Origin of the sequence: Pedobacter sp. Leaf250, from assembly GCF_920984735.1 — a bacterium.
Taxonomy (GTDB): Bacteria; Bacteroidota; Bacteroidia; order Sphingobacteriales; family Sphingobacteriaceae; genus Pedobacter.
Genome location: NZ_CAKLBU010000017.1, coordinates 57,672 through 103,364 on the forward strand (window position 1 = coordinate 57,672; position 45,693 = coordinate 103,364).

Here is a 45,693-nt window from a genome sequence, read left to right on the forward strand (position 1 = left end):
AATCAATCTCTTTTCCTAATGCCGATACTTCAGCTTGAAGATCCATAATTTTTTTTGCTTCAGCATTTTCATAAAAATCAATAACTGAATGATAGTGATCTAATAGAAGCTCTTTGATTTTATGGTTAGCAGAAGAGTTGATTACGATTACGTCATCCCTTTCACCTTTGGCCCATGGATAATTAACAACAATATCCTTATCGAAAAGAATTTCAATTTCACTTCTAAATTTCTTCAAAAAATCTGCTGAAACCTCGTATCTTACATTTCGAACAGCAGGATCTACTTCGACTGGGTCAAAATCTGTGAGCTTAGTGATCATTGATTGTATTTGAGCTATTATTTTTTGACGATTATAGCTGCTTATTTCAAGCTCATAAAGAGACCTAATTAAATCACCTAGTTGATCACCTAAAATATTGACGTAAAAAGAAATCCACTGTGGCAATGAAAAGGTTGCCTTTGTTGAGAAAAATATTGTTTCACTCCAGTTATTTCCTCCATCAGAACTTAAGAATTGTTCACCAAACGTTAGGATCCTGTCTAAAAGGCCATTGACTCTTTCATTATTACTCTGCATACTTAGTGTCCTTTATCTTATCTTCCTGAAACCTTTTATTAACCGCGTCTAAAATAGTTTGGGCATTTTCTTCCGGAGTCATTCGGATATATTTCAAAAACACTGCCTCACTTTTATGCCCCGTTACTTTCATAATGGTAACTGGTGGTAGATTGTAATGTTTATACATATTAGTTGCAAATGATCTTCTAGCGGAGTGAGTCGTAACAACTGAATGAAAAGGTTGTGATACAATTTTTCTCTTACCTGCAACCGGAATGGAAATTTGAATTGGGTGAGACAACCCGGCCTTCTCTGCAATGATTTTAATATAGTCATTTAATTTCTGGTTGGTTATTGATCTCGGAAACAGATTTTGTCCATTTATTTCATACTTATTTAAAATGTCTTTGACAACAGGTAGAAGCGGTATGGCTACGCCAACACCTGTTTTCGCAGTTTTTTCAATATGAATAAATTCCCCTATAATTTTTGACTTCGACAAAAGCTGCGAATAATCCTGGAATCGTAAACCTGTCCAGCAGCCGATTAAAAATAAATCCCTTGCATTATCTAGATGAGCATCTTTAGAAAGATCGACATTTTTGATTTTTTCCAGCTGTTCAACACTTAAATAGATTGCATCTGTTTCCTCTTGTGGTTTGATAAATCTTTTTGATCTATAAATATCATTTTTATGGTACCCTAACTCTTCTGCTTCACGCATAAAAGTTTTAATATGCTTAACTACCTTTCCGAAGTAATTAAGGGAAAGCTTCCTTTCGTTGTAGACGTAATCCTGTAGATCCGAGTAAAATTTTAAATTGATATCATCAAAAGCTAGATCACTTTTCTTTCTTGCTATTAAATAGTCACCCAACAAATTTCGGGTTCCGCCATAAGAAAGAATAGTTGCCTTTGAAAAAGATTGCCCTTTAGATAAACCGCTCAATTTAACTCTTTGATTTGACTTAGTTTTCTCAACGATCAAGTCGATGAAATTAATGAAAGAGCGATCTATCAATTCTAATACTTCCTCCTCACCATTTATTTTTTTAACCAGTTGAATTTTAAATTTAACTTTATCAGGATAATTGTTGTGTTGATTTACGTAACCTCTGAAGTCTTGTTCAATAAGGGCACGCATACTCGATAGCTTATCCAAATAAATGGACGCCTCAAAATTTGATAACCCCTTTATGCCAGTAATTGGTTTTTCCTTATTTACATTCCACTTTGAGGGCAAGATTTTTAAACCTGTAGCGATTTTGATCACAGGCTTACCATTATATTCAATAAAGCAGGTGATAGGGGTGACAGATTCTGATTCCGAATCCCTGAGTCTAAAATGGATGCTGCAATCAGCTTTAGTGGCTCTCATAGAATTGAATTTTATGAAAGTTACGAAACTGATATCAAAAAAGAAAAATTGGTGGTACTTTTCGTGGTACTTTTTCTCTATTTTCATTGAATTTCGTGGTACCTTATTTTTCAGCTAAAAACAAAAAGCGCCCTTAAATACGCAAAAAAGGGGTTTTTTGAACCCCTTTGAATTTTAATGAATGTTAAAAAGTGGTCCCGACGAGAATCGAACTCATATCTAAAGTTTAGGAAACTTCTATTCTATCCGTTGAACTACGGGACCAATGGTTTTTTACTTAATTATACTTCCCTCTTGAAATTTTTCTACAGGTGCAACAAAAGTAAGTTTTCCTTCTGAATTTTCAGCCATTAAAATCATGCCTTGCGATAAAATTCCTTTGATTTCGCGGGGGGCCAGATTTACAATCATGCTTACTTGTTTGCCTACAATATCTTCAGGTTTATAATATTCGGCAATTCCAGATACAACAGTCCGTTCATCAATACCTGTATTTACTGTAAGCTTCAGTAGTTTCTTGGTTTTCTCTACTTTTTCTGCAGCTACTATGGTTGCTACCCGAATATCCATCGCAGAGAAATCGTCGAAATTAATATTTTCTTTTGCTGGAGTAGCCACCACAGAACCGGCTGCATTACTGGCTTTACTTTGATTTAATTTTTCAATCTGAAAATCGATTTCAGCATCTTCAATCTTTTCGAAAAGCAATACACCTTCACCAATTTGATGTCCACGTTTAAGTAAACTCACACTACCGGCATCATCCCAATCGTGACCGCCATTTTGCAGCATTTTCATTAACTTTTCTGCTGTAAATGGTAAAAATGGCTCTATTAAAATCTGAACGTTTGCAGCAATTTGCAGCGAAAGATGCAGAATGGTGCGTACGCGGTCTTCATCAGTTTTGATTAATTTCCATGGTTCTGTTTCCGCTAAGTATTTATTGCCTAAACGGGCCACATTCATCACCTCTGCTAATGCTTCTCTAAAACGATAGTTTTCGATAGATGCAGCAATTTTTCCAGGATAATCTGCCAGTTCATCAATTACGGCCTGATCAACAGCTGTAATTTCCATACAGGTTGGAATCACACCGTTGAAATATTTATGGGTAAGCACCACAACACGATTTACAAAATTACCAAGAATCGCTACCAGTTCGTTGTTATTTCTGGCCTGAAAATCCTTCCAGGTAAAATCATTATCTTTTGTTTCTGGAGCCGTTGCGGTTAATACATAACGCAATACATCCTGTTTTCCTTCAAACTCACGCAGGTATTCGTTTAACCAAACTGCCCAGTTTTTTGAGGTGGATATTTTCTGTCCTTCCAGATTCAAAAACTCATTCGCAGGCACATTATCTGCTAAAGTATATTCTCCATGTGCCATTAACATGGCAGGGAAAATAATACAATGGAAAACGATATTATCCTTCCCGATAAAATGAACCAGTTTGGTTTCATCGCTTTTCCAATATTCTTCCCAACCACACTTATCACTTTCGTAATTGTTGATGTAATATTCCTCAGCTTTCGGATTCCATACATCAAGCTTGGCATAATTGCAAAGTTCTTTTGTTGCAGAAATATATCCGATCGGCGCATCGAACCATACATAAAGCACTTTACCTTCGGCATCGCGAAGGGGCACACGCACTCCCCAATCCAAATCGCGGGTCATGGCACGAGGCTGCAAACCTGCATTTAACCAGCTTTGGCATTGGCCATAAACATTTGGCCGCCATTCTTTATGGCTTTCGATATAAGTTCTTAAGCGTTCTTCGTATTGATCTAATGGCAAAAACCAATTTTTGGTTTCTTTTAAAATAGGCTTATCTCCCGAAAGGGTAGATTTAGGATTGATTAAATCGGTAGCGTTTAAGGTAGAGCCACAGTTTTCGCACTGATCGCCATAGGCATTTTCATTGCCGCATTTTGGACAAGTCCCGGTGATGTATCGATCGGCCAAAAACTGTTTAGCCGTTGGATCGTAATATTGCTCGGTAATTTCTTCGGTAAAAACACCCTTATCATAAAGTTTTTTAAAGAAATCGGATGCAGTTTGGTGATGTGTTTGAGATGAAGTGCGATGATAAATATCAAAGGAAACACCAAACTCTTTAAAAGAATCGCCGATTATTTTATGGTATTTATCTACCACTTCCTGTGGCGTAATTCCTTCTCGTTTGGCCTTTAAAGTAATGGGCACACCGTTTTCATCCGATCCACAGATGAATTTCACATCACGCTTGTTCGATCGAAGGTAACGGGCATAAATATCAGCAGGAATGTAAACACCAGCAAGGTGCCCAATGTGTACCGGTCCATTGGTATATGGAAGTGCTGCCGTTACGGTATATCTTTTTATTTTACTATTATCCAAAACAATTTTTATTAATTTGGCAAAGATAAGTGTTTTAAAGATGATTAAGCAGCCCCCGTATTTAAAAAAAGGAGATAAGATAGCCATTGTTTGTCCGGCGAAGAAATTACCTAAACCTATTGATCATGCCATCGGTATATTAGAAAGCTGGGGTTTGGAAGTAATCATTGGCGAAAGTGTTTATGCCAGTCACCACCAGTTTGCCGGAACGGATAAACTAAGAACCCATGATATTCAGCGCTTTCTGGACGATTCATCTATAAAAGCAATCATCTGCGGTCGTGGCGGTTACGGTACAATCCGGATTATTGATGAGTTAGATTTTACTGAATTTGAGCAAAACCCAAAATGGTTTATCGGTTTTAGTGATGTTACGATTTTATTATCGCACATTATTGCGCAAACGCGAATACAGTGTATGCATGCACAAATGCCATATACATTTGAAGAATCTACACCCGAAGCATTATCATCCTTAAAAAAAACACTCTTTGGAGATAAACCGAGTTATCAATATTCAAGTGAGTTTACCAATCGATCGGGTTTAGTCAAAGGAATTTTAATTGGGGGCAATTTAACCTTAATTGCCATGGTTCAGGGCTCTGTATCAGAAATGGATTTCGATCATAAAATTTTATTCCTAGAAGATGTTGGCGAACAGGAATACAGCATAGACCGTATGCTTAGAATGTTAAAACGTGCCGGAAAATTAAAAAACCTGAACGGCTTAATCATTGGTGCATTTAATGAAATAAAAGAAGAAAAAATTTCTTTCGGACAAACTGCAGAACAAGTGATTTGGGATATTGTAAAAGAATATGACTACCCGGTTTGCTTCAACTTTCCTACCGGACATATTGACAATAACCTCAGTATGGTTTTAGGTGCAGAGGTAGAATTAACAATAGATAAAAACAAGGTTCAATTTAAATATTTATAGCATGGCAATTTTTGATAGTTTAGGCAAATACCGCAACACAGGATTATTAATTCTACGCGTTGGCTTAGGCGTAATGTTTATCATTCACGGTTTTCCAAAATTAGCTGGCGGTCCATCTGGCTGGGCAGGTTTGGGTGGCAGTATGAAAGTGGTAGGTATAGATTTCTTACCTGTATTTTGGGGCTTTATGGCTGCTGCAACTGAAACATTTGGAGGTTTCTTATTAATTGTTGGATTATTTTTTCGCCCTGCATGCATGTTATTGGTTTTTACTATGATAATTGCTGCATTAGTACATTATGGAAAAGGCGATGGTTTGAAAGGTGCGAGCCATGCCATTGAATTGGGCATTGTATTTTTTAGCTTAATTTTTATTGGGCCAGGAAAATACAGTGTGGATAAGCGATGATATAAAATTCTATAAACACAAAAAGCCAGCAAATTGCTGGCTTTTTGTGTTTATAGAAATATGAATACGCTTAGTTTTGAGTAACCAATTTATTGTTTTGTATTTCAGTTGCAGATATAGGCCAAATATATCCGGCTGTGTTAAATGGAATTGCTGGAGCAGTTCCCTGAGGACCAGTTTTCGCTAAGAAACCGGCACCCAATCTCATCACATCAGGAGATCTAAATCCTTCTCCTAAAAGTTCTATTCTTCTTTCAGTTAGTATAGTATTTTTCAAGTTAGCTGGCAATAAATCAGCAGCAGGAAAAACATAACCAGGATTTGAACGCTGTCTAACTGCAGTTAATAATGCTATCGAACGAGCTGGATCGGACAGTACAGTTGCTTCAGCCAAATTTAACAATACCTCTGCATACCTAATTACTGGAACATAATCTGTATATGGTGATGGTTTTTTAAACTTTGTTAAATATGTGTTAACGCCGACTGCCGTTGTTAGTGTTTTTCTGGCATCAGTAGATGCAGCAGCAAATGCAGAATTTGCAAGTATTCCGTTAGCATTTAAAAAATACTCTTGATTTCCACCAGCAGATTCAATATTATAATAGAAAGCCAATTGATTTTGTGTGCCTGGAGCATCAAGTTCAGTCATTGGAAATGTTAAAAGTGCTTCTGTTCCAACATAACTTCCTCCAAACACTGTAGCGATACTAGTTTCTAATTTATTAGCAACACCAGTTGTAGCTGTAAATGGAGCTGTTGCAGTAACGATTTTGTTGGCTTCCGTTACGACAGATGCTAAATTACCCATGGTAAGATATACACGTGTTTTTAAGGCTATTGCTGTATTTCTTGAAGCTTTTGTTGCTGCTATGGTTAAAGCCAAATCTGGTTCAGCTTCGTTTAAATCTTTTAGAATCTGCGTGTAAACCTCGGATACTGTACTTCTTTTAAGATCATTGCCTGTTAAATCTTTTTCCGCTTTAAGTCTTAAAGGAACGCCTAAACTTGTACCATTATCAGTTATATAAGGCTTAGAGTAAAGCTGCAATAAACTGTAATAACTCAGTGCTCTCAAGAATTTAGCTTCTGCAATATATTGTCTGGATAACGCAGGCGTAATCAATCCAGCATTTGCAGTAACACCTTCAATAACTAAATTTGCCCTGTTAATTGCAGCATAAGCAGCTCCCCACAAACCAGTAACCTCACTTGTATTGGAAGTTACATTGAAACGCCAAGTATCTAAATTGGTTACTCCATTTGGTTTGTTTACAATAAAATCCTCTCCACGAATATCATTGTAAATTAAAAAGCGTCCGCCATAGAAATTACCATTCTTTACACCTGCATAAACACCATTTACCTGAGATAATATACGTGCTGGTGTAGAAAATGCCTCCTCTATAGGCAATGCTGTATCTGGAGCTGTTTTTAAGAAATCTTTTTTGCAAGATGTAGCAAACAGAATTGGTGCGGCTACAAAAAGATATTTTATTTTATTGTTTATTTTGATTTTCATGATCCTCTATTTATTAAAATCCTACATTAATACCAAACGTAAATGTTCTTGCCGAAGGAACCGAGTTTCTATCAACTCCAGGAGCTAAGTTGCCACTATTTGTTGCTCCTGTTGAGTTACCATTAACTGAAACTTCTGGATCTGGACCTGGATAGTTTGATATGATCCATAAATTACTTGACTGTGCATAGACTCTAACATTAGAAATACCATATTTACCTAAAAATTCTTTAGGTAAAGTATAGCCTAATGCCAGATTACGAACTTTTAAGAAATTTCCAGAGAACACATTTTGAGATTGTGCAAATGCAGAACCATTTGATACGTTATCACCATAAACAACACGAGGGATATCAGTAATCTGCCCTGGTGTAGTCCACCTATCCATCATTCCTGCTTCATTATTCCAAAAGCGTTGATCTCGTAAACCAGCTAATGAACCATAATACACTTTGTTTCCGCCAGAGAAAGTTAATCCTAAAGTTAAATCAAAAGCTTTATAACGGAAATTATTGTCTAAACCTCCAAACCATTTTGGTACTGATTGTCCAGATATCTGTGCATCCAAGGCCGCATCAATAGCTGGTGCATTCTGACCTGCGTTTGGTCCATCCAAATATTGGTAACGAGCAGCCGTTGCTCTTTGAAAACTAAATCTTAATTTTTGTCCAAATCTATTTACGAAAATTCTTTCGCCAGTTGCTGGATCTACGCCTACTGTTTGCACTGTGTAAAATGAACCAACTGGATAACCAACACGAGTTATATTTGCGGTTTCCAATTGCGTAACACCGAATAAATCAGCGTTATTATTTCCTAACTCAATTACTTCATTTTTTAATGTACTTAAGGTAAAGCTAGTATTCCAACTGAAGTTATCCCCTTCTATATTTCTGCTATTGATAGTAAACTCAAGCCCTTTATTTGACATCTTACCAACGTTAGCTAAGATCGAATTTCCAGGAATACCTTTAGAAGGTGCTTGTGGCGCATTTTGAACTAATCCATCTATATTATTATGATAGTAATCTACATCCAAAGAGAAACGGCCATTTAAGAATTCTAAGTTAATTCCAACGTCAGCCTTTTTACTGGTTTCCCAACTAAGTTCAGGATTTCCTGCTTGAGAAAATGATAAAGCTGGATCAGAACCATATAAACCAGGATTATAAAGATACAGAGCAGGATAGTTACCTACACCGACATTCCCTACTAAACCATAACTACCATGAAACTTAACACGGGTTAAGATTTTACTTAAACTACTTTCTTTATAAAATTCTTCTTCAGATAGTGCCCAACCTGCAGATGCGCCACCAAAGTTACCGTACTCTCTTCCAGCAGCTAAGCCCGAATAACCGTCACGGCGAAAAGATCCTGTTAAATAATATTTTTTCTTATAATCGTAAGTTACGTTACTGAAAAATGATCTGAAGGCATTATTGTATTGTGAAAGTCCAGCTGGAGTAATCGCACCAAAAGCCCCTTGATAAATTTCAATAAATGGGTCAATTACGTTTTGACGTGTTGCTCCATAGCCATAACCTTTAGTATATTGATCTTCAACACCTATAAATGCCCCAATTGTATGATCGCCAAAAGTACCTGAATAGTTCAAAGTGTTAGACCAGTTCCAACGGCTATTTTTTGCGAAGTTACTTGTCGCACCTCCATTGTATGCAAATCCATCACCTTGAATACGATTTACAAATACGTTATTATCTAGTTTTAAATTATCAATATTGTAATTTGTTTTGAATGTTAAACCTTTCAGAAGCTGAACAGAGAAGTATGCATTAGAAATTAAACGATCACTTTCAGATGTGTTGGCATCTTCATTCACCAATACTGCAGCATTGGGATAGTTGGATGCAATTAAATTTGCTCCCAAACCAACCGCAGAACCATTAACATTATATGATCCATCTTCGTTGTATGCCGCAACGTTTGGAGGTAAAACAAATGCCAAACGGCCTAACCCACCTGTATTAAATGATGAACCTGGTAAGGAACCTGTATTTGGTGCTCTATTTAAAGTATTACTGTAAGAAAAGTTAGCCCCAATGTTAACTCCCTTGAATAATTTATGATCTACATTAACACGACCATTTTTTCTTTCAAAAGAGTTATTGATGATAAATCCTTCCTGATTACTATATCCCAAAGAAATGAAATAAGATGTTTTTTCGTTGGCGCCAGAGAAATTTAATGCATGATTTTGAGAAGTTGCAGTTCTATAAGCGTAATCATACCAATTGGTTTCTACTTGTGTGCCATCCGAACGGGTTTGTAAAAAGAAGGCAGGCGCTAAACCGATATTTGTCCTTGCTTCGTTTTTTATCTGCACATATTCTGCAGCGTTTAATAATGGATTCAGGTTTTGAGCCTTAGATGAGCCTACCCAGCCCTCATAGTTTATTTTTGTGCTCCCCTGCTTACCTTTTTTAGTGGTAATTACTACTACACCACTCGCCGCTCTAGAACCGTAGATTGCCGAGGATGCAGCATCTTTTAAGATATCGATAGATTCAATATCTGCAGGGTTAATGTCTCCCAAAGCGTTACCTGCAGCACTATTTGATGATTGATCCCCAGTAAATACCGGAATTCCATCAACAATTATCAATGGATAAGAACTCAGCGAGATGGAATTAATACCACGAACCCTGAAAACCGGAGGATTATTTAGTACACCATTCGGCTGAACAATGTTTACACCGGCAGCTTTACCAGCTAAGGCCTGCTCGAAACTTTGAACCGGAACATTTTTAAGTTGCTCTCCACTAACACTTGCTATTGAGCCTGTAACATCTCTTTTAGCTTGAGTGGTATATCCAGTTACAACAACATCAGATAACGTTTTAGAATCCCCAACCAAAGAAACATTTATCACATTTCCCGAACCTACAGGTTTAGTTTGTGTTAAAAAACCTATGTAAGAAAATTCTAATGCGGTAGCTTGCGAGGTAATTTTTATAGAATATTTACCATCAGCAGTAGTTGTGGTTCCACCTGCCGCACCTTTAATTTTTACACTTACACCAGGTAGCGGTAACCCGTCTTCCTTACCTGTAACTGTACCAGTGATTGTTCTATCTTGAGCCATAGCACTTCCAGCTATAAACAGCAAAATGAACAAACTTTGTAGAAGTTTTTTCATAAAATTTAGTTTGGTTTAATTAATTGATTGGCTAAATATAAAATTTAACAACCTGTAATACAAATTTTACAAAAGAAATAATAGCTAAAATGTTTAAGGCAACATTTAAAATTGAGTTTATAATTGTTAGAATATTGGTTTAAATATTCTTTAGATTGGGATCTATGGCAGAAATACCATCCCATCAATAAATTTTTTATATGATTTCCAAAAATTTATTGAATACTTACCTTTTATAATATTTACAGCTAAATAAAATTTCCAAATAAAGCCTGAATAAAAAGTATTATACATTTTATTGTTAGAAAAATATGGCAATAGCCATATAGGCTGTATAGTTTTTCGGTTTTTTTGAAAATTGCTTAAAAAAATTGATCAAAAAAAAGAGGTTGCTAAAATGAAGTGCACCCTAAAAGTTGGACGAAATTAGAAATTAATTATTAATGTGATGAGCTCGATATTTTATCGGGCTCATTCCTTTTAGATCGAGTTTTATTCAATCGTTATTATAGTATTCAATGTAATTTTTTATATCCTGTTTAAGTTCATTGATTTCACTGTACTTATTAAGATAGAATAGTTCCGATTTATGATGCCAAAGAAATTCTCAATAATGGCATTATCCAGGCAGTTACCCTTTCTGGACATGCTCTGCATAATGCCTTTCTTTTTCAGCATTCGCTGATATTCTTTCATCTGATATTGCCATCCCTGATCAGAGTGTAAAATCAGGTTTGTGTTCCTATTTATCTTTTTGAATGCATCTTTCAACATAAGGGTTACCTGTTCAAAATTTGGAGACTCAGATAAGTTATAGCTGAGGATTTCCCCGTTAAATAATTCTATGATTGGAGATAGATACAGTTTTTTATCCCCCACTTTGAATTCTGTAATGTCGGTGGCCCACTTCTGGCAAGGCTGTGCTGAATTAAAATCGCGATTCAATAAATTGGGTGCAATTTTACCTAACTCACCCTTATAGGATCTGTATTTCTTTCTCCTGATCAATGATTTCAGCCCTAATATACCCATCAGCTTTGAGACTGTTTTGTGATTGATGATACAACCTTCATTCATCATTTCCAGAGTAATCCTTCTATAACCATACCTTCCTTTATGACGATGATAGATCTTTTTTATTTGATCTTGGGCAACATCATGTTTTCTTAATACTGATTTTGTTTTTAAGTGGTAATAGTAACTACTTCTGGCCATTTTTAGTATATCCAATAACAACTCTAATGGATATTTATGCCTTAACTCCTCAATGGCTAACGCTTTTTCTTTTGCAGCGTTTCTTTCTTTTGAGCTAAGGCTTCGAGCTTTTTTAGCAACTCATTCTCCGCTCTTAAATATAGATTCTCCTTTTCAAGCTCCTCAAGCCTGGTCAACGTTTTAGTGATTGTTTTTATTGGCTTCTTTTCTTTCATCGTTTTACGGCCTCTCTGTTGAGCATTTAAGCCATCCACCCCCAAACTCTCATGAATTTTTACCCAAGAACTAACTATGCCAATGGAAGGGATATGAAAATGTAAACAGCAGTCCCTCAAAGATAATTCTTTCTTAAGATAAGCTTGAACGACCGTTAACTTAAATTCCTTGGTATATTGTTGATAGGATCTTCGCAATAAGCCCTGTACACCTAATGCATTGTATTGGTCAATCCATTTTCTGATTTGCGACGTGGAGATGCCCCAACGATTCGATAATCCGTTGACCGATTTCCCACGTTGATGCTCTCTAACCAGCTTCAGTTTAAATTCGGCTTTGTGTTTTTTGTATTTAACCATAAAAATGCCCCCAAATAGTGTCTAACTTTTTGGGGGCAGTGTAAAATGCAACCTCTTCTATACTGTAAAAATAATGCGATATTAAGGGTTTTGCCCGCCTGGACCGATTGCTGGATTTGCATCGATTTCAGATTGAGGTATAGCCCACTGCCATTCAGGTCCGCCAGCTGGCACAGATAATACACCTGATAATGCAATAGTGTGATTGCTACCAGTTCTATCCAATGGAAGATTTTGACGTTTTAGATCAAAAAATCTAAATCCTTCTCCCCATAAATCGATTCTACGCTGAATAAGAATTTCATTTAATAAAGCTGTACCAACATTGGTAGTAAGTACGTAACTAGGATTGCGGTTTTTAGCAAAAGTTAATAAAACATTTTGAGCAGAAGTTGTTTCGGTAGCTGAACCTTCAATACCTAAACGAGCCCTTGCTTCAGCTTCAATTAAAAACATTTCACCTACACGCATATTCACAACATCACCAACACTTGTAGAACCAGCATTTCTAAATTTACCTTGTTTGTAACTCGCAGTTGCGCCAGAAACCACACCTGCCGGTTGGTTAAAGGCAATGAATGTAGTAGTATTTCCAGCAGGATCCCAAAGTGCTTTACGTACATCAGTTGCTGGAATTTGGTTATAAAGAACCGAATTCATTCTTTTAGGAATTGTTCTGTTTGCTGTAGAGTTAAATGTACCTAAATAAGCAAAAAACGAATAGAAATATGTGGTTTGATCTTCTTGCTGTCTACTGCCCCACATCCACTCCTGATTTTCGTAGTTGTTAAACCCCCCCAAATACTCAGCATTAGTCATTAATGTTAATCCAGTTCTCGCTTCAAGTGCATTTTGAGCAGCAATGGCCCACTTACCTTGAGTAAGTGCAACTCTCGCTTTTATACCTTTCGTAACATTGATATTAAAGTGTGACTTATTTGGTCTAGCAGTGGCACCAGCAAATGTGGTGATTGCTAAATCAAGATCAGTATTGATTTGTGTGTAAACCGCCTCTACGGTTGCTCTTGGTTTTCCAGGAGTTCCATCTACTATTGAAGTATTCATAATTGGAACACCTGCCTGGGTATTGTTTCCTGTTGCATCATAACGTTTACCAAAAACCTGAACCAATACAAAATGTGCCCAAGCTCTATAAGTTAATGCTTCAGCTTTAATCATTTTTTTATCGGCCAAATTTCCTTCAGCATTATCAATATTATCAATAATTAGATTGGCGTTAGCAATAATTCTGTAATAGAAGGTGTATATAAATGAGTTATTAAGCGTTGAAGCACTTCTGTGTGTTACCCACTTATGAACGCCAAATGCTGTAGTACTAACAGTATTAACAATATCATCTCCCATGTAATCAATATTGAGGTTAACAGCGCCTTGGCCACCCTCTTCCTGTCTGGAATATTGAATATATAATGATCTATTAATTCCGTTTAATGCAGCTAAGGCATTTGTTGTTGTTGTAAATACTGCATTTTTATCAACTGAATCTGTTGGATTGGTTAATAAATAATCCTTTTTACATGCTCCGACCAATAGCGTTAGTGCTAATAATGGAAAAATAAATTTATTTATGGTTTTCATAATTTTGCCTTTTAAAATGATGCGTTAAGTCCCAAACTTACTATACGTGTTGGCGTGTAGTTATTCGTATTTACACCTGTAAAACTCTCTGATGGATCTAATCCTTTACGCTTTGAAAGCATAAACAAGTTTTCTCCAGATGCGTATACATTAACTTTGCTCAAACCAACTTTTTTAATAAAGGTTGTTGGAAGATTATATGCTAAAATTGCAGATCTCATGTTAAGGTAAGATGCATCGATTAAAAATCTTGATGATGTTGCGTTATTAAATGTCGATCTACCAACATCAAGTCTTGGAATTGAAACAACATCACCAGATTGTTGCCACGAATTTAATGCATCAACATGTAATGAGCCTCCATAACCTGCATAAGACATTAAAGACTGGTAAGTTGCGTCATAAGATTTTCCACCTACTTGATAGTTCATGATCACAGATAAAGAGAACGCTTTATAAGTGAAGGTATTTGTGAAGCTTCCAAAAAAGTCAGGTATAGCAGATCCAGAGTATGCATATAAAGCATTATTTGGGTTGATTGTGAAATTTTGTCCATTAACAGTTCTTGTATCTGCTGCAGTACCTGGATTAAGCGGATTGATTTCATATAATCCGGCTCCATCAGTTGGATTTACACCAGCCCATTGACGTAACCAATATTGATATCTTGATTGACCTACTGCCAATTGTTTTGTACCATCAATAATTGTTGGCGTTTCATCTGGCATTTTGGTAATTCTGTTTCTTATTAACGACCAGTTGATGTTCATATCCCACTTAAAGTCGCGTGATTTAATAATATCACCAGCTAAATTAATTTCGATACCTCTATTCCACATTTTACCAATGTTTTTTGCGAAAGTTCCCGTACCATTTCCAATGCCCAGACCTGTTGATAAAGGAAGTGGAACATTAAATAATAAATCTGATGATTGTTTATTGAAAACTTCAAAGCTACCATGTAATCTATTTTTGAAGAATCCAAATTCTACAGCCGCATCTATTTGAGTTTGAGTTTCCCAGGTGATGTTAGGATTTGCTAAACTTTGGAATAAAATACCTGGTTCGGCAGCATTATTATAACCTAAACTATATAATGATCTATCTAGATTTAGCCCTGTTAAACCATCGTTTCCTAATGAACCATAAGAAGATCTAAGTTTTAAATAATTGATCCAAGTTTTATCTTTCAAAAAGTTTTCTTCGCTGATTAACCAGCCCAAACTTGCCGAATAGAAATTACCCCACTGTTGACCAGGACCCCATTTAGATGAGCCATCACGGCGAAAAGATCCCGATAAGAAGTATTTAGATTGATAATCATAATTTAATCTTGTAAAAACAGCTTCTTTTCTATAGTCCTGTAAGTAAGATGTTAAATCTGTAGTTGTAGCAAAGTTTACCAACTCAGTATTACCATCTAAAATCTGTGTATTACGTGCACCAGTTAAATACTTATAAGCATAATCATAATTATTATGGCCAACCAATACACCAATAGTATGATCACCAATAACTTTATTATAATTTAATAATTGCTCAATAGTGTAAGTGGTGGTAGTGGTAGAAGTATTTCTTGCTCTACCACCTGGAGCACCGTCCCCAACAATTTTATTCTGGTAATCACCAAAAGAATAATTATTGATGTCGACACCTAAATTTTGAGTGAATTTAAAATCTTTAAGAAAAGTTATTTCACCATAAGTTCTTGCACTTAAAGCATTTCTTTTAATTAAGGTAGAATTTAACAAAGTTTCCTGTAAAATATGTCTTCCAGCATATGCTCCTGAAGGACGGTTAGGAATGCCTAGGCTTCCTTGTAAATTCCCAGTGTCGTAAATTTTATTTCCATTAACATCCAATAAATATTCTCCAGTGGTTTGGTTATGAGCATAAAGTGGATAAATTGGGCCTATATAACGAGAAAAATTGAATGGATTAACAATACTTCCGCTTCCATCAGCATCAGCTTGATTAGATTTTGTAATGTTAGCATTAACATTTAAACCTGTTTTAAACCATGATAAAGGTTTGGTATTAATATTAACACGACCATTGATTCTGTTAAAATCAGATCTGATGATATAACCTTTTTCATTTAGATAGCCTAATGACGCATAATAATCAGATTTTTCTGTAGCGCCACTATATGACATTGAATAATCACCACGCTGACCAGTTCTTTCCAATGGCTCTCTCCAATTCAAATCATCAGCATAAAGCAGCGTTGCATTTGGATTTAGTTTTCCATCAGTCCCTACAATTTGATTATTTGGTACATTAAACGGATTGTTTAATAATAATCCTCTAATATCATTTGAAGCTGCTGTATTTGCTGCAGCTAAAGTACTTCCGGTACCAGTAGCTGGATAAACTAAACTATTTCTATAAGCTTGCCATGCTAGGGGATAATATTGATAAGCATCAACGGTTTCGTATTCTGGAATCCCTCTTGAAGTTAAACCTTGAATAATTCTAAAATCAAGTTGTTCTTTACCTTGTCTACCTTTTTTGGTTGTGATTAAAACAACACCATTACCAGCACTTGATCCATAAAGCGCAGAAGATGCTGCATCTTTTAATAATGATATACTTTCAATATCGTCAACGCTAATATTACTGATATTTCCAGAATATTGAATACCATCAACAATGTAAAGTGGATCATTAGATGCTGAAATTGAACCAAAACCCCGTACACGGATTGTTGGACCAGACCCTGGCTGACCGTTACCAGCATTTACCTGAACACCAGGTGCTGCACCAGCTAATGCACTATTTAAATTCGTTACAGGTCTTTGAGCAATATCTTCTGCTCCTACGGTAGAAATTGATCCTGTATTTTTACCTTTTGTTGTTGTGCCATAAGCAGTGGTAATTACCACTTCTTGCAAAGATTTTGCGTCAGTTTCTAAACCTACCTTAATTGAATTTGATGTAGTTAAATTGATAGTTTTAGAAGCAAAGCCCACAAAAGAAAATTGAAGACTTTTAGTAGAAGGCGTAACTCTAATGCTAAATTTACCATCGTTTCCTGTGGTTGTAGATGCAGAAGTTCCTACGGCTTTGATACTAACGCCAGGAAGTGGGAAACCATCCTCGGTTGACGTTACTGTTCCAGTAATTGTTCGGTCTTGAGCCATCGCATTAAAAGCGAAAAACAAAAGCACGAACAAACTTTGTAAAAGTTTTTTCATGAATTTAAATTAGTTGTTTGATTTATTACATTTAAGGCTTCTAATGTAATGTTTATTGAAATGTAATTCAAATATTACAATGAAAAAATCCTCAATCTTCCTGGGATTAACTCGTTATGACACTAATATTACGAATTTGAGGTGTTAAAATATTCCATATAGTAAATAATATGCGAAATAGAGGTTCCAAACGTAGGTTGAGAACCAGTAACAGCTTTTATTAAATCTCTAATTTTGAAATGATTTAAATCATAAATAAATAAGAAAATTACATGACATGTATGATCCTAAAGCAAAGCTTGAACCTCTAATATTCATAAATTAAATAACAGTTAAAAATATTTATTTATTAAGCGTAGAAAAAAAAGCGATAAGATCTGTCTCGTTCTTTAGGGACAGGTTAGTATTTAATTGATCAGCAGCTTTCAATCCTTTTTCAGATATAGCTGTAGAAATACCCTTTTTATTTGGCTTAATTTCGTAAAATGATGTGCCATCTAAAACAAAATATTTAACTTTTGAATCATACCGCATTTCAGTAATCTCATTATAACCTTTGGTGGTAATAATATCCTTTTTAGTATGTTTTAATAGTTTTATATTAGCATCTACTAAAACCTGGTATAAAGTATTGCCATTATTTTTATCGATTATAGGAAAGCCAGAGCGGTAGGTATTAGTTGATATGTTATCACCTATTTTAAATTCCTTAATTGGCTTGGTAAACTCTAATTTTTCATTTCCACTTTTAAAATATAGTTTGTCTTTAACTTGATCATACATTAAATCAAGATTAGCATAGCTACCATTTTCTCCAACTAAACTTACAGTTCCTTTTGTCCAATCTTTAAACAAATTAGGATCACCCTTAATATTATCTATTCTTGGTTCATTTATCGACTTGCCAGTTGGCATAGAAAGCTTGTTAGTATTTGCATCTAATTGAGCTATAGCCTTGAAATTAAATGTGGATAGTCCAACTAATATTAAAAGATATTTTAATCTCATTGAAATTTATGATGATATTTATTTTAATTTATAATTATGGTAGCTTCTTTATTAATGAAACTAACTGCGATTCATTTTTTATAGCGTAGCCATTTAATAAACTGTCTACAGGAAGGCCATGTCTATTTGCCGCATTTTGTACGCTTTGCATATTTGGCATAATTTCATACATTATGTTGCCATCATTTACAAAGTATTTTACCTTGGCATCATATCTCTTTTCTGTAACCAAGTTATAGCCTACTGTAACAAAAACCATTTTCTCAACTCGCTTAAGCAATTTAAACTCTCCATCCTTCAATACTTCGTAGATTGTTTTATCGTCGTAAGTATTTATGGAAGGGAAACCTGTTCTAAAATAACTTATAGTATTCCCATCATTAATTGTAAATTCTTGAACTGGATTCTTAAGTATAACTATACCTTTATTTGCTTTCACAAATAGTTTATCCTCTACCTGATTGTAATTTAAATCTACATTAGCATAAACAATGTCATCATTTTTCATAACAATATCTCCCTTAGCCCAATTATCAGCAACTGTTGCTTTACCTTTTATTTGATCTGCTTTAATATAAGTATAGGGGAGATAGTTCCGCTCATATTGGAAAAAATCCAACATTTCGTATCGAGGAACATAATTATTGATATGTGATGCTTCTGGCTGCAGCGGAGATTTACCATTTAAGCCTTGAGAAAAACTATCAAAGCTATAGAAGCTTAATGTGGCTAAAAAAAATAAGATTTTTGTTTTCATAGGATTTAGAGATTAGATATTTAAATGTATAGAAAAATCTCTATTAAAACAAAAATCCCTTGCTTATTGGCAAGGGATTTTGTAACAAATTACTGACTGAAATTAATTAATATCCTGGATTTTGTTGGATCTCTGGATTAGCAAATTTTTCACCTGATGGTATTGGTAAAATATAATTTCTACCAGTTGTTGCCAACGTTTTGGGTACTGCAGCACCCACTGTAATATCGCGATCATCTCTAACAACAGGAAGTTGTCTTCTTCTTAAATCAAAGAAACGGTGACCTTCAAAAGCCAACTCTTTGTATCTTTCTAACATTACTGCGTCAATAAGTGCTTCCTTAGAGGCAAACACCTGATCAGTATATCCAGTAATACGTGCTCTTCTAATAGCATTTAGAGATGTTGCACCTGGTACCAGCTGATTTAACTCAGCATTAGCTTCAGCCAAAATTAAATACATTTCTGAAGTTCTGATCACTTTAATGTTATTGAATCTATTGGTTGTACTTTGGCCAGAATATTTATTTACCTTCCAACTCTCTCTTGATGAAGCAACAGTTCCATCTCTGAAAATAAAAGCATTATATCTTACATCAGTTGTAGCATTGTAAGTATCAATTAATTTAAATGATGGAGAAAAAAATACGTCTGTGTTATCATCTGTCCAATAAGTACGTACAGACCCTGCATTGGCGTTTCTTCTTAGTTGAAAATAGTTTTCAGAAGTATTTGCATCAGTCCAGATCGCTGCATAATCAGTTCCGGTTGCCAATGTTCCTTTAGCTGCAATTGCAGCATTTGCATAAGTAATTGCATTTGCCCAATCTTTAGCATATAATGCAGCACGGGCTCTTAAAGCAGCAACCGCTGGTTTAGTAATTCTGAAAATATCAGTAAAAGTAGATGGAATCAAAGCATCAGCTTGTGCAAAATCAGCATTTACCTGTGCCATAACCTGTCCAAAAGTCGATCGTTGTGGCTTTCCTAAAATAGATGACTCGAGCATGATTACTACGCCTAGTTGATCATTTTCGTATCTAGGTGCAAACCATCTTAAAAGTTCTGCATGTGCCATAGCTCTGATCGCTAACAACTCACCTCTTAATCTATTTTTAGTTGCAACATCTGCGGGTGCAGCTACAGCTATGCCTTCAGCGCTTGCTAAAGCACGGTTTACACGATCTACAACGTTATACATTGTACCCCATGCTGCCGTAACATCTCCGTTACCACTATCAAAATCCCAGCGATAAGCACCAGCATAGTTTCTGATTAAATTATCAACACCCCAACGAGCTTCATCAGCCATGATTGTATTTACATAATATGCCTGTTGATATTGTAAGTTAGAATAAGCACCAACAGTCGCACGATCTAAGTCATCAAGATTTTGAATCGCAGTTTCGTTAGAAATCGAATCAGACGGTTTTAAATCGATATTTTTCTCGCACGAGGTAAGTATAATGCTCGATAGAAGCATTATACCAACCATTTTGTTTATATTTTTTATCATTTTATTATCAATTAAAAAGTTACTGAAAGACCCAATGAGAAATTTCGTGGTGCAGGATATTTAAACTGAGCAATGTTATTACTATTTTCAGGGTCAAATCCACTCCATTTTGTCCAGGTTCCGATATTTTGTCCCATCGCATAAATTCTAGCTCCGCTAATGATTTTCGTTTTCGCAACCCAAGCTTGAGGAACATCATAACTTAATGTTAAATTTCTCCAACGGATAAACGAAGCATCTTCGATATCAAATGAGCTGAACTGACGACTTGAACCTAAACGGGCAATATTGGTAATGGTGTTTGTTGGAGTCCACGCATTTGCCATTCTCGTTTGTTGATTATATCCAGAGAACTGAGATTGACTAGATAAGAAGAATGATTCATTGTTAAACATTGAGAAACCCTGGAAGAACACAAATAAAGTACTTAAATTAAATCCTTTATATCTAATGCTAGTACCAAAACCTCCAGATGTTGGTGCTTCATAAGTTCCCCATTCTGCAGTAGATTGTGTAACACCGTTGTAGATATTTGTAGTTGTACCGTTTGATTCTTTCGTTACAGGATCAACGTTAAAGTAAAGTGGGTCTCCTGTTGCAGGATCAACACCTGCATATCCTACAGCGTAGTGTGAACCTTTAGGCAAACCAACTCTAATAATTGAAGTACCAGCAGGATACTCAGTTGCCTGTCCTAAATCTGTAATTTCATTTTTGTTATAAGCTATATTCGCTGATAATGTCCATACGAAGTCTTTAGTAGCTAAAACATCGACAGAAACATTTGCCTCAACACCTGTATTTCTGATACTACCTGCGTTAATTGAAAGTGCACCAAAGCCTGATGTTAACGATAATTGCTGATTAATAAAGTTATTTTTTGTATTGGTACGATAAACTTCCGTAGTTACACGAAGTCTATTATCCCAGCCAGCAAAGTCAACACCAACATTTAAGCCTTTTGTATATTCCCAATCATAGTTAGGATTACCCGGAGTAGCCGGAGCAATACCAGATACACCTGCGTAAGATACGTTACCATAAGTTGGTAGGTAACCAAAGTTTGATTGATTTTGAGCTGTTGCAGTTTCACCATAACTTGCTCTTAAAATTAAAGTGTTAAGGAAGTTACTTTGACTTAAGAAATCTTCTTGTTTAATGTTCCAGTTAGCACCTATTGAATAGAAACCGTGCCATCTATTTTGTTCTGGAAGTTTAGAAGATCCATCGTATCTATAAGTACCCTGTACTGTATATTTTTTATTATAAGTATAGTTAACCAAACCAATGAATGAGGTAAAACCATATTGTGTTTTGCTACCCCCAACTGTAGGAATCATTGAGTTTGTATTAGTACCAGCAGTAATACCTGCAGGAGTATTCAACAATTTAGGATTGATACCAAAACCATTATAATTAAATAAACTCTCTCTGTTTCTAATCGCTTCAACTAATGCATTTGCATTAATTTCATGTAAACCCCATGATTTTGCATAAGTTAAGCCCGATGTTGATGTAAGATTTAAAATTCTTGTTACGTTGTTACCGTATGATCCTTGATTACCATTCTGAACTGATACACCAGCATGAGATCCTGGAAAGATACTTCTCTCCTGAACAGTTTGACGATAATCCAAACCTAAATTCGTGGTTAACTTTAAGCCATCATAAATTTCATAAGTTGCGTTTGCGATTACTGTTGATTTTATCTGATCCGTCTTTAACGTACTATTATTTAATCTATCTAATGCATTAGAACCTAATCGACTATCGGCCAAGACACCATTTGCAGCCGTGTAGGGATTAAAGGGCCTGAAACCATTCGTTGTATTATTTGCTGTTAAAATTCTACCGTCTGGTCCATACGGGTTTTCCCATGGCAATGCTAAATAAACTGCTGCAAATGGATTTGCTAGTGCTACACCTGCTTCAGATTCAATAAAATTAGACTTTGACCATCCTAAATTACTTTGTAATCCTAAAGTTAATTTACCAGATGTATGATCTACATTTAAACGCATTGTGTAACGGTTCAAGTTAGAACGTAATGCAATACCTTCTTGGTCATAGTAATTAAAACTTGAGAAGAACCTAGTTTGTTCAGAACCGCCTGATGCCGTAACCTCGTGTTGTTGGAATTTTCCATCTCTAAAAAATATATCATCCCAATTGGTATTGATATTACTTAATGAATCTCTAATAACCGCTCTTCTTGCCGCTGGAATCGTTGATGCTGTATTAAGAGCTGAATATGTCCAACCTGCACCAGCCCTACCTTGTTCTTGAAGAGCTAATAATTGCGACGAGTTCATCATGTCAAATTTGGCTTGAGTTCTCAAGTCAATACCACCTTGAACATTATAACCCACTTTAACTTTACCCGCAACACCTCTTCTGGTTTTGATTACAACAACACCATTACCACCTCGTGATCCATAAAGCGCAGTAGCTGAAGCATCTTTTAGGATACTAATTGATTCATAATCGTTTGGATTCATAGTAGAGAAAGTTGCTTCATCAACAGCAATACCATCAATAACATATAGTGGAGTTGCACTACCGCCAATGGAATTGGAACCACGAATACGGATACTTGCATTGGACCCAGGTTGCCCTGTACCAGATAATACATTTACGCCGGGCGCCTGACCTTGAAGTCTAGTTGTAAAATTTGGTTGTGGAATATTAGCGATCTGACTATTAGTAATAACTGAGGCAGCACTAACATTTCTTACTTTCGATGTTTGTGTATAACCTGTAACAATTATCTCTGACAAGGTATTATCATCAGAAACTAAGGAAACATTGTACACATTAGTAGAAGTTATAGGCAATGTTTGATTAACATAACCGATATAAGAGATAATAAGATTTTTGGCATCAGCGCTTGCAATAAGCGAAAAGCTACCGTTTTCTTTGGTTACTGCTCCCCCTTGAGAACCTTGGACTCTAACAGTTACTCCCGGAATAGGCTTACCATCTGCCTTATCCGTAACTGTTCCTGTAATTGTTCGGTTTTGTGCCCATGCAGATCCAGCAAGAAGCATTAACACGAACAAACTTTGTAGAAGTTTTTTCATGAAATTTAAGTTAGGAATGATTGATTTATAAGCCTCTAATTTATGAATAACACACGTTCATTTTACCAAAACCATTAAAAATATCAGCATAATTAGGAGTATACCTAAATTATGACAATTTTATTGCAATAGGATTAAAACAAAATAAATACTAAAAACTTAGTTAGAACCTTATTAAAAGGTTTTATGTAAAATTCTGAATTAACTTATAAATTAATTAATGAAAAATGGCCAAAATCCTTAGAATCTAGACCATTTAAAGTAATAAATCGATTAATAAAGCGTGTCGTAATAGCTCAGTACTTTAATAATACCATCTATTGATTTCACCTCTATTTTATTTTCTTTAATGTATTTCGACAATTCATCATTTCTACCCAATGCCGAAACAATAGACTTTTCGTTATATTTTACTTTAACAATTTTATTATCTGCCTTGACAAGATAATAATTTGTATCATCCGCAATTTTCCGGGTCACGGTTGCGGTGTTATAGCCTTTGCTATCAATCACTGTTTTTGTTACTTTTTTTAAAAATTTCACTTTACCATCATATATAACTTGATAAAAAGTTTTATCTGTAAACTTATCAATTGGCGAAAAACCATTTTTATATAATTCTTTCGTTGAAGTAACTAGAAATTCTTTTGGTTGATCCTTAAATTCATATTCCTCACCATCTTTTCCTTTAAGCACTAATAAATCAGCAAGGAGATCATATTTAACTTCATTTGATGCTGGTTCAATCCCAGTTCCAAACTGCACTACAGCCTTTTGCCAATCGCTAAATAAATATGGTGAACCTTCGAAATCAGAATCAGTTCTTTTTGCCCTGATAATCTGGCGATCGCCGCCCATATTTACGTTGCCATATACTTGGGCATCCGCTGTAAGATGGGTCAGAGTTGCTATAAAAAAAAACAATAATTTTTTCATGTTGAGATATATTAGTTTACAAAGCAATTAATAAGAACGAAAGTAACTAAAATACAGTATAATAGTCACAAAAAAGGCCCCCAATTTTATGGGAGCCTTTTATTAATTTTTTAGTTCAATTATCTTGAACCTTTATAAGTTATTACTAAACCAGTAACTTGTCTAGCATTAGCTGTCGGATTCCATTCAAAATTAAGCGTAAAAGTTTTAGTAGCTGGATCATATTTGTTATCAGCGCCAGCAATGTTTCTCAATGTTGCATTCCCCAATGCTCTCATCGTCACTTGGTTAGTAGCCGGGTTTACAGTAGCTTGAAGATTATCAATACCTGCAATACCGGATGTACCTCCAAACCATGTTAAACCACTAATTTGAACAGCATTCGGGCCTATTGTACTTAAAGTAACATCAGGATTTCCCGCTAAAGAACCGTTTAAAGCGTCGCCAACGGTAGGAACTCCTGGAGCAGAGTAACGCTGAACATTACCAGCTACAGTAGAGTAGATTCCATCATAAGCATTCTTAATGCTTAATAAAACTAATATAGTATCACTTGTTGCAACAGTTTTCTTAACTCCACCCCAATCAGTTACTCTAAAAGCCACCGCATACTTTTTACTCACATCACTCCATTTGCTACCATCTAAATTCAAGCCAAAGTTCTGTGAAAAAGCACCTGGCCCAAAAGTAACATTATAACCCGTTGCAGTTTTTGTATATCCCGCATCAGATGATGATGTATAAAATGATGCAGGCAGTTCTTCATAAGTTTCAGCATGGTCTGTATTATATTTTGTTATAATACCAGCATTTTGCTCTAACTTAATTGTATTTGTTTGTTGTAAATCCGCATTGTTAGCTGCATCTCTCCTAATGCTAAACATTGGAGTTTTAGCAATATTTGTGAATGGAGAAAAGAATAATTTGACTTCTCTACCCTCTAGAACTTTAAAGTGAGTAATGCCAGAGTCACCTGTTTCAGTGCCTTCAAATGCATCCTTTCTACAAGATATCGCTGTAACGGCGAACAATAACGCAATCCCAGCATATTTTAAAAAATGATTTTTCATTTTGATTAATTTAAATGTTAATGATTATTGATCCCACCACATTCTCGCATCCTGCGTATTACCACCAGTTAAACGAGCGATTGCCGCATCGTTATTTGCTTTATTAGTAGTTTGTTCAGTTGCCGAATATGCCAATCTTCTAGGAATTTGTTTTGATGAGTTTACTGCTGCAGATGCTGGAACAAGCGTAGGAAAACCTGTTTTTCTCCAAATATTCCATCCTTGTTGGCCATCTGGATAGCTCGCCAAATAACGCTGAGTCGAAATATTCCTCACATTATTAACCGCACCAACAGCACCTACGGCCACGTTTGCATTAGCTAAATAAGTAGCTGAAGGCGCACTAACTCCCCATTGCTCATGCGATAGTGTAATGCCTTGAACATATAGCGAAGAAAGGCTTTCAGTTGTCCATCCTAAATTTGCTGCTTCAGCTCTTATCAATGCAATTTGTGAAGCTGTAATAACATACATGGGGCTTGATTGATCACGTTTATCCCCCCTTAAAACACGTGCCCAAGTAGGGTTGTTATTTGTGAAACCTTCAGTAGTACCTTTGTCGCCACCATAAGGAATACCAACACTTGAAGTTGCAGTATTACCTTGTTGCTCGCTAGCACCACCAAAAACAGCTTGTCTAGCATCGGCCAAACTTCCAGTTAAATCGGTCATTGTCTTGCTTTCGCCATAATCTTTACGGCCATTGTAGCCATCCCAGATTACATTCCTGAAATTCGGAGCAGCAGGTATAATAGTCATATTTTGAGCATTTGTTATAATTACTCCTCCTGCATCAGCTAATGCAGCTTTAAATTGTGTTGCTGCATAATCACTAGCACCAGGGTATTTTTTAGACAACTGAATGCTCATTACTAAACGTAAAGAGTTTGCAACCCTTTTCCAAGATGCTACATCACCATTATAAATGACATCACCAGTGATCGCCGATCCATCAAATGATGTTGCTGCAGTTGTTAGTGCTGCCAACATACCTTTATATATGGCTTCCTGTGTATCGTAAGCTGGTGCATTTACTGTAATTCCCTTTAAAGCTTGGCTATAAGGTAAATCACCCCAACGGTTGGTTAATTGAAAATATACATATTGTTGTAATATTTTAGCAACCTGATTCTGATTGTTGCTACTATTAACCAATTGAATATTCTCTAAATCGTATAATATACCACTATAATTTCCAGTAAATCCATCCTGATTTAATGCATATAACATTGCATCAGGATACTGACTTTGCGAAAAGTATTGTGCATAATAACCACCTGTTACAAAAAAGGTATATCCCCTTAGGTTTTGTATAGAATTGGTTAATAAAGCATCGACTCTAGGCGTGGTAGTAGCTGCCGGGTTATCGTTAGCAATACCAAAATCCTCTATTTTTTTACACCCAATCGAACCTGCTAGCAACAAGCCAATTAATGATGTATATATAAATTTCTTTTTCATAATAAATATCTTTTGTTTTTCTAAACTAGAACGCTACTCTTAAGTTAAAACCAAATCCCCTTGTGCCTGGCAATTGAGCTGTTTCACCGCTCGTTGCAGATACTTCAGATGGATCGAAATCTTTCGTTTTAGCATATATTAATACAGGATTACGAGCTATTATTGAGAATGTTGCATTCTGAATATATTTACCCATACCCAATTTTTTAACTGGAATATTGTACCCAATAGAAACTTCACGTAATTTGATGAACGTTAAATCATAGATATAATCATCAAAAGTTCTAGAATTGTATAAACCTTGGTAATAATCAATTGCACTTAGGTAATAAGTTTTAGGCTGACCAGTTGTAGCATCAACTCCATCTACTCTAACACCACCGCCATCAGCTGGATTATCACGTACTGAAACACCTTTATCATTTAAAGCTGCAGTACGGGCAGTTAAACCACTATATGATCCCCACATATTTGATAATGAAACAAATTTTCCACCAAATTGGTAATCAATATTAGCAGCGATATTGAAATCTTTGAAAACAGTGAATGAATTTTGTAAACCACCAGTATGTTTTGGAAGTACGCTACCAAAAAATACGTTTGGATCATTTACGAAGTGACCGTTAGCATCTAATAATGGAACACCATCAGCATTTCTCTTTTTACCATTACCATAAATCTGTCCCCACTGCAATCCTTCTTCATGAACCATAAATGGCATTGTCGTACCCCAAACGTTATCCACATTTGCAATTCTAGTGATACCATATTTTTTACTTACTTCAACAACTTTATTATCTAATAAGTTGGCATATGTGCCAGAAATGGACCAAGAGAAGTTTGGAATCGACACTGGCCGACCAGTTATTTGAAATTCTAAGCCTTTCTTATTGATTTGTCCGATGTTTGTAATGATTGATCCAAAACCTGATGCTGCATTAATAGCAACCTCTCTAGGGAAATTTTTCTCTGTTGCATCCCAATAAGTTGCAGCCAAAGTAATTCTATTGTTTAAAAATCCTAAATCGATACCCAGTTCATAATTTGATGATGTCGCACCACTAATTTCTGGATCTACTAAGATATCAGGAGTAGACATTAATAAGTTACCATTCCATTTTAAAGCATTTACACCATAAGCAAAGCCAGGATAAACATAAGCACCAAAACGACCAGATTGATCAGATAATGCCTGAGGAATCTCACCATAAGAAGCTCTTAACTTACCATTCGATAACCATCCAAAGCTTTCTTTAGGTAATAAATCGCTAAATACAAATGAACCACCTATTGATTTAGATAATACATTGTTTTTTGCTTGCGGCAATGTCGAGAACCAATCGTTACGAAGTGTTCCTTCTAAAAACAAATAGTTTTTATAACCTAAAGTTAATTTACCAAAAATAGCCCTATATTTTTCAATATATCTTCCATTACCAACTATAGGCTGATTAACAGAGTTTTGAACTGTAAATAAATCTGGGATTACTAAACCATTATCTGTTTGTGCTGAATTATCTTTATAATCCGCTCGGAAGATATCAGTACCAACAGTAGCATCAACAGTAAAATCCTGAATTTTCTTGGTGTATTGACCTAACAACTCGTAATTTTCTCTATTTGAATAGGTATTAGCGGTATAATAATAACCTCTAGCCTGAGGATCATTACCAGTTGTTTGTGTTCCACTATCATTTAAACGAGTACTATATTTATCTTCAGTAAACGTTGTGTTTTGTTGTTTACGGTAAGTTCCTGTAAATTTCAAATCATCGTTAACTTTATATGTTAAATATACGTTACCATACAATCTATCTCTTTGATTATTTTTGTTTAATAAATCATAATAAGTATAGAAGTTATACCAGTAGTTACCAGCATAAAATGCTTTTGGATCTGCTGCATTAAAAGAAGTTGGATCGTTGTGGTTCCAGCTACCATAAATGTTTGTTCCATTTAAGCCTGGTACCGTTAAACCTCTTAATTCTTTCATAATGCCCATATCCAAATCTCTATGGAACCATTGGTTAAAAGATCCAGTACTTTGACTTGAATAAGCATCATCAATATCTCCACCTAATGCAGTTTTAACATAATTGATGTTTGCTCCTACAGTGAAGTGTTTATTAAGATCATAATTCAATACTAAGTTTAAAGTGTTTTTCTTTAGATTGGTATTAGGAACCAAGCCTTGAGTATATTGATTTCCATAAGTCATTTTGAAATTATACTTTTCACCAGCATTCGCAAAAGTAACTGTGTTATTCAATGCAATTCCTGTATTGAAATAATCACGAGCATTGTCTGGCTGCGGTGTTAAAGAAGCCGTTTTGTAGGAATATTGAGTACCTGGATACCATGCATACCAAGGAATATATTCCTGACCAACCATTTTAGGACCCCAGCTTGAATCATCACTATAGTTATGGTAATATTTACCGTTAAGTGCTTGCCACTCTACAGGATCGCCAGTTTTCCAATTGTATTGGATAAGATCGGCAGAGTTACCACCTGCATAAGTGTTTTGATAATTTGGTAAAATGTAAGCATTTTCGAAAGTTGCACCTAAATTAAGAGTGATACCTGCACCTTCTGTTTTCTTACCTTTTTTAGTTGTAATTAAGATCGCACCAGCTGCTGCTTGAGAACCTAATAGAGCTGCTGCAGCAGGACCTTGTAAAACAGAGATATCTTCAATATCATCTAAGTTTACATCATCTGCATTGGGAAGAATAGTTCCATCAACAACATAAAGCGCACCGCTACCAGTACCGAAACCACCTGCTCCACGCAATCTAACTTGAGTGTTTCTGCCTAAAGCCGCTGCCGATTGACTTCTTACCTGAACACCCGCAACCTTACCTGCAAGAGCATTGTTAATGTTAGTTCCACGCACAGTATTTAATTTTTCACCACTAATGGTTTGAATATTTGCTGTAGTTGCTCTAGCTGTAGTTTTAGTACCATAAGCACCTGTTACTACAACTTCGGTTAATTGATTTGCATCGCCTTCTAACACTACGTTAACTACGGTTGAAGAACCTACGGTTACTTCTTTTTGTTTGTAGCCAACATAAGTAAACACTAAGACTGATCCATTTTGTGCAACTAATGAAAATTTACCATTAGCGGCGGTAACCGTACCCGATTGAGTACCTTTAATTTTTACACTTACCCCAGGAATTGGAAGGTTATCCTCCTGTGCAGTAACTGTACCAGTGATTGTTCGATCTTGTGCATATCCAGCTGTAGCCAAACACAAGAATATGAACAAACTTTGTAGAAGTTTTTTCATAGTTATGAAATAGGTTAGTTAATGATTAATGATTCGCCTAATTTAAGCGTTGAAATTCAGGTTAAAAAACTTTTTTTAACATTTTTTAACAAACCTTTTTTAAGGCGTACATAACAGATTGAAAATGAAACAATTAATAAATGTTAAATCATTTTTAGGGCATGTATTTTAATCAATTAGCTTAACTATAATTCAGAATATATCGTGATAATTACGATTTACTATAGTATCCGAATACAGAATTTATTCAAAAAACGCAGATATTTTCAACAACACATTAAAAATGTATTAAAAATTCGCTAGTAAATTGCAGTTGTGATGTTTACGTTAAGAAAATTTATGTTTATCTATAAAATTTCAAATCACTCTTAATTAAATAGCTATTATTTAAGAATAATGTTGATAAATTGGTTAATAACTACAAAAAAGAATATTCCCAAAAAGTGTTTTTCCACCTTCCCAAAAATTTCTGAAAAGCGGATCATTGGCTAAATAAACTACTTGTCCTTTGCCAAAATCCTGAACACCAATTAATAATCCAGATTTTAGCTCTTCACGAACTTTTTTACCTACTACTCCTGCCATTAAGCTTTTGTCAGCGACCTGACCAACATTCCAGCCTTTGGTAAATGGTTCATATATCTTACGGTCGGTTTTAAGGGTATAATAAAATTTACCTAATCCGTAAGAAAATGGGTGAGAAGCATCTAAATTTACTTTGTAGATCGCACCAGGAATTGCAAACTCAAAATCATCTTTATCTTTATTCTTAAATAAAAGTTTACTCGGTTCTGGTTTTTCATCTTTCTTAGCTACCAATTCTTTCTTTTTTAAATCGAAGCCTTTTTTATCTATAACGCTTTCAATAGCATCTTCCATCAAAATAAGTTTGCCGCCTTTATTCAACCACGAAGTTAAGCCATCACCAATAAAAGCGCTATAACTGCCATCTGGAAGAATTAAAGTATTTACTTTATTAATATCTAGATTGTTTATGTCTTTTGCATTAATAATACTTGGCGAAAGATTTAAGTCGTGTTCCAAATAAAACCAAGCCTCTCCGAAAGCCAAAGAAGAAACTTCATTTCCAGACACGATGGCTACTTTAGGTTGTTTAAGAATCGGATAAACATTAGAGCCAAAATCCTTTCCCTTTTCAACAAAACCACTGGTAATCCCTCTTACCGGTTTATCGAATTTCTTAGCTGTGGTTACAACCTTAGTTTTTAAATCCTTTACCTGCTTCTCATTTTCAGTTCTCAAAACAATTAATGTTCCTGCTGGATAATCTCTTCCGGCAACGGTAAAAGCCTGATCAGCCTGTCTTACCTTGATATTCTCCTTTTGTAAAGCACTTAAAACCTGAGCATCTTCTGCGGCACCCCAAGCAAAAAGCCAGGCCAGTGGTTTATCAATATCGTTCGAAGTTTGATCAGCGATTGCTAAATCTGCATATTTCCCTTTAAAACTTTCTTTGCTGGCATATGCTTTTAGTCCGTATACATAAGGTAGCGCCCATGCAGTAATGTCATAAGTATTGGAATCAGCAACAAATGTTTGTGGTTCTAATAAAACATTTGCCAAAACTGCTCTAGGTTGTTGAACATTTACAATCAAGTCATTTCGATCAACAGTAAAACTTTCTTCTTTCTGCGTATCATAGTCATAACCTCTGCCATTTTTATCAGCTCCATAAGCAAACTGGATTTTGTTTTTTGTAAGCAATTCTGCTAATTTCTTTTGCCTAGATAAGTTATTTGCTTTGATGATATAAGTTTTGTAAACCCCGGGCGAAGCTGACAATTCTTGCTGAAAATATTTTTTATATTCTTCTAATAACCTGGCCTGGTTTTGAGATGAAACCTCAACAGTAGACATGCCTGTAGTAAAATGATGCGCAATTCTATCTTTTAAAGTCAGCGTATCGCCATCGTTGGTTACCACCGATAAGCCTGCTCTAATTCCACCTTGCTCATAAGTCATCCCAATGGCACCATTGTATAAAGGATAGGTATCTCCATACGAAGGATAAAGCAAATCGAAGCGTTCTTTGGTAAAGTATTGCCATCCTTCTGCATCAAAATATTTAGCATTGTTTTTTCCAACCACAACCTGAAAACTTCTCTGCCATGGAGTAATATCCTGATGAACAGGTTCGGCGGCAGGAGCAAAATAATAAGGCTCATTGTAGCTTTGTTCGTGAAAATCGACATGCACCTGTGGCATCCATTCGTTGTATAATGCCAATCTTTGTTTACTTTCTATTTGCGTTTGCCATGCCCAGTCGCGGTTTAAATCAAAATAATAATGGTTTGGTCTACCTCCTGGCCAAGGTTCAATATGCTCACGGGAAGTAGGATCCGAATTAGGCGTTTTACCCACCACACTGTTAAAATAATTCACATAACGATCTCTTCCATCGGGATTTAAACACGGGTCGATTACTACTACAGTATTTTTTAACCATAAATTGGCTTGTGTATTTTGTCCTGAAGATAAAGTGTAAAGCATCTTCATGGCGGTTTCAGTAGAATTAGCCTCATTTCCATGAACATTATAACTTAACCATACCATAGCTGGCTGCGATTTAATATCCACAGTATTATCGGTTCCGGTAGCAAGTTTTAAATTATTTGATCTTATTTGCTCTAACCTCGATATATTTTCTGGCGATGATATTGCAACAACTATTAATGGCCTGCCTTCATTGGTTTTGCCATATTCGATTAATTTTATGTTTTTTGGCGATGAAGAAGCGGTTTGCTTAAAATAATCAACTACTTTATGATGAGGTGTAAAATGCGAGCCAAGTTCATAGCCCAAAAATTCATCGGGTGATTTTATTTGGGCAGTAGATACCAAAACAGAAGCCACCAAAAACAGACAGAACGTTATGCTTTTTTTCATAAAATAATTAAATTTTATCTAATGTAGTAATTTTGCTTTTTGTTAATGCTAAACCTTAATTTTACAGCACATTTTTTACGAAGAACATGATTACGACAGCTGAATTATACTTTCACTTTCTTAAAAATCCAATTGTTTCAACGGATACCAGAAACATATCGCCAGGTTGTATCTTTTTTGCACTTAAGGGTGATCATTTTAATGCAAACGAATTTGCAGAACAGGCGATTAACAAAGGCGCATCATTTGTAGTAATTGATGAAGAAAATTATGTTTTAAATGAAAAGTGTTTATTGGTTGATGATGTACTTACTGCTTTGCAGGATTTGGCCCGCCATCATCGTAAACAATTGAATATTCCCGTTATCGGGCTTACCGGAAGTAATGGAAAAACAACAAGTAAAGAATTAATAAACGCAGTTTTAGCTGAGCGTTATAAAACCTTTGCTACTTTTGGCAATTTAAACAACCATATAGGCGTTCCACTTTCTATTCTTTCAATTACCCCTGAAGTGGAAGTTGCCGTGATCGAAATGGGAGCAAATCATCAAAAAGAAATAGAATTGCTTTGTACCATTGCACAGCCTACTCACGGCATCATTACAAATGTTGGTATGGCACATTTAGATGGTTTTGGAGGTTTTGAAGGCGTTAAAAAAGGTAAAGCCGAACTTTATGCCTATCTAAAAGAAACCAATGGTTATACTTTTATGAATAGAGATAATCCTTATCTATTGGAAATGAGTTCTAAAGCCGATTTAAATAAACTAATTTATTATGGCACTGAAAATGGCAATACCATCAAGGGAAATCTTAAGAGCAGCGATCCTTTTATTGAGGTGGAATGGACCAATCATGAAGTTTCATCAGCCGTTAAAACCAATTTAACCGGGAGTTATAATTTTGAAAATATTTTAGCTGCGATATGCATTGGCGATTTCTTTGACATGAATCCAGAAGAGATCAACAATGGCCTGGCCAATTATGAACCTAAAAATAACCGCTCACAGCTGACCAAAACTGAAAACAATACGGTAATCTGCGATTTTTATAATGCAAACCCAAGTAGCATGTCGGCGGCTTTAAACAATATTGCTGTTTTAACCGCAGATAAAAAAACAGCTATTTTGGGCGATATGTTTGAACTTGGGCCAGAATCTGCTACGCAACATGAACTCATTGCAAAGCAGGCAGCAGATAGCGGTTTGGATCAAATAATATTAATTGGGAAGTTTTTCTATGCCTATAAAGATGCATTCAAAGGTCTATTTTTTGAAACACCTGCTGAAGCAGCAAATTACCTACAACAAAACAAGATAGCACATAATCTGATTCTACTTAAAGGTTCAAGGGGTATGAAACTGGAAAGTTTGTTACAATATTTATAGCGAACTTTTCCAATTGAAAATGCTGTAACTGCCCCCAATTACAAGATAGCGCTTTTGGTTTAATATTCAATGCTAAATTTCAAGCCATAAACTCTGACAGGCTGGGTTATCTGTCAATAAAAAAGCGTTATACATTACTGCAAAACGCTTTTAGTTGTTCGGTTGTTATTATCTTAAATGTACAAGCTATCTTCTTCTATAAATGATATGCCTTTTAAAATTAATTGACTAAAGCAGTTATTACTCAACCTCTTCTACCAGAATACCAACATCGCTGATTTCAACTAAAGGATTGTCTCGCATATTTTGCTCAACTTCGATTTCAAATTTTCCATTTCTGGGGAAACGATGGTTCTCGAGCAATGGTAAAGTATAATTAAATACGTTTCCCGATCCACTTCCCAACCATTCACCATCATTTTTAGCCAACTGAAATTCGAAACGTTGATTAATTACATTTTTGCCATCTTTAAAGTGAGCCAGAACAAAAATGTTAGAATACTTATATTCAGCTGTATGCCTTAATTTAAAATATACATTATAGGCTTTCTTATTATCTTTAATCTCAAAGGGCGTAATAATGTGATTCCGATAAGTCCACTTACGGTCGGGAATTTCTACATTACTATCAATAACGCTCGAGGTACACCCTATAAAAATAGATGCGGTTAATAAAAAGCTAAATAAAAGCGCCGATTTATTCAGCTGGTTTATTTTCTGAGCCATTGCTATTATTTCGGCGGTTATTATTTTTCCTGCGATTATTTCTGTTTTTGTTCTTGCTCTGTTCTGGTTTAACTCCTTCAACATTTTGCTCACCTTCTGCTTTTGCAATAGGTTTTTGTTGTGGTTTTGGCTGATTACCCTGAGGTTTTGGACCATTAACATGTTGTGGTTTTGGCACTGCCTGATGCTGAGGTTTTGGACCAGCATTTTGTGGTCGTGGCCCAGCGTTTTGCGGTCTGTTACCTTGCTGTGCTTTCTGACCGCCCTGTTGCGACCTGTTTGCATCTGCATTTTTATCACCAACTGGAACACGCTCTCTTCTATTATCGTTTTTATTATTTCGATTTTTTTGATTTCGGTTCTGGTTGTTTTTACCTTTCGAACGATCATCCAAACGGGTTAAACTATCCTGACCAACAACGTTTTCATAATCGAAAGATTTTTCAACCACAACCGGCGCAGCTATTTGAACAGCTTCTTCCTTTAAATTAGGCGCTTTTTTACCAGCCTTATTCATTGCCATGATTTCTTTCACACGAGCTGCTTTAACCGGAATCCAGTTTTCATCACCCTGATAACTAAACCACATAATTTTCTTGAAAATATCGGTTTTTTGGTGTCGGGCATAACCGGCTTCCGTGTCCAAATTTTCAATACGATCAGGAATATCCTTTAATGCATCTAAATAAGTATCCAATTCATAATTTAAACAGCATTTTAACTTACCACATTGGCCAGCAAGCTTTAACGTATTTAAAGAAAGGTTTTGATAACGTGCCGCAGCAGTAGAAACCGTTTTAAAATTGGTTAACCAAGTAGAGCAGCACAATTCGCGACCACAAGAGCCGATGCCGCCTAAACGGCCAGCTTCCTGGCGCATTCCGATCTGACGCATTTCGATGCGAATACGGAAACTTTCGGCCATTTTTTTAATCAGCTCACGAAAATCTACACGACCATCTGCAGTATAAAAAAATGTAGCCTTAGTTTTATCGGCCTGGTAATCTACATCGCTAATTTTCATCTGCAAACGAAGATCTAAAGCCAGTTTGCGGGCCTTATGCATGGTTTCCCATTCCATTTCCTTGGCAGCATTCCATTTCTCTACATCAGCTTCGGTTGCCTTGCGATAAATCTTTTTAACAACCTGATCCAATGAAGTTTTACGGCGTTTCATTTGTACACGCACCAATTCTCCCGTTAATGAAACATGGCCAACGTCGAAGCCGCCTGTTGGTCCTTCAACAGCAACCAACTCGCCAATTTCCAAATAAATGTTATCATTATTAAGGAAAAATTCTTTTCGCGAACCTTTAAATTTTATTTCTGTAACCTGAAAAGGTTTATAACTTGAGGGCATATCCAAATTGGATAGCCAATCGTGAACTTCCATTGTTTGGCAGCCACCGGTACCGCATGAGCCATTACTTTTGCATCCATTAGGGGTGCAACCACCACCTGTTGAACAACTTCCACATCCCATAACTAATTGTATATATATTGAGTCCCCGTAGGGAGCGTTTTAAACTTTATAATTTTTACCAACTGTAAAGATACATCTAAAAACAGAATTTTCGGGTTAGCATTCCTTTCGATATGGTAATGCGCTTTCTCCAACTCCCCAATTATTGCTTCCGCCATAGGTAATGTAAGCACATGTGTACTTAGCTTTTTTGCTGTTTCAAGCGTTAAAGGTGGCAATTTTACCAAATCTTCAGCACCGCTTAAAATCAGGCAACACTCCCGCAAATAATTTACACCATATTTTAAAAAATTCTTCTGATTTTCTCTTCCCCACTTTGCAGCGTCGTCAGTAAAGTCGATTAATTCCGGCACTTTATTACTAAAACCATTACGCAACCAACTTGTAAATGTTCCCGAGCTATCGCTTTGCGTATCGGCAGCCAAAGCCTTCGCTTCAATTAAATTCCCATCGGCAAGAAAAGAATAATCAATTGACTGATGTTCCGTTAAGCCTTTTGAATTTAACAAATAATCCGTAACCTCTTTTCCGCTTAGCTTTGGAATTTTAACAATTTGCGTCCGCGATAAAATGGTAGTTAGAATCTGATCCTGACTTTGTGCAATTAAAAGAAAAAGTGTATTTGCCGGCGGTTCTTCAATCAATTTCAGCAAGGCATTTCCGGCTTTATCCAAATATTCGGGCAGCCACATTATTAAAACCTTGGTTTCAGCCTCAAAAGCTTTATAGCTTAATTTTTTAATAATATCATGGCATTCTGCAATCGGGATATTCGCTTGTTTATTTGCCGCATCAAGTTTCGATCGCCAAATATCCATGTCGAAATAGGGATCATGCATCACCATGCTTCTCCACTCTTCCAATACATCTACAGCCGTTTTTGTATTGGCTGATGCGAAGAATGGATAAGAGAAATGCAAATCAGGATGAATTAACCGCTCATATTTTCTGCAGCTTGAACATTCTCCGCAACTATCATTTTCTAATTTACTTTGGCAGTTAATGTATTGTGCATAAGCAATGGCCAGAGGTAAAGCACCAGAACCAACGGGCGATAAGAAGAGCTGCGCATGGCTTACACGGTTTTCGTTAACCGTTTGCACCAATTGTTGCTTAATTCTGTCTTGTCCGATGATTTCTTTAAACTGCATTTGGTGCAAAATAAGAAATAGATACGAGAATTGAGGCTTCGTTATCCCGATCTTCTTTCAGAAGCCATATTTTTTAAATTAAAACGACATTTAATTTAATTAGAAAAGCAATGTTTAGTAATGCTTTTGTTCGGTTCGGTCCCTCTTTCCGCTATATCCCAAATTGTAACAATTTGGGTATGCCGCTTCAATAGGGTTTAGATAATAAATACAGAAGCTTTTTGGGCAAAAAACCCATTTACCGAAAAATCTTACCTTTGAAGCTTTTAATTTATGATAGCAACACGCTAAACTTTTTATATGGCTCGAATCCTTGCATTTGATTACGGAACTAAACGCATCGGCATTGCTGTAACCGATTCATTGCAGATCATTGCAACCGGATTGGATACCATTCACCCGAAAGACGCCATTGAGTACATTAAAAAATATTTGCTTACCGAGCAGGTTGAGGCTTTTGTTCTAGGCGATCCGAAACAAATGGATGGATCAGATTCTGACTCCAAACAACATGTTAAAGGTTTTTCTACGCTGTTAAAAAAAGCTTTTCCAACTATTCCGCAGCATTGGGTTGATGAACGTTTTACATCAAAAATGGCACAGCAAGCCATTATGCAAAGTGGGCTTAAAAAAATGGATAGAAGAGCTAAGGATCGGGTTGATACCATTGCAGCAACCATCATTTTACAATATTTTATGGAAACAAACCGTTTATAATCGAATACATGAGCCTGATAAACGACGATTTACAACAATTACTAATCAACTATTGCGAGCCTGAAAGTGAGTTGCTCCAGCACATCGATCGCGAAACCAACCTAAAAGTTTTAATGCCAAGGATGCTATCTGGCCATTACCAGGGCAGGGTTTTAAGCATGTTGAGCAAAATGGTTTCACCAAAAAGAATTTTAGAAATTGGCACTTTTACCGGTTATGCCACACTTTGTTTAGCAGAAGGTTTAACCACCGATGGAAAAATCTATACCCTTGATATAAATGCCGAACTGGAAGATATGGTACGGGCAAATTTTGCTAAATCTATAAATTGCAACAAAATAAACTACATCCTAGGCGATGCCAGCGAAACAGTAAACCAGTTGGATGAAACTTTCGATATCGTTTTTATTGATGCTGATAAGAAAAACAATGGCACATATTACGACTTAATTTTTGATCGCGTTCGCCCGGGAGGAATTATCATTGTGGATAACGTGCTATGGAGTGGAAAAGTACTTCAGGATAAACAAGACAAAGACACGAAGAATATCACTAGTTTTAATGATAAAATAGCTGCAGATGAACGGGTTGAGAAATTAATATTGCCTGTGAGAGATGGGCTATTTGTAATTAGAAAACTCGGTTAACTGAATAATTGTGAAACCGTTTAACTGAAATAAAAAATCGTCATTGCTTCGTACCTCGCAATGACGCCAAAATGAAAAAGAATGAAAAATATACTTACTTTTTGCCTTTTGCTTTTAAGTGTTACCATCACCAAAGCACAAAACACAGAAGATTATATTGCAGAACATGTTGATGTTGCCCAAGAATTGATGCGTGATCACAAAATACCGGCTAGTATTATTTTAGCAGTAGCCATTCATGAATCAGCCGCCGGAAACAGCCGAATTGCGCAACATTTAAACAACCATTTTGGTGTTAAAGGACCAAATAATAATGAGGAGATTCGCTCTGCCTACCGTGATTATGATAGTGATGAAGAATCTTACAACCATTTTGTAGAAATTATGGAAACCCGTGCACCTTTTAACAGTTTGTTTGGCAAATATGATCAATACGATTACAAAGGTTGGGCAAAGGGAATCCAAAGATCTGGTTATGCCAGCAGCCGGACCTGGGCAAGCCAGGTAATTGCAATGGTAAACAAATATGATCTTTTTCAATATGATGATCGCCCTGAGGGATACACAGAACCCGTACATAAAACATCTGTTTACCACCGCAAGAAAAGATCTACATCAAGAATTTATACCGTGAAAGCAGGCGATAACTTAGGCGTTATTGCTAAAAAGAAGGGCACAACCATTAAAACCTTAATGAAAAAGAACGGACTTAAAAAAGTAAGTTTAAAGCCAGGCCAAAATATCAAGTTTTAAGTGTTATATAATACGTTAAGTCATCACCATCAAATAACCATTTAAAGAATTTTATCAATTAAATATATAATGCATTCATCCTACCGTTTATCTTTTCTGTTCCTTCTGTTAGTATTTATTAGCTCTTGCAGTTCACGAAAGTTTTCAAAAAACAACAAGCAGATTGAAAAGGCGGCAAATAAAGCAAATAACAATGCTTACAAAAGCTATAACACATTAAGTTACATTGACGAATTTAAAGCGGTTGCCATTGAGGAAATGAATGCTTTTGGAATACCTGCAAGTATAACCCTTGCTCAGGGTATTTTAGAATCAGGTAGTGGGAACAGCGATTTAGCCAAGTATGCGAACAACCATTTCGGTATTAAATGTACTTCCGATTGGAAAGGAAAAAATTATTTCCGCGATGATGACCAAAAAAACGATTGTTTCCGTGTGTATAAGGATGCTCGTGAGTCTTTTAAAGATCACTCCGAATTTTTGAAACGCAAACGTTATAGCTTTTTATTTCAATTGGATAAAAACGACTACAAGAGTTGGGCGCAAGGTTTAAAAACCGCAGGTTATGCCACTAATCCGAAATATCCCGATTTACTGATTAACATGATAGAAAAATATCAGCTTTATCAATATGATCAATCGGAAAGTGAAAAACAAAAAATTGCCCGTGAGGACCGAGTTTTTGCAGAAATCAATCAAAATATTCCACAAGAGAAGAAGAAATTTACACCAGTTGATACGCCACCTCCAGGCGCCAAGCCTATTTTAGCCGATGGAACCTACACAGTTATAAAAGGCGATACCCTTTACAACATTGCCAAACGTTTCAATTTATCTGTTGACGAACTAAAAATGCTAAATGAAATGACTACTGATGGCATTAAACTTGGGCAGGTACTTAAGGTTAAATAATGTTAATCGTAAACTTTGCGCAATAGATATTTGTAGTTTTGTAAACACATGAAACTTTTTGCTGCCTTTATTTTTTTACTTTGCTTGTCTACAGCGCTTTTTGCACAAACAAAACCTGTGCAGGGAATCGTTATAGATAAGGAAACCAAGCAACGGCTGGCAAAAGTGTACATTTACAATATTCGTACGGGAGACGGTTTGTACAACAACACAAAAGGAGAATTTAGCACTTATGCCAATCCAGGCGATACTCTGGTGGCTGCTTTATCGGGCTATGGTGTAGACACAATCGTTTTCAAAGGGCAAACGGCTGCCTATTTTCAATTAAAATCGTTAGGAATTAGATTGAGGGATGTTGTAATTGCCCAAAAAAGGTTAACACCGCAACAGCAATATGAAAAGTCGGTAAGCGAATACCGCTACCAAACCATGAAGGGCAGTAGCAAAGATCTTTTGAATTTAGGAACGGGCGGCGTTGGTTTGGGCATCGATGCAATTTATAATTTATTGAGCCGCCAGGGAAGAAATGCCCGCCACCTGCAAAAAATACTGGAGAAAGATTATCGCGAAGATTTAATCGATTACCGATTTAAAGCATCATTAGTTGAGCAGGTTTTAGGCATTAAAGATACCGAACTGGAAGATTTTATGCAGCAGTACCGCCCAACTTATCAATTCGTACTCGATGCAGACGATTACGCCTTTAATATATTTATTCGCAACGCTTACCGAAGCTATCGCATGAATCCTAAAGCTTTGCAATTGCCTCCATTACCAAAACTAACGATTGAGAAATTGTGAGGCCGCCAATTTTAATCGTAAAGAAGTTACCAGCAGCCGGAATGGCAGTTTTTCCATTTATTTTGCTGAAATCTGAACGCTTCAAGTCTGATCCGGAAATTATTAATCATGAAAAAATTCATTTAAGGCAACAGTTGGAATTGTTGATTTTGCCCTTTTATATTTTATATCTAATCAATTACTTATTTAACTTGATTATTTATAAAAAACACCACTTGGCATACCGTAAAATCATTTTCGAAAAAGAGGCTTATCAACATGAAAGTGATTTAAATTATCTTCGGAATAACAACTGGTATGGCTGGGTTAAATCGATATAGTGAGCTGAATTCGGCATTTTAGTCGTTTGTAATTAGACATCATTTTGTTAAAACCTTTTTATCTATAGAATTTTTGTTTTTCTTTGTAACCAATGAAAAATTGTTTAGCCGCCCTAATCCTTATTCTAAGTATCTGCTCTACAAAATTATATGCACAGGTAATTGATACCATCCCGATCAATACAAAAGACCTGAACATTAAATTAAAACGCAGTCCTTTACCTAGTAGGCAAGGTCCGTTAAATTTCGAGCCAGTAAAAATTCCGCCCTTTATTGTTAATGCAAAAGTAAATTACTGGAAAACCAAAACAGCTATTGGCATCAATGTCAATCAGGCACAGTTTAGCGATAACTGGAAAGGTGGCGGCGTAAATTCTGTTGCGGTTGGTGGATTACTGAATTGGAAAGCTGAATACAATAAAAACAACTATAGCTATGTAAGCGAAGTTATTTTGCAGTATGGTAAAATCAAAAACAAGGATCAGCTGCAAAAGAAAACCAACGACCGTATTTTTTGGGATAACAAAGCTTCATTTCAACTATCAAAAAACTGGTTCTTTTTCGGCTCTGTTAACTTCGAATCGCAGTTTGATAGTGGGTATCGCTATTTTAGAGATGGAAATGGAGAAGAACAACAGGTGTTGATTTCTAGGTTTATGTCGCCTGGTTATTTAACCGAATCAATTGGTTTTGAGTATAAGCCAAATAAATATTTCTCTACCCGAATTGGTACTGGTACTGCCCGCCAAACTTTTGTGTTGGATACTGCTGTTTACGATAATAAAGCAAATGTATTTGGTGTTGATAAAGGCAAACATTTTAGAAACGAGCTGGCTTTTCAGGTGGTAAGTGCTTTTGACAAAGACATTTTCAAAAACACCAACCTAAAGGCACGTTATGCCATGTTTATTCCTTATGAAGATATTGCTGTAAAACGCATCGACCATCGGTTAGACGTAGCCTTAACGGCGAAAATCAATCGTTTTATGAATACCAGCTTAACTGGTGTAATATTGTTTGATACGGATACCGATGCAAAAGTACAGGCCAGTCAAACTTTGGCATTGGGTTTTGCCTTCGTGTTCCCGAGGTAGAGGGGAATTTGAAGTATAAAGTTCAGAGTGTAAAGTTTAAAGTCAGGAATTAATTCCTCAAACCCTTTTTCGTTTCTTTTTTAAGTCTAAATAATCAACAAAATACAAAACCTTTACTGATAGGCTATTATTTTGTGGTGCCGATAATATGCCATTTAGATTTTTATTGTACCGCTGTGTAAAATACGAATCGTAAGTTTCTGCAGCATCTTTATACGAAACCGATAAAGTACTGCCTGGAGCAAATTGCCAGGTATAAATTAAATCGATATTGAAAACATTATAATTTCGATCAGTTCCTGTTAAAGCAGGCCCTTGGTAATCCATTAAATTTCCATCAGGTTTCAATAAATAAAACTCTTTATTCCGTCGATCGCTCCAATAGTGCCTTAATACAACCGTTACGCCCATTAAGTTGGTAAAGGTATATTTTGCATCGAACGAATTTTCTACCGTTCTTCTATCATATCTCGAAAAAATAGCTTGACCGCCTTGCGAAGTTACCCAATTTACATAATTATAATTTGGGTTGAAATTTAAATCTAAACCAAAAGCTACTTTATCATTCAATCTGTAGTTTTGAAACAGATAGAAATTATACTCCTTTCCACCAAAAAGCTGTTGCTCGAAGAAGCGCACATTTCCGCCAAAATTATAAGCTTTTGCACGATTTGGGTTTATGTAAAGTCCAATCCCGTAACTCTCTGGTGCTTTATAAACCTGACCATTTCTTGCTTCATAAAAATCGTTACGTTTTGCGCCGTAATTCATTTCTATCTCTGCCGACCATAGATTTTTAAAACGAACGTAAGCACCTCCATTGGCCGAAGTACTTTGATAATCTCCAGGATTTACCCTTCTTGAATAGATAACATTAAGCCAACTTTGCATCTCATTGAACCATTTACTTGGCTTAAAAATATTATATCCAAAACCAATTCGTTGATCTAAAAAGTTGTTGTTCGTAAAAAAACCCATGTCCGACGGATCAAATTTAGCATCAGCATAAACCTGGTTATAATTCCAGGTGAAATTACCACTTTGTTTACCCAAACGTAAAGTATAACTATAACCGCTGCTACTTTCTTCGCCACGCAGATAGCTCATTTTAGCCCCGCCATTAATAAAATACTTATTGTCTTTATTGTTTAAATTGAATAACAATGCACTTACATTAGCATCGTACGCACTGCCCTGGCGCAGCACATTTGTGTTAATAAATGTTGCCGAACTATTATTTTTTAATGATTGATCGAAAACCAGAATATTGTAGTTGGTAAGCGGTTGCGTTTCTACGTTGCGCACATTTCCACTCGCATCTTCTACTTCGGTTTGCATGCTGTTTGTAATGGCATTGAAAATACCAATACCTAAACCTTTTGCTGTACGCCCCGAAATTTTGGTTGCATTAAGAACTTTTGCTTCAGTTTGATCTCTGATGATTTTATCATTTTGCCCTACACCGGAGTAATTGTAATAAGAAGGAATGGAACCAATACGTTTGGAATAAAACAGATCACCTTTGTTAAAAAGCTCGGTTCCTTCGGTAAAGAATTGTCGATTTTCGTTGAACTTTACTTCAAAAGGCGTCAGGTTTAAAATCCGATTATCAGATTGTACCTGACCAAAATCGGGCACCAAAGTCATATCTAATGTAAAGCTATTATTGATGCCATATTTAACATCCATACCGCCATTGAAGCGGGAAGTAGTGTTTTTTACACCCGGAATATTAGCTGGATAATGATTTACATACGCTGAAACATACGGCGAAAATGATAAACGAAGCGGAGGCTTGATATCCTTAATGCCCGTCCAAAGTCCTTCTTGATTGATAAAACCATTCACTTTGGGATCGACGAAATTCCAGAAGGTTTGGATATTGGTTCGTTGAATCCTTCGGCTAAAGTTTAATCCCCAGTTTTGCACATCCTTGCTAGAGAACCTTAAAGCAGAATAGGGAATCTTCATTTCGCAAGTCCAACCTAAATCATCAATTTTTACAGCACTTTCCCAAACTGCATTCCAATTGGGATCTTCATCCCCAACCTGCGAATATTTAGCATCAAATTGTACTCCCGCAGCGGTAACAAAAAAACCATTTCCGTTCATTTTATCATAAAACGGATCAACAATTATGGAAATAAAGTCGGCATTTCCGATGTTATCACGCGATACCAATTCGTGTAAAACGCTGTCCTTGTCATCGTACATTCTAGCGTAAACATAAATGGCAACATCATCGTAGAGTACTTTCATTTCGGTACGACGATTTTTTTTTTCTACTCTCCCGGGAACTGGACGGATTTCAAAAAAATCGGTTGCTATTGGTACATTAACCCAACAAGCATCATCCAAAACACCATCAATTTTGGGCGTTTGGACAGTTCTTATCGCTTGAAGTTCCTTTTGCTTTGCAGGATCTTGGGCAGCACAATACGAATACAGAAATATAAAAAATAGAGTTGCCCAGCGTTTCATTTGTTTAGGTTAGTGGAGATAAGACTCCACTAATTTGAAAATGTTGCATGATTCGAAAAATTTTACATCCGTAAATGATATTGTTGGTGTAGGAAGCAAGCTGTTGTGCTTAAAGGGACAGAAACGGAAATACTCCTATGATTAATATTAGTCATTTAGCATAGAAAAGGCCAAAGCTTTCCTTTAGAGCAGCAGACATTTATTATCTGCCGTTCTTCCGGACATTTCTTTCTCATTACAAATATAATATT

The 45,693-nt window shown here is 35.9% G+C and carries 33 protein-coding genes and 1 tRNA gene (1 of these 34 cut by a window edge); 10 read left to right on the forward strand and 24 right to left on the reverse strand.

The window, feature by feature from the left end:
- The 4 genes from LUA91_RS15425 to metG all read right to left on the reverse strand — a co-directional run.
- On the reverse strand, positions 1–580 hold the 5' portion of the coding sequence (locus LUA91_RS15425; RefSeq protein WP_231427009.1) for a hypothetical protein. Its footprint begins 449 nt before the window's first position; the window shows 580 of its 1,029 coding nt (coding positions 1–580); the start codon lies at positions 578–580; its stop codon lies beyond the left edge, outside the window.
- Entirely contained in the window at positions 570–2,027 is a 1,458-nt protein-coding gene (locus LUA91_RS15430; RefSeq protein WP_231427010.1) for a site-specific integrase, read from the reverse strand. The genes LUA91_RS15425 and LUA91_RS15430 overlap by 11 nt, the downstream gene beginning before the upstream one ends.
- A 105-nt stretch (positions 2,028–2,132) precedes the next feature.
- Positions 2,133–2,204, reverse strand: a tRNA-Arg gene (locus LUA91_RS15435).
- Between the two features lie 9 nt (positions 2,205–2,213).
- Positions 2,214–4,322, reverse strand: coding sequence for a methionine--tRNA ligase (gene metG, locus LUA91_RS15440; RefSeq protein WP_370633650.1), 2,109 nt, complete (start codon positions 4,320–4,322; stop codon positions 2,214–2,216).
- Between the two features lie 40 nt (positions 4,323–4,362).
- Here metG and LUA91_RS15445 point away from each other — a divergent pair, with 40 nt between their 5' ends.
- Positions 4,363–5,262 carry an LD-carboxypeptidase gene (locus LUA91_RS15445; RefSeq protein WP_231427012.1) on the forward strand — a complete coding sequence of 300 codons (900 nt, stop codon included), beginning with the start codon at positions 4,363–4,365 and terminating at the stop codon, positions 5,260–5,262.
- Position 5,263: 1 nt separating this feature from the next.
- The gene (locus tag LUA91_RS15450) at positions 5,264–5,671 is read left to right on the forward strand and encodes a DoxX family protein (RefSeq protein ID WP_231427013.1); all 408 of its coding nucleotides are present in this window, start codon (positions 5,264–5,266) and stop codon (positions 5,669–5,671) included.
- 70 nt (positions 5,672–5,741) lie between these two features.
- Here LUA91_RS15450 and LUA91_RS15455 read toward each other — a convergent pair whose 3' ends face one another.
- The 16 genes from LUA91_RS15455 to LUA91_RS15525 all read right to left on the reverse strand — a co-directional run bounded on the left by LUA91_RS15455 (position 5,742) and on the right by LUA91_RS15525 (position 32,969).
- Positions 5,742–7,193 carry a RagB/SusD family nutrient uptake outer membrane protein gene (locus tag LUA91_RS15455; RefSeq protein ID WP_231427014.1) on the reverse strand — a complete coding sequence of 484 codons (1,452 nt, stop codon included), beginning with the start codon at positions 7,191–7,193 and terminating at the stop codon, positions 5,742–5,744.
- 13 nt (positions 7,194–7,206) lie between these two features.
- A complete protein-coding gene (locus LUA91_RS15460; protein WP_231427015.1) occupies positions 7,207–10,353 on the reverse strand; it encodes a TonB-dependent receptor in 3,147 nt (1,048 codons plus the stop codon).
- A 496-nt stretch (positions 10,354–10,849) separates the two neighbouring features.
- On the reverse strand, positions 10,850–10,906 hold the full coding sequence (locus LUA91_RS20800; RefSeq protein WP_370633655.1) for a hypothetical protein: 57 nt from the start codon (positions 10,904–10,906) through the stop codon (positions 10,850–10,852).
- Complete coding sequence (locus LUA91_RS15465) at positions 10,882–11,622, reverse strand: IS3 family transposase (protein ID WP_231427040.1); 741 nt, start codon at positions 11,620–11,622, stop codon at positions 10,882–10,884. The genes LUA91_RS20800 and LUA91_RS15465 overlap by 25 nt, the downstream gene beginning before the upstream one ends.
- Before the next feature lie 2 nt (positions 11,623–11,624).
- Complete coding sequence (locus LUA91_RS15470) at positions 11,625–12,143, reverse strand: helix-turn-helix domain-containing protein (RefSeq protein WP_231427016.1); 519 nt, start codon at positions 12,141–12,143, stop codon at positions 11,625–11,627.
- Between the two features lie 81 nt (positions 12,144–12,224).
- The gene (locus LUA91_RS15475) at positions 12,225–13,742 is read right to left on the reverse strand and encodes a RagB/SusD family nutrient uptake outer membrane protein (protein WP_231427017.1); all 1,518 of its coding nucleotides are present in this window, start codon (positions 13,740–13,742) and stop codon (positions 12,225–12,227) included.
- A gap of 11 nt (positions 13,743–13,753) precedes the next feature.
- A complete protein-coding gene (locus tag LUA91_RS15480; RefSeq protein WP_231427018.1) occupies positions 13,754–16,939 on the reverse strand; it encodes a TonB-dependent receptor in 3,186 nt (1,061 codons plus the stop codon).
- A 342-nt stretch (positions 16,940–17,281) separates the two neighbouring features.
- Positions 17,282–17,947, reverse strand: coding sequence for a hypothetical protein (locus tag LUA91_RS15485; RefSeq protein WP_231427019.1), 666 nt, complete (start codon positions 17,945–17,947; stop codon positions 17,282–17,284).
- 34 nt (positions 17,948–17,981) lie between these two features.
- Positions 17,982–18,704, reverse strand: coding sequence for a hypothetical protein (locus LUA91_RS15490; protein ID WP_231427020.1), 723 nt, complete (start codon positions 18,702–18,704; stop codon positions 17,982–17,984).
- A gap of 106 nt (positions 18,705–18,810) precedes the next feature.
- Positions 18,811–20,220, reverse strand: a complete 1,410-nt coding sequence (locus LUA91_RS15495; protein ID WP_231427021.1) for a RagB/SusD family nutrient uptake outer membrane protein — start codon at positions 20,218–20,220, stop codon at positions 18,811–18,813.
- A gap of 11 nt (positions 20,221–20,231) precedes the next feature.
- The gene (locus LUA91_RS15500; RefSeq protein ID WP_231427022.1) at positions 20,232–23,300 is read right to left on the reverse strand and encodes a SusC/RagA family TonB-linked outer membrane protein; all 3,069 of its coding nucleotides are present in this window, start codon (positions 23,298–23,300) and stop codon (positions 20,232–20,234) included.
- Positions 23,301–23,573: 273 nt separating this feature from the next.
- A complete protein-coding gene (locus LUA91_RS15505; protein ID WP_231427023.1) occupies positions 23,574–24,236 on the reverse strand; it encodes a hypothetical protein in 663 nt (220 codons plus the stop codon).
- Positions 24,237–24,355: 119 nt separating this feature from the next.
- Positions 24,356–25,306 carry a BT_3987 domain-containing protein gene (locus tag LUA91_RS15510; RefSeq protein WP_231427024.1) on the reverse strand — a complete coding sequence of 317 codons (951 nt, stop codon included), beginning with the start codon at positions 25,304–25,306 and terminating at the stop codon, positions 24,356–24,358.
- Between the two features lie 24 nt (positions 25,307–25,330).
- A complete protein-coding gene (locus LUA91_RS15515) occupies positions 25,331–26,767 on the reverse strand; it encodes a SusD/RagB family nutrient-binding outer membrane lipoprotein (protein ID WP_231427025.1) in 1,437 nt (478 codons plus the stop codon).
- A 25-nt stretch (positions 26,768–26,792) separates the two neighbouring features.
- Positions 26,793–30,062 (reverse strand): SusC/RagA family TonB-linked outer membrane protein, encoded by a 3,270-nt coding sequence (locus LUA91_RS15520; RefSeq protein ID WP_231427026.1) that lies wholly within the window; start codon positions 30,060–30,062, stop codon positions 26,793–26,795.
- 411 nt (positions 30,063–30,473) lie between these two features.
- Positions 30,474–32,969: a M14 family metallopeptidase gene (locus LUA91_RS15525; RefSeq protein ID WP_231427027.1), complete on the reverse strand. Its 2,496-nt coding sequence runs from the start codon at positions 32,967–32,969 to the stop codon at positions 30,474–30,476.
- Between the two features lie 86 nt (positions 32,970–33,055).
- Between LUA91_RS15525 and murF the strand changes: the two genes are divergently transcribed.
- Positions 33,056–34,357, forward strand: coding sequence for a UDP-N-acetylmuramoyl-tripeptide--D-alanyl-D-alanine ligase (murF, locus tag LUA91_RS15530; RefSeq protein WP_231427028.1), 1,302 nt, complete (start codon positions 33,056–33,058; stop codon positions 34,355–34,357).
- 240 nt (positions 34,358–34,597) lie between these two features.
- Here the strand turns inward: murF and LUA91_RS15535 are convergent, their stop codons facing one another.
- Genes LUA91_RS15535 through LUA91_RS15545 form a run of 3 tightly spaced genes read right to left on the reverse strand, consistent with a single transcriptional unit; the run spans position 34,598 to position 37,717 of the window.
- Positions 34,598–35,083, reverse strand: a complete 486-nt coding sequence (locus LUA91_RS15535) for a gliding motility lipoprotein GldH (protein WP_231427029.1) — start codon at positions 35,081–35,083, stop codon at positions 34,598–34,600.
- Entirely contained in the window at positions 35,055–36,566 is a 1,512-nt protein-coding gene (ricT, locus tag LUA91_RS15540; protein WP_231427030.1) for a regulatory iron-sulfur-containing complex subunit RicT, read from the reverse strand. The genes LUA91_RS15535 and ricT overlap by 29 nt, the downstream gene beginning before the upstream one ends.
- Positions 36,567–36,568: 2 nt before the next feature.
- A complete protein-coding gene (locus LUA91_RS15545) occupies positions 36,569–37,717 on the reverse strand; it encodes a hypothetical protein (protein WP_231427031.1) in 1,149 nt (382 codons plus the stop codon).
- A 300-nt stretch (positions 37,718–38,017) separates the two neighbouring features.
- Between LUA91_RS15545 and ruvX the strand changes: the two genes are divergently transcribed.
- From ruvX to LUA91_RS15580, 7 genes are all read left to right on the forward strand, one after another.
- Positions 38,018–38,434 (forward strand): Holliday junction resolvase RuvX, encoded by a 417-nt coding sequence (gene ruvX / locus LUA91_RS15550; RefSeq protein ID WP_231427032.1) that lies wholly within the window; start codon positions 38,018–38,020, stop codon positions 38,432–38,434.
- A gap of 8 nt (positions 38,435–38,442) precedes the next feature.
- A complete protein-coding gene (locus LUA91_RS15555; RefSeq protein WP_231427033.1) occupies positions 38,443–39,081 on the forward strand; it encodes an O-methyltransferase in 639 nt (212 codons plus the stop codon).
- An 81-nt stretch (positions 39,082–39,162) separates the two neighbouring features.
- A complete protein-coding gene (locus LUA91_RS15560; RefSeq protein ID WP_231427034.1) occupies positions 39,163–39,834 on the forward strand; it encodes a glucosaminidase domain-containing protein in 672 nt (223 codons plus the stop codon).
- 69 nt (positions 39,835–39,903) lie between these two features.
- Positions 39,904–40,746 carry a glucosaminidase domain-containing protein gene (locus LUA91_RS15565; RefSeq protein ID WP_231427035.1) on the forward strand — a complete coding sequence of 281 codons (843 nt, stop codon included), beginning with the start codon at positions 39,904–39,906 and terminating at the stop codon, positions 40,744–40,746.
- A 48-nt stretch (positions 40,747–40,794) separates the two neighbouring features.
- Positions 40,795–41,547, forward strand: coding sequence for a hypothetical protein (locus tag LUA91_RS15570; protein ID WP_231427036.1), 753 nt, complete (start codon positions 40,795–40,797; stop codon positions 41,545–41,547).
- Positions 41,544–41,867, forward strand: a complete 324-nt coding sequence (locus LUA91_RS15575) for a hypothetical protein (RefSeq protein ID WP_231427037.1) — start codon at positions 41,544–41,546, stop codon at positions 41,865–41,867. Before LUA91_RS15570 ends, LUA91_RS15575 begins: the two co-directional genes overlap by 4 nt.
- Positions 41,868–41,959: 92 nt before the next feature.
- Entirely contained in the window at positions 41,960–42,961 is a 1,002-nt protein-coding gene (locus LUA91_RS15580) for a DUF3078 domain-containing protein (protein ID WP_231427038.1), read from the forward strand.
- A gap of 57 nt (positions 42,962–43,018) precedes the next feature.
- On the opposite strand, the gene LUA91_RS15585 is transcribed toward LUA91_RS15580, so the two are convergent.
- A complete protein-coding gene (locus tag LUA91_RS15585; protein WP_231427039.1) occupies positions 43,019–45,442 on the reverse strand; it encodes a DUF5916 domain-containing protein in 2,424 nt (807 codons plus the stop codon).
- Between the last annotated feature and the right edge of the window lie 251 nt (positions 45,443–45,693).

What these genes read in the sequence shown, in the direction of transcription:
- ruvX (WP_231427032.1), top strand. Translation starts at nt 38,018, where the DNA reads ATGGCTCGAATCCTTGCATTTGATTACGGAACTAAACGCATCGGCATT.
- LUA91_RS15580 (WP_231427038.1), top strand. Translation starts at nt 41,960, where the DNA reads ATGAAAAATTGTTTAGCCGCCCTAATCCTTATTCTAAGTATCTGCTCT.
- LUA91_RS15560 (WP_231427034.1), top strand. Translation starts at nt 39,163, where the DNA reads ATGAAAAATATACTTACTTTTTGCCTTTTGCTTTTAAGTGTTACCATC.
- LUA91_RS15555 (WP_231427033.1), top strand. Translation starts at nt 38,443, where the DNA reads ATGAGCCTGATAAACGACGATTTACAACAATTACTAATCAACTATTGC.
- LUA91_RS15495 (WP_231427021.1), bottom strand. Translation starts at nt 20,220, where the DNA reads ATGATAAAAAATATAAACAAAATGGTTGGTATAATGCTTCTATCGAGC.
- LUA91_RS15545 (WP_231427031.1), bottom strand. Translation starts at nt 37,717, where the DNA reads ATGCAGTTTAAAGAAATCATCGGACAAGACAGAATTAAGCAACAATTG.
- LUA91_RS15470 (WP_231427016.1), bottom strand. Translation starts at nt 12,143, where the DNA reads ATGGTTAAATACAAAAAACACAAAGCCGAATTTAAACTGAAGCTGGTT.
- LUA91_RS15585 (WP_231427039.1), bottom strand. Translation starts at nt 45,442, where the DNA reads ATGAAACGCTGGGCAACTCTATTTTTTATATTTCTGTATTCGTATTGT.
- LUA91_RS15430 (WP_231427010.1), bottom strand. Translation starts at nt 2,027, where the DNA reads ATGAAAATAGAGAAAAAGTACCACGAAAAGTACCACCAATTTTTCTTT.
- LUA91_RS15535 (WP_231427029.1), bottom strand. Translation starts at nt 35,083, where the DNA reads ATGGCTCAGAAAATAAACCAGCTGAATAAATCGGCGCTTTTATTTAGC.
- LUA91_RS15455 (WP_231427014.1), bottom strand. Translation starts at nt 7,193, where the DNA reads ATGAAAATCAAAATAAACAATAAAATAAAATATCTTTTTGTAGCCGCA.
- LUA91_RS15485 (WP_231427019.1), bottom strand. Translation starts at nt 17,947, where the DNA reads ATGAGATTAAAATATCTTTTAATATTAGTTGGACTATCCACATTTAAT.
- LUA91_RS15505 (WP_231427023.1), bottom strand. Translation starts at nt 24,236, where the DNA reads ATGAAAAAATTATTGTTTTTTTTTATAGCAACTCTGACCCATCTTACA.
- LUA91_RS15490 (WP_231427020.1), bottom strand. Translation starts at nt 18,704, where the DNA reads ATGAAAACAAAAATCTTATTTTTTTTAGCCACATTAAGCTTCTATAGC.
- LUA91_RS15475 (WP_231427017.1), bottom strand. Translation starts at nt 13,742, where the DNA reads ATGAAAACCATAAATAAATTTATTTTTCCATTATTAGCACTAACGCTA.
- LUA91_RS15525 (WP_231427027.1), bottom strand. Translation starts at nt 32,969, where the DNA reads ATGAAAAAAAGCATAACGTTCTGTCTGTTTTTGGTGGCTTCTGTTTTG.
- LUA91_RS15520 (WP_231427026.1), bottom strand. Translation starts at nt 30,062, where the DNA reads ATGAAAAAACTTCTACAAAGTTTGTTCATATTCTTGTGTTTGGCTACA.
- ricT (WP_231427030.1), bottom strand. Translation starts at nt 36,566, where the DNA reads ATGGGATGTGGAAGTTGTTCAACAGGTGGTGGTTGCACCCCTAATGGA.
- LUA91_RS15460 (WP_231427015.1), bottom strand. Translation starts at nt 10,353, where the DNA reads ATGAAAAAACTTCTACAAAGTTTGTTCATTTTGCTGTTTATAGCTGGA.
- LUA91_RS15510 (WP_231427024.1), bottom strand. Translation starts at nt 25,306, where the DNA reads ATGAAAAATCATTTTTTAAAATATGCTGGGATTGCGTTATTGTTCGCC.
- LUA91_RS15450 (WP_231427013.1), top strand. Translation starts at nt 5,264, where the DNA reads ATGGCAATTTTTGATAGTTTAGGCAAATACCGCAACACAGGATTATTA.
- LUA91_RS15515 (WP_231427025.1), bottom strand. Translation starts at nt 26,767, where the DNA reads ATGAAAAAGAAATTTATATATACATCATTAATTGGCTTGTTGCTAGCA.
- LUA91_RS15445 (WP_231427012.1), top strand. Translation starts at nt 4,363, where the DNA reads ATGATTAAGCAGCCCCCGTATTTAAAAAAAGGAGATAAGATAGCCATT.
- LUA91_RS15570 (WP_231427036.1), top strand. Translation starts at nt 40,795, where the DNA reads ATGAAACTTTTTGCTGCCTTTATTTTTTTACTTTGCTTGTCTACAGCG.
- LUA91_RS15500 (WP_231427022.1), bottom strand. Translation starts at nt 23,300, where the DNA reads ATGAAAAAACTTCTACAAAGTTTGTTCGTGTTAATGCTTCTTGCTGGA.
- murF (WP_231427028.1), top strand. Translation starts at nt 33,056, where the DNA reads ATGATTACGACAGCTGAATTATACTTTCACTTTCTTAAAAATCCAATT.
- LUA91_RS15565 (WP_231427035.1), top strand. Translation starts at nt 39,904, where the DNA reads ATGCATTCATCCTACCGTTTATCTTTTCTGTTCCTTCTGTTAGTATTT.
- LUA91_RS15480 (WP_231427018.1), bottom strand. Translation starts at nt 16,939, where the DNA reads ATGAAAAAACTTTTACAAAGTTTGTTCGTGCTTTTGTTTTTCGCTTTT.